Consider the following 57,416-nt stretch of genomic DNA (forward strand, 5'->3'; position numbering starts at 1 on the left):
GGGGCGTTCTTCGTAGTAGTCCGGGGTCACGAAGATCAGCTTGCACGGGTTGCCTTCGGCTTCCAGCTTGGCCCGGTATTCGTTGGTGATGCGCTCGGCCCGCACCAGCTGTTCCCGGGTCGGCAGCAGGCCGACGCGGTTGAGCTGCGCCCAGCCGTAGAACTGGCACGTGGCGAGTTCGACGAAGTCTGCCTCGAGGGCGATGCACAGCTCGATGATACGGTCGATCTTGTCGATGTTGTGCCGATGGGTCACGAAGTTCAGCACCATGGGATAGCCGTGGGCTTTCACCGCCCGGGCCATTTCGAGTTTTTGCGCAAAGGCTTTCTTCGAGCCGGCCAGCAGGTTGTTCACCTGCTCGTCGCTGGCCTGGAAACTGATCTGGATGTGGTCCAGGCCAGCCTTCTTGAAGTCGCTGATCTTCTGTTCGGTCAGGCCGATGCCTGAGGTGATCAGGTTGGTGTAGAAACCCAGCTTGCGCGCCTCGCCGATCAGCTCGGCCAGGTCCTGGCGCACCAGCGGCTCGCCGCCGGAAAAGCCCAATTGCGCGGCGCCCATTTCTCGCGCCTCGCGGAACACCTTGAACCACTGCTCCGTGCTGAGCTCCTTGCCTTGCTCGGCAAAGTCCAGCGGGTTGGAGCAGTACGGGCATTGCAGCGGGCAGCGATAGGTCAGCTCGGCCAGCAGCCACAACGGCAGGCCAACGGCGGGCTTCTCAGGCAAGGGTGATCCAGTGCTGTGCACGGGCGACCTCCATGAATTGCTCGATGTCGTCACCGAGCTCTGGCACACCGGGAAATTGTTTATCCAGCTCAGCAATGATTGCCGCCACATCGCGTTCGCCATCAATCAGGCCACCGATCAGCGCAGCGCTGTCGTTCAGCTTGATCATGCCTTCAGGATAGAGCAGCACGTGGCCTTTCTGGGCCGGTTCGTACTGGAAGCGATAGCCGGGGCGCCAGTTGGGGGTTTGGCTGCGATCGAAACTCATAGGGTAATTCCTTTATGCCAAACCCGTTGGTCGGTCACGGTGTGATAGGGCGGGCGATTCAGTTCGTAGGCCATGCTCATGGCGTCGAGCATGCTCCAGAGAATGTCCAGTTTGAACTGGAGGATTTCCAGCATGCGGTCCTGGCCAGCGCGCGTGGTGTAGTGCTGCAACGTGATCGCCAAGCCATGCTCCACGTCGCGCCGGGCCTGGCCCAGGCGGGTGCGGAAGTATTCGTAGCCGGTCGGGTCGATCCACGGGTAATGCTGGGGCCAGCTGTCGAGGCGCGACTGGTGGATCTGCGGGGCGAACAGTTCGGTCAACGAGCTGCTCGCGGCTTCCTGCCAACTGGCCCGGCGGGCGAAGTTGACGTAGGCGTCCACCGCGAAGCGCACGCCCGGCAGTACCAGTTCCTGGGAGCGCAGTTGATCGGGGTTAAGTCCCACCGCTTGGCCCAGCCGCAGCCAGGCTTCGATGCCGCCGTCTTCGCCCGGGGCGCCATCATGGTCGAGCAGCCGCTGGATCCACTCGCGGCGGATCTCCCGGTCCGGGCAGTTGGCCAGGATCGCGGCATCCTTGAGCGGGATGTTTACCTGATAGTAAAAGCGGTTCGCGACCCAACCCTGGATCTGCTCGCGAGTGGCGCGGCCTTCATACATCGCCACGTGATAGGGGTGATGAATGTGGTAATAGGCGCCCTTGGCACGCAGGGCCGCTTCGAACTCGGCGGGGGACAGGGGGGTGTCAGTCATTTTGGTTCTCCGGGAAATACCCGCGGGTTCTGTGGTGTCAGGGCAGGCCCCATCGCGAGCGCGCTCGCTCCCACACTGGTTGTGCTGTGAATCCAATATCAGTACGACTCGGACAACTGTGGGAGCGAGCTTGCTCGCGATGAGGCCCGCTGGTCCCCGCAGTCGTTCAGCCCTTCCTACAACTCGATACTCATCCCGTCGAAAGCCACTTCAACGTTCCTGCGCACCAGCTCGGCCCGCTCGGGCGAATCTTCGTCAAGGATCGGGTTGGTGTTGTTGATATGGATAAGGACCTTGCGCTGCTCGGGCAGTTGCTCCAGCACTTCGAGCATGCCGCCCGGACCATTCTGGGCCAGGTGGCCCATTTCCCGGCCAGTTCGGGTGCCGACGCCACGGCGCTGCATTTCATCGTCGTCCCACATCGTGCCGTCCACCAACAGGCAATCGCTGCCGGCCATGATCTGTAGCAACGACTCGTCGACCTTGCCCAGGCCTGGGGCGTAGAACAGCTTGCCGCCGGTGCGCAGGTCTTCGACGATCAGCCCGATGTTGTCGCCCGGGTGCGGGTCGAAGCGGTGCGGTGAATAGGGCGGGGCGGCGCTGCGCAACGGCAGCGGGGTGAAGCGCAGGTTCGGGCAGGCGGCGATGGTGAAACGCTGGTCGAGTTCGATGCGGTTCCAACTCAGCCCGCCGTTCCAGTGGGTCAACATGTTGAACAGCGGGAAGCCAGTGCTCAGGTCTTCATGGACCATGTCGGTACACCAGACCTGGTGCGGGCAGCCTTCGCGCAGGCTGAGCAGGCCGGTGGTGTGGTCGATCTGGCTGTCCATCAGGATGATCGCGCCAATGCCTGTGTCCCGCAGGGCCCGGCCAGGCTGCATAGGGGCGAAACCCTGGAGTTGGGCGCGGATGTCCGGTGAGGCGTTGCACAACACCCAGCTCACGCCGTCATCGGAAATCGCGATGGACGACTGGGTACGCGCCTGGGCCCGCAGGCTGCCGTTGCGAAAACCTGCGCAATTGGCGCAGTTGCAGTTCCACTGGGGGAAACCGCCGCCGGCGGCGGAACCTAGAATCTGGACGAACATGGCCGCTCCATCTGCAAACCGAAATAAAAAACGCCCCGGATGACCGAGGCGTGGTGTTGCTTACTACCGCCTGCAGCTATCAACGGCTGGCGAAGTACATGGTGACTTCGAAGCCGATACGCAGATCGATATATGCGGGTTTGGACCAGGACATGGGAATACTCCTTTGGTTGGGATGCTTCGGTTAGATGGTACAGGTGGAGCCTATACATATAGTCCACCTCCGCAGGGAGATGTTCAGATGCTTAGGCGGCTATGTTACTAAATCTGACAAATTCGTTCGCCGCGATTCTTTGAGAAAGCTCGTTGCACGGTCCGTAACGATCAATGCCCCGCTTGCCAAGGCATTCCCGGACACGGCGCGTTGCTCAGGCAATACCGTCCGCCATGGGCGGCGGCCAGGCGCTGGGCCGCGTCTATCAAGTGTCTGCGCGTGATAGCTGTTATGGCGTCGGGTAACTGTTGAAGGTAGTCCGAGGGACGACCGGCCAGCTTGCCTTGCCAGAGCACTTCGGCGACCTGGGCAACCGGCAGCACGGTACTTTGCAGCTGGCTGCCCAGGGCTTGTCGATGGCTGGCCAGGGTCGCATCGTCAATCTGCTCGATCAGCTCCACCAAGCCGTCCAGGAACTGCTCCATGTGCTCGACCAACTGCGCCGCCGACGCCGTGGGGGATTGCGCGCCCAGCAACAAGCCGGTCCGGCCGTCGATCTGTTTCAAGCCACTGAACACCGCATAGCCCAACTGCAACTCGACCCGCAGGCGTTGGTAGTACGGGACTTGGCACAGATGGGCAAGCAGGCGCCACGCGGCTTCATCGGCCAAATCCTGGGTGGGCGTGGGACAGAACAGCAGCACGGCCTGTTCGTCGCCTTGGGTCTGGAGCGAATGCCAGCGACGCATCGGCGCAGGCACGCTCGTTGTCGGAGCTTCCTCTCGGGCGATACCAGGGACTCGCGCCAATACGGGCCCAATGGCGGCCTGGGTGGCTGCCGACAGACCGACGGCCAAACCGTCCCAGTGGGCGTGCGCCCAGACACCCTGATCGCTGCCGGATGAGGGTTGCGAGGATGACCGTGGGTTTTGCTGGCAATGATTCGGCAATTCGCGCAACAGCTGTCGGATCGGTATCAGCGGCGCGTCGTCCCGGGCCGGGACGGGCGGCAGTGGCTGTCCCAGCTTCGTCAGCAAGTGCTCAAGGACCAACGGCATCGGTGCCTGCAAGCCGAGCAGTTTCAATAGCCATTGCTGGCCGCTGGGTTCAAAGGCGATGTCGACACCGGCCTGCCGGGCATCTTCCTGCAAGTCCGCCAACTGCCGATCAAGCCTGGATTTCAGACTGAGCGGGGTTTGTGCCGGCAATTGCCAGCGCAGATACACCGCACCCTCAGGTGAGGTGTCCGGCAATGCCTGGCTGAACTGCATGGGCGAGCGCTCCCGGCGGCCCCGGCTGCGGTCCTGGGCAAATGTGCGCAAGCCACGGTGGGCGCTGGTCTGGCCGCGGATCAAACCGGCGCGGGGTGGTTCACTGATGGTTTGCAGAAATGGGTTGGGCGCTGGCACGTGCCATTGTCCGGCGACGTTCTCCACAGCGTGCAGTTGCCTGAGGATTTCCCTGAGGCGTATCAAGTCGTTTTCCGACAGCGGACCTTCGCGTCCTTCGCAGTCCCAGCGCGCCAGTTGCAAGGCGGTCGCGGTCTCTTGCTGACGTTGCCGAAGCGTGGTGTATGCCTGGCGCAGTGATGCCCAGTCGTCCTGGGCGGCAAAAAAGCCCAGCCAATCGCGCAGCAACGGTCGGCTATCGGTGGGTGTTTGTCCGTTATCGAGCTTGAGTTCGATATGCAGCAGCGCTTGGCCGGCAAATTCATACAACGCGGTGGCCTTGAGGCTGTCAGCCAGGCCTTGCTGGCGCAATGTCGCGAGCAAGCCGCCAGGCTTAGGGTTGTTCAGCCAGTGGCACAGGAAATCCAAGGCTCGGGGCGAGGCGGCGGGCAGGTGTTCGAAGGCGAACAGCAAGTCGAGGCCGCCTTCCCGCGTCTGCTGATAACTGGCGCCGGCGGACGCCATGAGCCTCGGCGGTGCCTGCCGGATCGCTGCTTCATGGGTGGGCACGTGCTCACTGAATTGGATGGCCAGGGTTCGCAAGGCTTCGACGTCCTGCGGGCCAGCCAGGCTCAGGGTCATTTGGCCGCTCTGATAGAAACACTGGTAGAAATCCCGCAGTGCCGTTTGGAATTCCGGCTGTGATACGCCGAGGCTGTCGCGATTGCCCGCATGAAAGCCCCGTAGCGGATGTCTCGCCGCTAACCCTTCGTACAAGGCCATCTGTCGCTGGGCCGCCGCGTCCTGGGACCAGGCGACGAATTCAGCGTGGAGGACCTCGCGTTCGCGCATTTGATCGTTTTCGTCCAGGCGCGGATGGACGAGCATATCGGCCAGCCGTTCCAGTCCGCCGGGCAGGGCTGCCGGTGGCAACTCCAGGAAAAAGTCGGTGGTGCGTTCGCTGGTGCACGCATTGATTTGCCCGCCGTGACCTTGCACGTAGGCCATCAGGTGCTGTCCGGTAGGAAAGCGTTCTGTCCCCAGGAAGAAAAGATGCTCGAGGAAATGCGCCAGGCCCGGCCAAGCCTCGGGCGCATCGTGGCTGCCAGCCGCCACCCGCAACACAGCGGCGCAGCGCTTGAGGCCGGGAACATGACGCAATGTCACCTGCAGGCCGTTGGCCAGGGTTTCAATGTGGGGGCGGAGGGGATCGGGGACCGGCATGAGCGCTTCCAGGATGGGGATGCGCTCATGCTAGCGGATTAGGCCGGATCAGTGTTTAGGCAAGTCGCCATAAAGCGCGGGGCGACGGTCGTGCAGGTAGTTGTAGGCCGCGCGGGAGTCATCGATCAGCTGTCGATCGAGATCGCCCACGATCAATGCTTCGTCCAGGCCCGCCAACGCCGGCCGACTGCCGTCCGGTGCGGCGATGCTGCTCTGGCCGCAATACTGCAATTCGCCTTCGTGGCCGCAATAATTGGCGTAGGCGACGAAGCACTGGTTCTCGATCGCCCGTGCGCGCACGGTGACATCGGCGATGAACTCGTAGGGTTGCATGTTGGCGGTCGGCACCAGGATCAGTTCGGCGCCGGCCAAGGCCAGGCGCCGCGCGTTTTCCGGGAACTCCAGGTCATAGCAGATCAGGAAACCGAGCTTCCAGCCGTTGAGTTCCACGATCGGCAACGCCGCGTCGCCGGCGCTGAACATCGTGTGGTCCAAGTCACCGAACAGGTGGCTCTTGCGGTAGTTGGCCAGGCGTTCACCGTGGGCATCGATCAGTTGGACAGCGTTGTAGATCTGCCCGTCTTCACTGCGTTCAGGGTAGCCATAGAGAATCGCCAGGCCGGCCGCCTTGGCGATACGGCCGATCTGCTGCGCCCATTCACCGTTGTAGACCTCCGCCAGGACATTCACCGCGTCGACCCCGATGTTGTAGCCGGTGAGGAACATTTCCGGCACCACCAGCACATCCGCGCCCCTGGCTTCCAGCGCGATTTGATGCAGGCGCTGCAGGTTGCCGGCCGGGTCCATGGGCAACGGTGGGCATTGGTAAAGGGCTACGCGCATCGACAACTCCTTTTATTCGGGCAGGGCGATCGGACCGATTTCGTCGAACACATCACCTGGACCCGGGTTCTCGGGGTGAGTCTCACCGCCGAAGTGTTTCATGATTCCCCACACGGCGTTGAGCGAGGTCTGTACCGCCCCTTCAACCCAGGCGGGTGTCCATGAGACGTCGTCGCCGGCGATAAAGATCCCTTTTTGTTCGGCTGGCATGTCGTCCTGCATGAAATGCGCGTACATGCGCTGGTTATAGCGATAGTGGCCCGGCAAGGCGCCCTTGAATGCGCCGAGGAAGTAAGGGTCCGCTTCCCAGGACACGGTGATCGGTTCGCCAATGATCCGCGCGGCGATGTCCACCTTCGGATAAATCTTCTTCAGGGCATCGAGGGCCAGCTTCACCCGTTTTTCCACCGGATAAGGCAGCATTTTCAGCGCATCGCTCATCCACGAATACGACAGGCAGATCACGCCCGGCTTGTCGTCGCCATTGTCGAACAGGTAGGTGCCACGGGTCAGGCGGTCGGTGAGGGTCATGCTCATCAGGTCGCGTCCGGTTTCCGGATCCTTGTCCTTCCAGAACGGCCGGTCGACCATCACGAAGGTCTTCGACGACTGCATGTAGCGGGTGCGGTCCAGGGCCATCCACAGTTTCTGCGAGAACAGCGCCTCCTCGCATTCGATCTGGGTGGTCAACAGCCACGTCTGGCAGGTGACCAGCACGGCGGCATATTCGCGCGTGTCGCCCCAGACGTCGGTGACGCTGAACCGGTCATTATCGGCCCGAGCGATGCGTTTCACGCCGGCACGAGGCGCGCCCAGGTGCAGCGAATTGAGGCTGGTGCCTGCTGGCCAGTGTGCGCAACGCTCCGGCACGTGCTTCCAGATACCGTGAGGCACCTGTTCCACACCGCCGACGACCAGGTGTTGATGATCATCACAGTTGGTCATTACCACACGGAAGATTTCCAGCATCGAGTTGGGGAAGTCCGAGTCCCAGCCGCCCGTGCCGAAGCCGACCTGGCCGAACACTTCGCGGTGCAGGAACGAGAGCTTGGCGAACGCCTTGGAGGTGGCGACGAAATCATAGAAGGTGCGGTCATCCCACAGCGGCACCAGGGTGTTCCACAGTTCCTTGAGGCGCGGTACGTCGCGGTCGCGGATCGCTTGCTGGATCTCGCTGAAGCGTGAGCCAGCCTCCAATGCGTCGGCCCAGGCGTCGGCGACTTCCTGGAACAGCGCGGGAAGGTCGGCCATGCTTTCTGCATAGTAAGTCTGGCCTTCCAGGTCAATGACGGTGCTGCCCGAGGCCGAAGTCAACGGGTTGGGAAAGGGTTTGGTCTCCAGGCCCAGCTTGTCGACGTAGTGATAGAACGCCGTGGACGACACCGGGAACCGCATGCCGCCGAGCTCGGCAATGATGCCTTCGGCGCCGTTGAACGCCTGGGAGCGCAGGCGCCCGCCCATTTTCGACGCTTCGTAGACCACGGGCTTGAGGCCCAGCTTCATCAACTCGTACGCCGCCACCAGGCCAGCGATGCCGGCACCGACAATCGCCACTTCGGCGCCGTGATTATGTTCCGGAATGACGCCCAGGCCGGCCGGGTGTTCGATCCAGTCGTCAAAGGCGAACGGAAAATCCGGCCCAAAAATGGTGATGGGTTTCTTGCCGTCTGCTGGGTGGCGATTGTTCTTGTTCATGGCGGACCTTGATGGGCGACTCGACGCGACGTTCGCGTCTGAGTATAGGAAAAGATGCCAGCCATTCTAGAGAGGGAGAAACACGTTAATAAGACGCAATGTGTCGTCGTTTTGCGCTGTTTTTCGTCATTTGTAGCAATCTCGCAATCGTAATGACGAATCCTGGTCCCATGTGGGAGCGAGCCTGCTCGCGAAAGCGGTGGATCAGCCATGAGAATGTTGACTGACACACCGCTATCGCGAGCAAGCCCGCTCCCACAGGTTTTTGGGTTGGCTTTAGACCGGCTGGCCCCGATCGATCTTGCTGCTGAGGATGATCGAGGTGGTGGTTTTCTCCACCCCGTCCACGCTGCCGATCTGGTCCAGCAACTGATCCAGCTGCTCCGGCGAATCCGTGCGCAACCAGGCCACGTAATCGAATTCGCCGCTGACCGCGCATAACTGCTGGACCTGGGCCATCGCGCTCAGGCGTCGCAATACGTCCTTGCCGGAGCGTGGCTGGACCTTGATGCCGACATAAGCCTGCAGACCGCCATCGATCACTCGCTGCCCAAGACGCACGCCGTAGCCGGTGATGACCTTGGTTTTCTCCAGTCGAGCCAAGCGCGAGGTCACGGTCGTGCGGGCAATGCCCAATTGCCGAGCCAGCATCGCAACACTTTCCCGCGCGTTGATTTGCAGCGCCGCGATCAGTTGACGATCGATTTCGTCGAGGACGGGAGGGCGGGTATCAGTCAAGGTCAGCTCCGGCGCAGGCATCAATGGCGGGCATGTTACAGGCTCCGGCGTTCGAAGTAGCGGGTGGCAGGCAAGGCCAGCGCTCGCCAAGCCGGGGCGAGGTGCGCCTGGGAAGACCTGAGCCAAAGACCGTCCTGGCCGATCAGGGGCTCGGCCGGCAACTGCAGCAAGTCGCCCAGTGAAAACGCCTGCACCGAACCTCGGTCGTCATTGCCTTCAATTTCCCAATCGCGCTTGAAACAGCGTACCTGTAGTCGTTGCTCGTCGAAGCTTTCAAACAACGGCCGATGACCCAGCCACCGCGGGTGTATCCGCAGCGTATGGTCTTGGACATCGAGCAGCAGCAACTGCCAGCCCCGGTAGTTTCCACAGAGTTCTGTCACGTCGGTTGCCATGCAGGTCAACGCCAGATATCGGCTATTGGATGACCAGGCCATCGACGGCGCCAGGTCAACCAATGCACAACCCGACGCCGTCAACAGGTGCCCGCCGAGGCGGGGCGTACCGGCACGCACCCAACTGTCGGCGTATTCCGTTTCGCTGCCGAATAGCCAGGCGGCATCCTGGTCATTCGGCGCGGGTTGGATGAAGTCGCCGTCGGCGGTGGCCGCTTGGGGGCGGTCTACGAGGCGCCATGGCTCAACGATGTGGAGCTGCGAATCTTCCGGCTGTAGCTGAACGGTGTTGTAGAACAGTCGGTATTGCTCGTTTGGACGACAGAAAGACGAGTCGCGGCCGACCTCCGGTGCGGTGACGTTGAAACGCTGTAATGGGGTGCTTTCGACGTTGCTATCGAGACGACCGGCGATCACCGCAAGGTTCAAGCGGCCATCGCGAAAATCGAGTATCCGCTCCACCCACAGGGCGGGCCCTTGCAGCAGGCGTCGTTCCTGCAAGTCTGCGACCACCGCGTGGGTCGCCACTGTCGTTGCGTGCTCAAAGGGCAGCAGCGCCAGGTAGCGCCCGCAATCGGAGACCCGATGATCAAGCAACCAACTTCCCGGCAAGGACCAATCGCCGATCTGGCAGCGATAGCTCCCAAGCCCGTCGGGGTTGTCGCCTATCCAGGTCAGACACGCGCGTTTGCCGTCCAGCATCGGTTGTGTCTCGATGCACGAGTCGCCTCGCCGGCCGCGACTGTCCAGCGGCATGACGATGGCCATCCGGGTCAGCTTGAATTCATCAACCTGCACGCGACCCTGGGCGTCGTGACCTGTCTGGGTTTCGGTATCGCTGTGGATGCTGTCCAGGCGATAGCCGTAACGGCCGGAGCTCGGTCGTGGATAGTCGAGATACGCGCCGATACGCACATGGCTCGCCTCGACACTCAGCAACTCATGCCAGTAAAAGGAAGGCTCGGCGGCGCTTTTCACCCAGGGCGAGGGCAGGGCGCGCCAGCCATTTCCCGCTTGCCACAACCAATACTGATCGCTGTCCGCATCGTTGGCTTGCTCTCGGGCCAGACACACCAGCGCGGGTTCAGTGGCGCCCCAGACCAAAGGTGCATCGGCTGCCATGACCAGCCCCGACGGCTGCCCGTCGACGCTGATGGCATAGCGCGGGGAATACAGCGGCGCCAATGGCTGGTCCAGATCACGGAAGGTCGCGGGCAGCAATAGATCGCCCTCCAGGCGATGCTGGCCGTCGGCGCTGGGCCGCTCGAAGGTGGGCGCTACATTGTCCGGGTGCCAGCCTGGTTCAAGCCACAGATCCGCGACGGGAACCAGGTCCGCCACCTGTGCGGTTCGCAGCAGATCCTCCAGCCGCGCTTGGCGAGCGCCGTTGTCCACCAGGGGGCTATGACGGCCGATCAGTTCGTCAGGATTGAAAGAATCCAGTTCCCAGAACTCGCTTTCGGCGCAGCGGTAGACCTTGCGCTGCTGACGGTCGAGGATGACCAGCCCCCATTCCTGCCGGGATGGTACGGGCGCGGCGAAATAACGGCTGTCGCTGGAAAACATCGCCGAAGAACCAAGCCCTTGCAGAAGCACACCATCGGGGAACAGATAATCGCAATGAACAGGGCCGCCCATGGCGATTTCGCTGTGGTTGAACTGCCGGATCGGTTCGCCTTCAGGCGTCAATTGCGGCTCGCTGCCACCCCAGGCGCTTGGCCCTTTGGTGGCAACCGGCGCGAGCCCAAGGCGTCGCTCCCATTTGCTGACGCAGGCAAGGCCGACGATGATCGCGACGATCGCTACAAGGATGCCCCACCACTCGGGCAGCGCCCGGCCCAGGCTGAAGCCCAGGCCAAACACCGCTCCGACCGTCAGGCGGGCAATGCCTCGGCCCGTCGCCTGAAAGCCCAGCCGCGCGGCCAGCCCCATCAGCAAACCGAGCAATACCACCGCCAGCAAGGCCAGCGGCGGCGGCAGGATGGTGACGAAAAAGGCTGGCACCACCAGGATGCCGAGTTGCCAGAAGAGTTCGAGGAACAGTCGGGACAGGCTGGGGCTGGTGATGATGGAGGTCTCGGTGGGATGGGGTTTCTTGTCGTAGGTGAACCGACACTAAGTAGAGGCGCGTGGCGTCGCAGTCGTAGGGCCCTGGAAAAACCGAAGGGCCTGCTACCAGCGCAGCCAGCGTCGCCCGAGCAGAGCGCCCAGTATCGTCGGCACCAACATGCCCAACAAGTACCAGAATGCCCAAAATGGGACCTGCATTTCGGGACAATGAAGAGAATAGGCAATCGTCGCCATTGAGCCTGCCAGCAGTCCGCCGCAGGCTCCTGTAAGCGTCAGGTTGGTGGGGGCGAGACCGCGTAGCGCCCAGAACACCGCGATGAATCCCGGAATCGACAGCAGGGTTATATTGAGCGCGCACACCCGCCAGGTATCGCCCAGAATGACGGCGACGCGATCATCAGGTGCGGTCACCATGAGGACATAGATCGCGCCGACCCATACCGCAGTGACAGCTGCGACGATAAGGATCTTGCCGGGTCCCGAGGCCACTCCAGGCCTGGCCAGCCTCATGACCATGCCCAGCGTGCCGATCATCAGGCAGAGCGGAAACGCGATCTTGGCCCAGAAAATCGGTGTCGCCATGACCTGGCCCAAGTCTGGGCGCACGCCTTTCAGTGCGACCACCAGAAAAAGGGCGCCCAGGAGGCCGGCCAGCACCGCGATACTGAATCGCTTGGCGGGCGCCCTTCGATCGACCGGGGTCACGCCCGAGGCGAGCAGGGAAATCAAATCATCAGTCTTCATCGTGCACCTCTCACTCTCGACGCCAGGGCTTTCAGCCCTCGGTGTATCCCTATCTTCACCGCAGACTCGGATAACCCCGTCGTTTGAGCGGCTTCCGTCACAGACAGCCCTTCCAGTTTCACGCGTACGATAGGTAGACGCTGGCGTTCAGGTAGTTGCTCAAGCAACTTGCCCAGGTCGCGACTGGCCTGCGCAGGTTCAAGATGCGGCTCGGCAAACAGCTCTGCCGCATCGTCGAGGGAGTCATTGAACACGTCATGGCGTGATCTCCCACGGAAAAAGTCGATGAGCTTGTAACGCGCAATGGCAAAGACCCATGCCGTCAACGGTTGATCTGCTTGATACGTCTGGCGCGCATTATGAACGGCCAGTAAAACCTCTTGCAGCAGATCTTCGATGTCTCCGGGGCGCTGTTGAAGCCTTGAGCGTAAAAAGCCGCGAAGATGACCGCTTAGCTCCGATAGAAACGTGCGATAAGCCCTTTCGTCTCCATCCAGGCCGGAGAGAAACAAGGCCTGAAGATGGAGCTCTCGGCTGCGCAAAGCATCGTTATCCGTAGTTCGTTCCATCGTTCGCTCTGGTTACACGAAAGGGAAAATTATCTCGTTGCTGCTAATGCCGGCAGCGAATCTTACATGCGGCTTCCCGGCGTGAGGCATTTTTTGCTGGCCCCAAAAATATTTTGTGGTCGCTGTAACCGAATCCGGAACGGCATCGAACTACTTGGTGGATCGCAAACACAATGCCCAAGCATTGATGCAGCGACCAACCCATTTTCTGGAGAGCACATCATGAACAACCTCAAACTTGCCGCCCTCGCCGTTGCCTTCTCTTCGTTCGCCGCCGGTGCCATCGCCGCAGAAACGCCTGCCGCAGCAGGCGCCATGGAAAAATGCTACGGCGTTTCCATGGCCGGCAAGAACGATTGCAAAGCGGGGGCAGGCACGACCTGTGCGGGCACCGCCAAAATGGACTATCAGGCCAATGCCTGGAAAAACGTGCCTGCCGGTACGTGCACCTCCATCAAGACGCCAAAAGGCATGGGCTCTCTTACGCCTATGTAATCGCAGTGCCAAGGGGGTTCACCGATCATGAAAAACGTATTCCAGATGGGGGCCGGACTCGGCCTGAAACCGAACCATTACTCCGATGCGCTTGACTGCGCTGCCGAGGGACTCTGGTTAGAAGTTCATCCGGAAAACTACATGGTTGAAGGTGGCCCCCGTCTCGCGTGGCTGGAGGCAATCGGGAGCCAGCACCCGCTGTCGCTGCACGGTGTTTCACTTTCACTGGCTGCCGATTGCCCACCGGACGAAAGCCATCTGAAGCGTTTCAAGGCACTGGTCGACCGTGTACAGCCTGCATTGATTTCCGAACATCTGGCCTGGTCCGCATGGCGTGGCCAATATCATCCTGATCTGTTGCCATTCCCTCGTACAGTCGAGGCATTGCAGCGCATCGCAAGCAATATCCAACGAACACAAGACGCCCTGGGACGTTCGATTGCCATTGAAAACCCCACTCATTATCTGAGTTTGCCGGGGCATGAATTCAGCGAAGTAGAGTTCCTGACCGAACTGAGTACAAGGACTGGCTGCGGGTTGTTGCTGGACATCAATAACGTCCATATCAGCGCGCATAACCTGGGCTTCGATGCGTCGAAGTATCTGGATGCCTTTCCGGCCAAGGCGATCATGGAAATACATTTGGCAGGTCACGCAGTGGATCCGGGGGACACGCAACTACTGATCGATACTCACGATGCGCCCATCGCTGATGATGTCTGGTTGTTGTATCAACGCGTTATCGACCGGATCGGCAGGCGCCCGACCTTGATCGAGCGCGACGACAATATTCCCGGGTTCGATGTCTTGCTGGCTGAACGAGACAGGGCGCAGGGGTTGTTGAGCATCGGCAGCCGGCGTATATCGGAAGTGACGATATGAACACCTCGCTGGCAAGTTTCCAGGATGCGTTCGTCGACGCGTTATATGAGCGACATTCGACTGGAATGACCGCGCTGATCGAACAGCCCGGTTTCATGGTGTACCGCAATACTGTTCTCAAAGGATCGGTGGACGCATTACTGGCGAACTTTCCCACCGTCGAACGCTTGGTCGGTACAGAGTGGCTCAAGGCTGCCGCGACGCTTCATGCCCGGCAGGCGCCCCCGACCGATTCCCGGTTGTTGCATTACGGGGCTGGATTCCCGGATTTTCTCGACGCTTTCGAGCACGCGCGGGAAATGCCTTATCTGGGCGACGTCGCCCGCCTTGATCTGCTCTGGACGCACGTCCATTGCGCCGAAGATGAACCCGACGTCGATCCGAGCGAACTGGCGAAGCTGCCCCCACAGGACTTGGCCCGCAGCCGACTCACACCGAAGGCCGCTTGCCGGTGGGCGTGGTTCCCGGACAACCCCGCCTACACCCTTTGGCGGTTCAATCGTGAAGGGCGGGACATGCCCGATGAACTCGATTGGCGAGGCGAAGGAGCGCTGCTGACGCGCAAGCAAGGCAAGGTTCTTTGGCAGGCCGCCAGTGCTGCCGATTGCAGGTTCCTGGATGCCTGCGCAGCCCATCTACCGCTCGAACAGGCCGCGGAAAAGGCCTTTGAGGTTCAGCCTGACCTGGATTTTTCAGAACTCATTACCCGCTTATTCAGCGCCGACGCGTTCGCCTCTGTAAGCATCCCATAACCGCAACTTAGCCAGCGGAGCAGATCATGGACGCCATAAGAAATCCTTCGTCCACAGCCGACAAATCCTTGCGGGGCATGTGGAGCAGCATCGCAGACCGACTTGGCGCGATGCTGGGTGACTCGTTGTTGGTGCTGGTTGCGCGGCTATCCATCGCAGCCATCTTCCTGATGTCAGGGCGCACCAAGGTCAGTGGTTTTCTGACGATCACGCCCAGCACCTACGAGCTGTTTCGCACAGAATACGCACTGCCGCTGGTCACACCGGAACTGGCCGCGCACCTGGCAACCTACAGTGAGCATCTTTTTCCGTTGCTGCTGGTGCTGGGCCTGTTCTCGCGCCTGTCGGCATTGGCATTGCTGGGCATGACGCTGGTAATCGAGGTGTTTGTCTACCCTGACGCCTGGGCAACCCACCTTTCCTGGGCAGGCTTGCTATTGCTCATCGTCGCCCGCGGCGGCGGTGCGATCTCGCTGGATCGATCACTTGGCATCAAGTGATTCATTAAATCCTTGTACCCTGGAAACGACGAAAGCCGCGCAATGCGCGGCTTTCAATTTGGTGGGCCCACACGGACTCGAACCGTGGACCAAAGGATTATGAGTCCTCTGCTCTAACCAACTGAGCTATGGGCCCTCAGTAGGCCGCGGATTATAGCGACGGTTTCTCGGCTGTGCTATCCGAAAAATCCGATACGGTCATACGCAGAAACGTTGCGGCGAATTCCTCGGCGCAGAGGGGCAGGCTGACGATGTAGCCCTGGATCTGTTCGCAGCCTTCTTCGGTGAGGAATTGCTGTTGGGCCAGGGTTTCGACGCCTTCGGCGATGATGGTGAACTGCATGCTGCGCCCCAGGGCGATGATTGCTCGCACAATGGCGGCATCGTGGGGGTCGTCAGGCAGACCGCGGACAAATGACTGGTCGATCTTGAGGATGTCCAGCGGCAGTCGCTTGAGATAGCTCAGGGAGGAATAGCCGGTGCCGAAGTCGTCGATGGCCAGTTGCACGCCGAGTTTCTTCAGCTGATGGAGCACCGTGAGCGCCTCTTCGGCCTGGCTCATGATGAAGTTTTCGGTAATCTCCAGTTGCAATAGGCCAGGCTCAAGCTGGTTTTCCCGCAGCAGTTGTTCGATGCGGCCCAGCAGGTTGGGTTGGCGCAGTTGGGCTCCCGCGAGGTTGACCGACAGCGGGCCAAGGCTTTCATGGCTGCTGTTCCACTCGCAGAGCTGGCGGCATGCGCTTTCCAATACCCAATCGCCGATCTGCAGGATCATGCCGTTTTCTTCCGCCAACGGGATGAAATGTTCGGGCGGCACGTCACCGAAGGTCGGGTGCGTCCAGCGAATGAGCGCTTCGGCGCCCACCAGCCGGTTGTCGGCGAGACTGATTTTCGGCTGGAAGGACAGCGACAGCTCGTTGCGTTCAATGGCCCGTCGCAGTTCGTGTTCCAAGGCGACGCGTTCGCTGGCCTGGGCCGTGAGATCGCGGGTGTAGCTTTCAACCCGGTTGCGACCCTTAGCCTTGGAACGGTACATCGCCGCATCGGCATTCTTGACCAGCGTGGCGACATCGCCGCCGTCTTGCGGATACAGGCTGGTGCCGATGCTGGCGCTGATGAAAAACTCATGTTCGCCGGCCTGGAATGGCGCGGCGAAGCAATTCAAGAGTTTATGCGCGATGTGCTCGGCATCGCTGGGCTGTTGCAGGCCGGGCAGCAGGATGATGAATTCGTCACCGCCCAGTCGCGCGACCGTGTCGATATCGCGCAGTTGTTCTCGCAGTCGCACGGCGATGCCCTTGAGGAGCAGGTCGCCGACCGGGTGCCCGAGGCTGTCGTTGATGTGCTTGAAACGGTCCAGGTCGAGAAACAGGACCGCGCCCTGGCCGCCGTTTTCCTGCTGGTTGTTCAGGGCCGTCAGCAGACGGCTTTCGAACAGGGTGCGATTTGGCAGGCCGGTCAGCGGGTCGTGGTGTGCCTGGTAGTCGAGGCGAGCCTGGGCGTGCTTGAGGCTGGAGATGTCAGCGAACACCGCGACGAAGTGCGTGATCTGTTGTTCCCGGTTGCGGACGGCGCTGATCGTCAACCAGCTGGGGTAGAGCTCGCCGTTCTTGCGGCGGTTGGAGATCTCGCCTTGCCAGTGCCCTTCGGCCGTCAGTTGATGCCACATTGCGGCGTAAAACGCGCTGTCGTGCAGGCCGGACGCGAGCAAGCGGGGCGTATGACCCAAGGCTTCGGTTTCGCTGTAGCCGGTGATCTCGGTGAAGGCGCGGTTCACGGCGCTGATGTGCTGCTGCGTGTCGGTGATCAATACGCCTTCGGCGGTGCTTTCGAAGACCGTGGCGGCCTGTTGCAGTTTTTCCTGCATGAGGTGGCGTTCGGTGATGTCCCGGGCGATGGTCAGCATGCAGTCTTCGTTGCCGATGGGCAGCGGACGGCTGGACACCTCGCAGAGTCGGATCTGCCCGTCGTTGCGGCGGATATGGCAGCTGAAATCCTTGACGAAGCCGTCCCGTTGCAGCAGGTCGAGCATCTGCTTGCGCTCGTTGAGGTTGACCCAGATGCCCAGGTCGAGCGTCGAACGGTCCACCGAAAGCGCGCTATTGAAACCGGTGATACGGCTGAAACCGTCGTTGACCTCGATCAGCAAGCCATCGCTCTGCCGGGACAGTAGCAGGCCATCGGGCGAGGCGTGGAAGGCCTTGGCAAACTTCTCTTCGGAGGTCTGCAACTGTTGCTGGGTTTCCTTGAGCTGGCTGATATCACGGACCACCACGACCAGCGCCGGGGTGGTGTCGAGGTCAAACGGTTCCGCGGAGATCAACCCGGTGAAGACCTGGCCGTTACTGCGCCGAAAGGGCATCTCCAGGTTGCGAATACTTCCGGCTTGCAGACGCTGCAACAGGCTCGGGCCCACACCCTGTATGCCCCATATATCCAGGTCGGTGGCGCTCTTGCCTACCACCTGGTCGGCGCTCAGGCCGATCTGCTCTTCAAAGGCTTTGTTGACTTCCAGCAGGCAGCCGTCCAGCAGCCGGGCGATGACCAGAATGTCCGGGCACTGGCGAAACACCGATCCGAACTTCTGTTCGGACAGGCGCAACGCTTCCTCGGTGTGCTTGGCTTCACTGATATCGATCATCAACCCGCGCATCAATGGCTCATGGCCGTGTTCGATCAGGCTGACGATGTCCCGTACCCACAGGCAGCGACCGTCGGCGGTTATCACCCGGTAGTCGATGCAATGGTCGCGCCCGGCAAGCACCTCGTGGTCGCAATAGGTCTGCGCGCGGATGAGGTCGGCCGGGTGAATGATGTTGCGCCAGAACCCCGGGATGAGCCAATGGCTGAGCGGATAGCCGAGCAATTCTTCGGCGTGGGGCGAGACGTAGCTGTAGGTGAAGTCGCTGACCCGTGCTTCCCAGGCAATCGCCGATAGACTTTCGACCAGTCCGCGATAGTGGTATTCGCTGCTGCGCAGCTCTTGCTCCAGGTCGACTCGCCTGGCTATCTCGGAGCTGAGGCGGCGGTTGATGCGAATCACCACTGCCAGGATACCCACCAGTAGAAGCAGCCCTGGCAGGCCGTACAGCAACAAATCTGACCAGAACTGCCGATAGTCGCGCACGTTGCCGATCCATTTTTCCTGGATTTCGCTGACCTCGGCGGGGGACATGTCCGCCATGACCTTGTCCAGGATACTCACCAGAATCTTGTTTTCCTGCGGGACGGCCATCGCGAGCTGATAACGATAAGGGGTCTCGCCACTGACATAGAGTCCGTCGAGCTTGAGTTGGCGCAAGCTCCAGACGCTGGACGCCAAGTCGCCGACGACGGCATCCACCTCATCGGTTGCCAACGCCTGCAAGGCTGAGCTGACGTTGGGCAGTGCCACCAGGTTCAGGTCGGGGTGGTGATTGCGCAACAGTTCGTGGGGGGCATAGTTCTCCACAACGGCGATTTTCAGACCGTAGAGGTCTTCAAGATTGCGCGGCTGGGCGCCGCCGTGATGGGCCAGGATGACAATCGGAAAGTCCAGGTATGGGCGGGTGAAAGCCAGGTAGTTCTGCCGTTCAGGGGTGGACATGATGCCCGGCAGGAGATCGATCCTGCCCTGTGCGACCTGTTCCAGCACGACGGTCCAACTCACCGGTTCAATGGGCGTCAACGTGACAGCCAGTCGCCGGCGAATGATTTCCACGTAATCGGCGGCCAAGCCCTGGTAGCGGCCCTGATCGTCGCGAAACTCGAACGGTGGCCACGAGGCATCGACGCCCAGGCGCAGGTCGGGGTGGTCCTTGAGCCAGCGGTGCTCTTCATCGGTGAGCGTCAACGCGCCGGCCGTCGCGGTCCAGGTCATCAGTGACAGCAAAAGCACGGCCGTCAGTCTGGGCATCACGGTCTCGTCATGGCTTGGGAGGATGTTTCGAGTGTAGACGGGCAACAGGGCCGGGGGGCAACGAAGGGCGTTTTATCTGCAGATAGCAAAACCCCCGGCAGGGCCGGGGGTTTTGAAGGTCACTCGTCGAGGAAGGAGCGCAGATGCTCGCTTCGCGTCGGGTGGCGCAGTTTGCGCAACGCCTTGGCTTCGATCTGACGAATCCGCTCACGGGTTACATCGAACTGCTTGCCGACTTCCTCAAGGGTGTGGTCGGTATTCATGTCGATGCCGAAGCGCATGCGCAGTACCTTGGCTTCACGGGCAGTGAGGCCGGAGAGTACTTCGCGAGTCGCTTCCTTGAGACTCTCGACAGTGGCGACATCGATTGGAGACTGCATGGTCGAGTCTTCGATGAAGTCACCCAGATGGGAGTCTTCGTCATCACCGATCGGGGTCTCCATGGAGATCGGCTCTTTGGCGATCTTCAGTACCTTGCGGATCTTGTCCTCAGGCATTTCCATGCGTTCGCCCAGCTCTTCCGGCGTCGGTTCGCGACCCATTTCCTGCAACATCTGCCGGGAAATGCGGTTGAGCTTGTTGATGGTCTCGATCATGTGCACCGGAATACGGATGGTGCGGGCCTGGTCGGCGATCGAGCGAGTGATCGCCTGACGGATCCACCAGGTGGCATAAGTCGAGAACTTGTAGCCGCGACGGTATTCGAACTTATCCACCGCCTTCATCAGGCCGATGTTGCCTTCCTGGATCAGATCGAGGAATTGCAGGCCGCGGTTGGTGTACTTCTTGGCGATGGAGATCACCAGACGCAAGTTCGCTTCGACCATCTCTTTCTTCGCGCGACGGGCCTTGGCCTCGCCGATCGACATGCGACGGTTGATGTCCTTGATCTCGGCGATGCTCAGGCCAGTCTCGGCCTCCAGCGCGCTCAGCTTCTGCTGGCAACGAACGATGTCCGGTTGCAGGCGGGCAATGGCTTCGGCGTACTTGCTCTTGCCTTTGGCCAATGCATCGGTCCAGCTTTCGTCGACTTCGTGGCCAGGGAACTGGCGCAGGAAGTCTGCACGCGGCATGCGCGCATCACGAACGCACAGCTGCATGATGGCGCGTTCTTGCTGGCGCAGGCGATCCAGGGCGCTACGAACACGCTCCACCAGGCCTTCGAACTGCTTGGGCACCAGCTTGATCGGCATGAACAGCTCGGCCAGCGCCAACAGCTCGGCGATGGCCTGCTTGTTGCTGCGACCATGCTTCTTCAGCGCCTTGCGGGTGATTTCCATCTGGTCGGCCACGGCGCCGAAGCGCTGGGCAGCGATGATGGGATCCGGACCGCTTTCGGCTTCTTCTTCTTCGTCGCTGGCTTCGGCGTCTTCGTCATCGGTGTCATCGTCGGCCTTGGCGGCTTTCGAGTCGATCGGTGGCGGCACTTCGGCGGCAGGCGGCGCAATGCCGTCATCCGGGTCGATGTAGCCACTCAGAACGTCGGACAGGCGGCCACCTTCGGTGGTGACGCGGGTGTACTCCGAGAGAATATGGTCAACCGTGCCAGGGAAGTGCGCGATCGCGCCCATCACTTCGCGGATACCTTCTTCAATACGCTTGGCGATTTCGATCTCGCCTTCACGTGTGAGGAGCTCTACCGTACCCATTTCACGCATGTACATGCGCACGGGGTCCGTGGTGCGACCAATGTCGGTCTCGACCGCTGCCAACGCTGCGGCCGCTTCTTCAGCGGCCGCCTCGTCGGTATCGGCGTCGGCCAGCATAAGGGCATCCTTATCTGGAGCAACCTCGAATACGTTGATCCCCATGTCGTTGATCATGCGGATGATGTCTTCCACCTGTTCCGGATCTGAAATATCCTCCGGCAGGTGGTCGTTGACCTCCGCGTAAGTCAGGTAGCCCTGCTCACGACCCAATAGGATCAACTCTTTGATACGAGACTGCTGTTGCGCTTTTCCGGACATAACACCCTATCCACTGAAGGTCTTGGCGGGCAAAAAACAAGCCGAGGATTATACCTGAGCTGTGACCTCACGCGCCAGTTGAGGTCGGGTTTGATGCGCAAACATTGCGGCTGAGTAAATCCCGCAATTGGTTTTTCTCTTCGCTGGTCAACTCGCTCTGGCGAGCTTTGCGCAGAAGTTGTTCCAGGTTTCGCTCGCGTTGGCGGGCGGACAAGCTAGTAATGGTGTCGAAAAACTGTTGTTCAAGGTTGTCTCCCTCTATCAGCCATTCCTTCTCGGCCAGCGCCTTCAACAGGCGCCCTTGCTCGGTGCCGTGCCACCGCGCGATCAACTGGAATGAGTTTAGCTTGGGGTTCTTCTGCACGGCTTCAAGGAGTGCCACCAGCAATTGTGTGTTGCTGTGGTCCTCGGCGGCGAAGTGCCCGGCGTCCTCTACTTTCCCGGCCAGTTGCGGGTGATGCAGCAAGGTGCGCAAGGCGGCCAGTGTTGGTGGTTCGACGGCGGCCGGCACGCGCGGGGCACGTGGCTGGTCGCGATCGCCGCGCTTGCCGTTCTTGTCCCAGGGTTTCTTGTCCCATTTCTTGCCGCCACCGGCGTTCTTTTTCGGCGTCCATTCCTGCTGCGGGGCGTAATCCTGCTGGGGTTGATGATAGTCGGCGAAATCCGGCATCGCGTCGTAATCAATGCCTGGGTCATAGGCTGGCGGCGCCTCTTGAGGGGCGCTGTGGGCCAGTTGATTCATCGCTTCGTTGTTGAGTCCGGTGATTTCGCTCAGGCGTTGACGCATGAGCGTGCGCAGGTTGGCGCCCGGCACCTTGTCGATCAGCGGCGCTGCGAGGGTGGCCATGTGCGCCTTGCCTTCGAGGGAGCGCGGATCGGCTTCTTCGGTCAGTTGCTGGAAAAAATAATCGGCCAGCGGCTGCGCGTGCTGGTTGATCCGTGCACGAAATGCATCGGTACCTTCGGAGCGCACCAGAGTATCCGGGTCTTCGCCCTCGGGCAGGAATAGAAAGCGTGCGCGTCGCCCGTCCTGCAAACATGGCAACGTTGCCTCCAGCGCACGCCAGGCGGCATTGCGCCCGGCCTGGTCTCCGTCGAAGCAGAACAGCACGCTCGGCACCACGCGAAACAGGCGCTTCATGTGTTCTTCGCTGGTGGCCGTGCCCAAGGTTGCAACGGCGTTGCGCAAGCCTTGCTGGGCCAGGGCGATGACGTCCATGTAGCCTTCGACGACAATGATCTCGTCGAGGTTGCGGTTGTTCTTGCGCGCTTCGTACAGGCCATAAAGCTCCTGGCCTTTATGGAACACCGGCGTTTCCGGGGAGTTCAGATACTTAGGTTTGTCATCGCCCAGTACCCGACCGCCAAAGGCGATGATTCGCCCGCGCGTATCGCGGATCGGGAACATCACGCGGTCACGGAAGCGGTCGTAGCGCTTGCCGGTCTCGGCATTCTCGACCAGCAGGCCGGCATCGATCATCGCGCGCTGCTGCAGTGTGTCGCTGCTTAAATGCTTGTACAGATTGTCCCAGCCGGGCGGGGCGAAGCCGAGGCCGAAATCACGGGCAATCTCGCCGGTCAGGCCGCGGCCCTTGAGATAATCCACCGCCGCCTTGCGGGCCGGATGGCTTTTCAGGGCCTGGCGATAAAAATCAGCCGCGGCGGTCAGCAGTGGATAAAGCGGCGAGTCGGTCGGTTGGCGCGGCTTGTGCTGCCGACCGCTTTCCTCGCGAGGAATTTCCATGCCAGCGGCTTTGGCCAGTTCTTCGACAGCCTGGGGGAAGTCCAGGTTGTCGTGGTCCATGATGAAGCCGAGGGCATTGCCGCCCGCGCCGCAGCCAAAGCAGTAGTAGAACTGCTTGTCAGGGCTGACGCTGAAAGACGGGGTTTTTTCTTTGTGAAACGGGCAGCAGGCCGTGTAGTTCTTGCCCGCTTTCTTCATTTGCAGGCGAGAGCTGACCACGTCGACGATGTCGGTGCGGTTCAGGAGGTCGTCAATAAAGCTCTGGGGAATCAGCCCGGCCATGGCGTTCTCATCATCACTGCGCGAAAAAGGGCCCGAGATCAGCAGGCGTCATCGGTTCCTGGTTCTGAGGCACGAAAAACAGGTGGCTCGACCGGGTCGTCTGCATCATTGCTGTCGGGAAGTGTATCTGCCGATTATCCACTGACGTTAATTACTATCAGTATTCGACTGTATGAATGTGTTGCGCTGAGTCCGGTAACGGCCGGTCTGGCCACGGATAGCTCATCAAGCGGGCACGCAAGCGGGTGCCTTGGGCTGATCGTCGTTAGAGGAATCAGGGTGTGCTCGTCAGTAGCCTTGGAAGGCTCGTCAGAAGAGACGTGCACCGCTGGCAAAAGAGCCAGGTCTGACGCGGTGAAGCGGGTTGTCTAGGTCGCGTCTGCGGCTTTGACAGTGAAGCATCAAGCGTTTTCCGCAAATGCCATAAGCCCGGCTTGAGGGCCGGGCTTGGCAAGAAGCTTGCGACGGACGTCTGTGTATTAGTACAGACGTACGGCGCGGCGCTGTTCGCGCTGAACTTTCTTGGCGTGACGCTTAACAGCGGCTGCTGCTTTGCGCTTACGCTCGGAAGTCGGCTTCTCGTAGAATTCGCGGCTACGAACTTCAGCCAGAACACCGGCTTTTTCGCAGGAGCGCTTGAAACGACGCAGAGCTACGTCGAAGGGTTCGTTCTCTTTTACTTTGACGGCTGGCATCCAGAGCTACCTTCATTCATTACCGGGGTCAACATCCTCGCGGCAAAAGAGCACTTGAAGACGTCGGTTTTTAAGGGTTGCGGATGTTAACCCCTCAACGCTCGGAATGCAAAGCCTCTGATCGAAAACCGCTGGTCGGGGCACAACGCGGCGACTATTATGCGCGCCTTCGAATTCAGCCTCTACAAGGCGCAAACCCATGCTAGTACTGGGATTAGAAACATCCTGCGACGAAACCGGCGTTGCTCTCTACGACAGCGAGCGTGGCCTGCTGGCCGATGCTTTGTTCAGTCAAATCGACCTGCACCGCGCCTATGGCGGGGTGGTGCCCGAGCTTGCGTCCCGTGACCACGTCAAGCGCATGCTGCCCTTGATCCGCCAGGTCCTGGCCGAAGCCGGCTGTGTGCCGACCGAGATCGATGCCATCGCCTATACCGCCGGGCCGGGCCTGGTCGGCGCGCTGCTGGTTGGCGCTTCCTGTGCCCAGGCGCTGGCCTTTGCCTGGGGCATTCCGGCCCTGGGCGTGCACCACATGGAAGGTCACCTGCTGGCCCCAATGCTGGAACCGCAACCGCCGGAATTTCCGTTCGTCGCTTTGTTGGTGTCGGGTGGTCATACGCAGCTTGTCCGCGTGGACGGAATCGGTCAGTACGCCCTCATGGGGGAGTCGCTCGATGATGCCGCCGGGGAAGCTTTCGACAAAACCGCGAAGATGATGGGCCTCAATTATCCGGGCGGACCGGAAATCGCACGGCTGGCAACCCAAGGGGTTGAAGGACGTTTCGTCTTCCCTCGTCCGATGTGCGATCGGCCTGGCCTGGATTTCAGCTTCAGCGGCCTGAAAACCTTCGCGTTGAATACCTGGCAGCAGTGCGTCAGCGCCGGGGACGACAGTGAGCAAGCCCGTTGCGACATCTCCCTGGCATTCCAGCAAGCCGTGGTGGAGACTTTGACCATCAAGTGCAAGCGCGCCTTGAAACAGGCCGGGCTCAAGCGCTTGGTCATCGCCGGCGGGGTGAGTGCCAACAAAGCCTTGCGATTGTCATTGGAAAAAATGCTCGGCGACATGAAGGGCGACGTTTACTACGCCCGGCCGGAGTTCTGCACAGATAATGGCGCGATGATCGCCTTTGCTGGTTGCCAACGTTTGCTGGCCGGCCAGCAGGAAAGCCTGGCGATCAGCGTGCAGGCGCGCTGGCCCATGGAGCAGTTGGCGCCGCTGTGAAGCGTCATTTAAAAATGCCGTTCGCGCCCGGCGAACAGGTCGCGTAGATTGCCCCGGTGGCGCCAGACGATCAGTGCAACCAGCGCGGTCATTGGCAGCAGGGCCGCCGGTTCCTGCCAGGCTAGCAACGGCAGGGTCAGCGGCGTGGCGATCAGCGCGGCCAGGGAGCTGGTCCGAGTCAGGTAGAAGGTCAGCAGCCAGGCGCAGACAGCCAGCAGGGCGGCAGGGGGATAAAGACCCAGCAGCATGCCGGCGGCGGTGGCGACACCCTTGCCGCCACGAAAGCGAAAGTACAGCGGGAACAGGTGGCCGATGACGGCGCAGACGCCGATCCAGGCCTGTTGCTGCAACGAGAGCCCTGCAAGGCTGGCGATCAATACCGGGACAAGGCCTTTGCAGAGGTCGCCAAGCAGGGTCAGGATGGCGAGTTTGCGTCCGGCCAGGCGCAGCATGTTGGTGGCACCGGCATTGCCCGAGCCACTCATTCGCGGATCCGGGCGACCGGTCAGGCGGCTGAGCAAAATGGCGAAGGACAGTGAGCCGAGCAGGTAGGCGAGGATCGCCAGTAACCAAAACATGCTAACCATTCCGGGCGAGGACGCCCTGATTCTAACGGCGCATTGCGCCCTTGTCGTGCTGCGGAGAAAAGTGCTTGGACAGAGTGTTTATCGAGGGCCTGGAAGTCGACACGGTAATCGGTGCCTACGACTGGGAGCGAGGCATCCGACAGTGTCTGCGGCTTGACCTGAGCTTCGCCTGGGACAACCGCCCGGCTGCCGCGGGCGACGACCTTACCCTGGCTCTCGATTACGCCAGCGTTTCGGCGCGTATCCAGGCGTTCGCAGAGCTGGCGCAGTTCCAGCTGGTCGAGACCTTTGCAGAGCGTTTGGCCAAGGAACTCATGGACGAGTTCGAGATTACCTGGCTGCGCCTGAAAGTAACCAAGCCTGGCGCCGTTCCGGCTGCCAGTGGGGTTGGCGTGGAGATCGAGCGCGGATGTCGCTGACACAGGTTTTCCTCGGGCTCGGCAGCAATATCGAGCGCGAAACCCATTTGTCCGCAGGGCTTGAGGCATTGGCCGGTTTTTTGGTCGATATGCGCTGCTCGGCCGTGTTCGAGAGCCAGCCGGTAGGCATCAAGAGCGGTCCGTTCTTCAATTTTGTCGTGTCGGCCTTCACTGACCTACCGCTGATGGAGCTGGATCGCCGGCTCAAATTCATCGAGGCCGACAATGGTCGTTACGCGCCGGACCGCAAGGGTTTGCCGTTGGATATCGACGTGTTGTTGTATGGCGAACAGGTTGGCAACTTCGATGGGTTGATCCTTCCGCGCGCGGAAATCCTCAAGAATGCCTTTGTGCTATGGCCTTTGTCGTTGATTGCGCCGGATCGGATTCATCCGGGCGTGGGCAAGAGCTTTGCAACGTTGTGGGAAGAAGCACAGATCGACCAGGTGCTAGCGCCGGTGGCATTCGAGTGGCGAGGGAAGCAGCTTACGCCGTTGGATCTGCTGTAAAGCGGCGGCCGACGTCGTCAGCTCGCCGCTTCCTTGTAAGCCTTCAGTGTCTTGAGGCGCTCACGCTTGATCGCCTCACCGAGTTCCGGTCCCTTGAAGCCTTTCTCCAGCAACGGTTGCACCGCTACTGCCCGGGCCGCTGACGCAGCGCCCCGCAGATAATCGGCCTGTGGATAACTTCGCCCTTCAAGCCCCTTGCGTCCGCGTGCGTCCATCTCGCATGCGGCGATGAACTCCTCGAAGCGCTGGGGGCGCCGGTACACATCGAAACTCTGCAGCAGCTCAAGCAAAGTGGATGCCTTGAGTTCCAGCGCGCGATGACCATGGGTGTGGTATTGGCCCACCAGTAGCGCCAATTCCTGACAGTCGCGGGGCGCCTTGAAACGCTCGTTGACCGCTTTGATCAGTTTCAGCCCGGTGTGTTCATGGGCGATGTGGCGTGGCCATTCATGCTCGGGCGTCAGGCCTTTTCCCAAATCATGCAACAGGCAAGCCCAACGGACCGACAGCGGCTGCTTGAACCGTGCTGACTGTTCCAGCACGCCCAGGGTATGGGCGCCTGTGTCGATTTCGGGATGATGGGCTTCAGGTTGTGGTACGCCGAACAATGCGTCGACTTCGGGCATCAGGATCTTGAGCGCATCACAGTCACGAAGCACTTGGATAAATACCTGCGGCTGGTTTTCCATCAGCGCGCGTGAGATTTCTTTCCAGCTGCGTTCTGCCGTCAATGCTTCCAGCTCGCCTGAATCGCTGAGTTGGCGCATCAGCTCGAGAGTCTCGTCTGCAACCTTGAAGCCCAGCGGGGCATAGCGCGCGGCAAAACGAGCAACACGCAGGACCCTGAGGGGATCTTCGGCGAAAGCCATGGAAACGTGACGCAGCATCCGTGCTTCGATATCACGCTGGCCATGATAGGGGTCGATGAGATTGCCATGATCATCCTCGGCAATCGCGTTGATTGTCAGGTCCCTGCGGATCAGGTCTTCTTCGAGCGTCACCTCGGGGCTGGCATGGAACACGAAGCCACCATAACCCCTGCCGCTCTTTCGTTCCGTGCGGGCGAGGGCATATTCCTCGCCTGTCTTCGGGTCAAGAAATACCGGGAAATCAGCCCCTACGGGGCGGAAGCCCTTGGCGAGCATTTCCTCGGCGGTGGCCCCCACCACGACCCGATCGATGTCGGTGACGGGAATCCCCAGCAGGCGGTCGCGAACGGCGCCGCCAACTTTGTAGATTTGCATAAAAAACCTCCGTTGGGCCGACAGGATAAACCTTTACGCCGGACCGCCGGAGGCGAAAACGCTATCAAAGATGTATGACGGCCAAGTCCAGGCGGCCGTAGTCTCCTTCGGCTTGTTCATTTCGCGGGGGGACATGATGGGTTTTCATCACCTGTTCGCCTTGCAGGGTTTCGAGGTGGATATCGAATCCCCAGAGGCGATGCAGGTGCTTGAGGACTTCATCGGTTGAATCGCCCAGTGGCTTGCGATTGTGCTGTTGATGACGGAGCGTCAGCGAGCGATCCCCACGGCGGTCGATGCTGTAGATCTGTACGTTGGGTTCGCGATTGCCCAGGTTGTACTGCGCCGCCAGGGTTTCACGGATGATGCGATAACCGCTTTCATCATGGATCGCGGGTACCAGCAGGTCGTCCTTCTGATCATCGTCAAGGATGCTGAATAGCTTCAGGTCGCGAATCACCTTGGGCGAAAGGTACTGCAGGATGAAGCTCTCATCCTTGAAGCTGCTCATCGCGAATTTGATCGTGGACAACCAATCCGACCCGGCCAACTCAGGAAACCAGCGACGATCCTCTTCGGTTGGGTTTTCACACATCCGCCGAATGTCGCGGTACATCGCAAAGCCCAGCGCATAAGGGTTGATGCCGCTGTAATAGGGGCTGTCGAAGCCGGGCTGGAACACCACGCTGGTATGGGATGTGAGGAACTCCATCATGAAGCCGTCGGTGACCAGGCCCTCGTCGTACAGGTCGTTCATCAGTGTGTAGTGCCAGAACGTCGCCCAACCCTCGTTCATGACCTGAGTCTGGCGCTGCGGATAGAAATACTGGGCGATCTTGCGCACGATCCGCACGATTTCCCGCTGCCAAGGCTCCAGCAGCGGCGCATGCTTTTCGATGAAATAGAGGATGTTTTCCTGGGGCTCGGCAGGGAAGCGCGCGTTGTCCTTCTCGCTGTATTTGTCCGCGCCCTTGGGGATGGTCCGCCATAGGTCGTTGATCTGCTTCTGCAGATGTTCTTCCCTGTCCTTCTGCCTGCGCCGCTCTTCTTCAGCGGAAATCGGATAGGGGCGCTTGTAGCGGTCCACGCCGTAGTTCATCAAGGCATGGCAGGAATCCAGCAAGTCCTCCACGGCGTCGATGCCGTGGCGCTCTTCGCACTGCATGATGTACTGCTTGGCAAATACCAGGTAATCGATGATCGAGCTGGCATCGGTCCACGTACGGAACAGGTAGTTGCCCTTGAAGAAACTGTTGTGCCCATAGCACGCATGCGCCACCACCAAGGCTTGCATGCAGATGGTGTTTTCTTCCATCAGGTAGGCAATGCACGGGTCGGAGTTGATCACGATTTCGTAGGCCAATCCCATCTGGCCTCGGCTATAGGATTTTTCCGTACTGAGAAAATGCTTGCCATAGGACCAGTGGTGATAGCCCAGCGGCATGCCGACCGACGCATAGGCGTCCATCATCTGCTCGGCGGTGATCACTTCAATCTGGTTCGGGTAGGTGTCCAAGGCATAACGGTCCGCGATACGACTGATTTCGCGGTCGTAGGCCTGGATCAGTTCAAATGTCCATTCGGAACCGGTGGAGATGGGCTGGCGCTTCTGCTCTTTTTTGGCGGTCATGTCACTAACCTGCGCTGGAAGAGTTCACGGAAGACCGGGTAGATATCCCCGGCCGAGACCAGTTGCTGTTGGGCAAACGTGTCGGAAAAGGCTTCGGCGATGCGTTCGTATTCGTACCACAGGGCCTGATGTTCGCGTGGAGTTATTTCCACATAGGTGTAGTACTGGACGAACGGCATGATCTGGTTGATCAGGATGTCGCGGCAAATGGGCGAATCGTCGTTCCAGTTATCCCCGTCGGACGCCTGCGCCGCATAGATATTCCATTCGTTGGCTGGATAACGTGCGGCCATGATTTCCTGCATCAACTTCAAGGCGCTGGAAACAATGGTGCCACCGGTTTCCCGGGAATAGAAAAATTCTTCTTCGTCGACCTCCCGGGCGCTGGTGTGGTGACGGATGAACACCACGTCGATCTTGTCGTAGTTCCGCTTCAGGAACAGGTACAACAGGATGAAGAAGCGCTTGGCAATGTCCTTGGTCGCTTGGGTCATGGAGCCGGATACGTCCATGAGGCAGAACATCACGGCCTTGGAACTGGGGTTTGGCTGCTTCACCAGCAGGTTGTACTTGAGGTCGAAAGTATCCAGGAACGGCACGCGGTGGATGCGCGCGCTGAGTTTCTCGATCTCCGCTTCCAGGTCCTGAATGTCGCCGAAGTTATCGGGTTCCTCGCGCTTGAGACGGGCCAGTTCTTCCTTGGCTTCGCGCAGTTTCGCCCGGCTGCTACCTGACAGGGCGATGCGGCGGGCGTGGGCTGAGCGCAGGGTGCGGATGATGTTGATGCGCGAGGGGTTGCCCTCGTTGCTGATACCGGCCCGCACGGTCTTGAAGGTGTCTGTGCCCGTCAGGTTGCGTTTGACCAGGTTCGGCAACTCCAGGTCCTCGAACATGAATTCAAGGAATTCCTCCTGGGTAATCTGGAACACGAACTCGTCCATGCCTTCGCCGGAATTGCCAGCCTTGCCAGGGCCTTTGCCTCCGCCCCCACCGGGTGGGCGAGGGATGTGCTCGCCGCTGGTGAATTCCTTGTTTCCAGGGTGCACGACGGTCTGCTTGCCGCCGCGGCCATGGTGAAGCACCGGCTCGTCGATGTCGCGACCGGGAATGCTGATTTGTTCGCCGTGTTCCATGTCGGTAATGGAGCGGCGGCTGACCGCCTCTTCGACGGCTTTCTTGATGTGATCACGGTAGCGCCGCAAAAAACGCTGGCGGTTCACCGTGCTCTTGTTCTTGCCATTGAGGCGTCGGTCGATCACATAGCTCATAGGCCCCTCCGGGGGAGCTTCAAGTCGTGAGCTACAAGCTGCGAGCAAAAGCAGGCTCACGCGCTTTTCTCTTGCAGCTTATAGCTTGTAGCTTGTCGCTGTACTACTGCGATTTCCGGACCCGCAGGTACCACTCGGACAGCAGTCGTACCTGTTTGTCGGTGTAGCCACGTTCGACCATGCGTGTAACGAAGTCGTTGTGTTTTTGCTGGTCCTCCTTGCTGGCCTTGGCGTTGAAGCTGATGACGGGGAGCAGGTCTTCGGTGTTGGAGAACATTTTCTTCTCGATGACCACCCGCAGCTTCTCGTAGCTGAGCCACGTAGGGTTCTTGCCGTTGTTGTTGGCCCGGGCGCGCAGGACGAAGTTGACGATCTCGTTGCGGAAATCCTTCGGATTGCTGATGCCCGCCGGTTTCTCGATCTTTTCCAGTTCCTCGTTGAGCGCCACGCGATTGAGGATCTCGCCGGTTTCCGGATCGCGGTATTCCTGGTCCTGGATCCAGAAATCTGCGTACAGCACGTAGCGATCGAAGATGTTCTGGCCATATTCGCTGTAGGATTCCAGGTAGGCGGTCTGGATTTCCTTGCCGATGAACTCGATGTAGCGGGGCGCCAGGTATTCCTTGAGGAAGCGCAGGTACCGCTCGCGGGTTTCCGCCTGGAATTGTTCCTGCTCGATCTGTTGCTCAAGCACATACAGCAGGTGGACCGGGTTGGCGGCGATTTCATGCGGATCGAAGTTGAAGACCTTGGACAGGATCTTGAACGCGAAACGGGTGGAGAGGCCGTTCATCCCTTCGTCCACGCCCGCGTTGTCACGGTATTCCTGGATCGACTTGGCCTTTGGATCGGTGTCCTTGAGATTTTCGCCGTCGTAGACCCGCATCTTCGAATAGATGTTGGAGTTTTCCGGCTCCTTGAGGCGCGACAGCACGGTGAACTGGGCCAGCATCTTCAGTGTGTCGGGCGCGCAATGGGCCTTGGACAGCGAGCTGTTGAACAGCAGCTTGTCGTAGATCTTCACCTCGTCGGTGACCCGCAGGCAGTAAGGCACCTTGACGATGTAGATCCGGTCGATGAAGGCTTCGTTGTTCTTGTTGTTGCGGAAGGTGTGCCATTCCGATTCGTTGGAGTGCGCCAGCAGGATGCCGCTGAACGGAATCGCCCCCAACCCCTCGGTGCTGTTGTAGTTACCTTCCTGGGTGGCGGTCAGCAACGGGTGAAGCACCTTGATGGGCGCCTTGAACATTTCGACGAATTCCATCAGGCCCTGGTTGGCCCGGCACAGCGCGCCAGAATAGCTGTAGGCGTCGGCGTCGTTCTGTGGGAATTCCTCCAGCTTGCGGATATCGACCTTGCCCACCAGGGCGGAAATGTCCTGGTTGTTTTCATCCCCAGGCTCGGTCTTGGCGACCGCAATCTGGTTGAGGATCGATGGGTAGAGCTTGACCACCCGGAACTGGCTGATGTCACCGCCGAACTCTGCCAGGCGCTTGGTGGCCCATGGCGACATGATGGTGTTGAGGTAGCGGCGCGGAATGCCGAAATCTTCCTCGAGAATGGCGCCATCTTCGGTGGCGTTGAACAGCCCCAGCGGGGACTCGAACACCGGCGACCCCTTGATGGCATAAAAGGGCACTTTCTCAATCAGTTGCTTGAGCTTCTCGGCCAGTGATGATTTACCGCCGCCGACGGGGCCGAGCAGGTAGAGGATTTGTTTCTTCTCCTCCAGGCCCTGGGCGGCATGGCGGAAGTAGGACACGATCTGCTCGATGCATTCCTCCATCCCGTGGAAGTCGGCAAAGGCCGGGTAGCGGCGGATCACCTTGTTGGAAAATATCCGCGAGAGCCTCGAGTTGGTCGAGGTATCCAGCAGTTCCGGTTCTCCAATGGCCAGCAACAGACGCTCCGCGGCCGATGCGTAGGCACTGCGGTCCTGCTTGCAGAGTTCGAGGTATTCCTGCAGCGAGTACTCCTCCTGCCGCGTGGACTCGAAACGTTGCTGGAAGTGGCTAAAAATACTCATGACGTCACCTCGCTCGATACGTGGAGCCGGTGTCGGATCAATCAGTCGATGCTGGACAGCCGCTGGGAACCCAGTTGCCGTTTTACCCCCCAGAATGCTTCCAGGACTATCGACTCCTGGAAGCTGACTCCCGATGACCCGCGCGCCGGTGTACCGGCTCTCCCCTGTTTTGGATGGCCTGAGGCTAAGGATAGTTCGGAATCTGAGAGGTAAAGGTGGAATACGTAATTAGTTATGGCAGACCGTTCGTCTGCCATCGCCCAAGCCCGCGGTTCGCGTGGGCTTGCACGGCATAAAAAATTATTCGTGGGAGCCTTGCTCGGTTTCTCCAGGGTAAGTCGAGCGCCACAGCTCAAAACCACCGTCCAGGCTGTAGACGTCACTGAAGCCCTGGCTGATCAAGTAGGCCGCCGCACTCTGGCTGGAGTTGCCGTGGTAGCAGACCACGATGGTAGGCGCATCGAGATCAGCGGCCTGGATGAAAGCATGAAGGGAATGATTATCCAGATGCTTGGAGCCACTGATGTGCAAAACTGCGAAAGTGGCGGGATCGCGCACATCGACGACGACGGCGCCTTGTTCACGCAGGGCGTGGGCCTGTTCGGGAGGGATGCGTTTGAATTCGGTCATTTAGGACTCCTGTGGCCTGAAGCGCAAAGCCGATCAAAGGGCAGTGCCGGCCGGCAATGATGCGGTGGTCGATAGATGTGGTTTGGGGCGGCCTTTATCGTCGCAATCGCAGCGCAGCAGTTCGCCGGTGTCGACGTTCATCAGCGTCAACGCGCTGCCCCATACGCAGCCGGTATCGAGGGCAAAGACCCCGGGCTCGTCGCTTTGACCTTCAAGGGCCGCCCAATGACCAAAAATGATCTTCAGGTTACGGGTCTTGCGTTCCTTGTGCTTGAACCATGGCGCATAACCGGGTGGGGCGGTCTCGATGCCTTCCTTGCCCTTGAGATCCAGCTTGCCGTCGCGTGTGCAGAAACGCATGCGGGTGAAATAGTTGGTAATGACCCGAAGGCGGGCCGCGCCGGTCAGGTCATTGTCCCATTTGACCGGTTCGTTGCCGTACATGCCGTCCAGGTAGGGGCCGAACAGGTTGTCGTCCCGTAGCGCCTGCTCCACTTCGCTCGCGCACTTTAATGCCTTGCGCAGGGACCATTGGGGCGGAATGCCGGCATGGACCAGTGCAAGGTTGCGCGTCTCGTCGTAATGCATGAGCTTTTGCTGGCGCAGCCATTCGAGCAGCTCGACGCAATCAGGCGCGTCCAGGATCTCTTTCAAGGTATCGGATTTTTTCAGGCGCTCGATGTTCTGCCAGGCGGCCAGCAAGTGCAGGTCGTGGTTGCCAAGCACGCAGACCAGCGAATCGCGGATGCCATGGAGAAAGCGAAGGGTTTCGAGTGATTGCGGGCCGCGGTTGACCAGGTCGCCCACCAGCCACAGCGTGTCTTTTTGTGGATCAAACGCTACCCGTTCCAGCAGGCACCTGAGCGGGTCTAGGCAGCCTTGCAGGTCGCCCACCGCATACGTGGCCATCAGTGCAGCGCTCCGGGCACCGCCAGGCGAAAGGGCTTGATGATGGCGTCGAAGCGTTTACCGTCTTCGGCCAACATCTGGTAGGTACCCTGCATGGTGCCGACCTGGGTGGTCATCACCGTGCCGCTGCTATAGCTGTGGCTTTTACCTGCGTCGATCAACGGTTGCTGGCCGACCACGCCCTCGCCGCGGACTTCCTCGACGTGTCCGTCGCCATCGGTGATGACCCAGTGTCGCGACAATAGCCTGGCCGGCAAAGAGCCGTTGTTGCGCACCGTGATGGTATAGGCGAAAGCGAAACGGTTGTGTTCGGGTTGCGACTGTTCTGCCAGAAAGCGGGTGGCGACGCTGACGTCGACCTGATAACGAGGATCGGACATGCAAAAAGGCCTTAAGCGGGACGCGGACATGACTCAAGAGATTAGTCTAGGCCACGTATCGGGTAGTAAACCAGACCGGCGTACTGCCCGATAGCGGTCGTGGCCTGTTAGTTGGCAGCCGTCGTGGGCGTGACTTGTTCGCTGAGCTTGTCGGCCAGGCGCACGAAAGCCGCCAGGTCCAGCTGCTCGGGACGCAGGCTGCCATCGACGCCGGCGGCTTCGATTTCGGCGCTGCTGAGCAACAGCTTCAAGGTGTTGCGCAGGGTTTTGCGACGCTGGTTGAAGGCTTCGCGCACGACGCGTTCCAGCAAGCGATGATCCTTTGCCGGATGCGGCAGGACCGCGTGGGGGACAAGCCGGACGATGGCGGAGTCGACTTTCGGTGGTGGGTTGAACGCGCCAGGCCCCACGTTGAACAGGTGATCCACGCGGCAGTGGTACTGGACCATGATCGACAAACGCCCCCAATCGCCGCCGCCAGGACCGGCGGCGAGGCGCTCGACCACTTCCTTCTGCAGCATGAAGTGCATGTCGCGGATCAGACTGGCATTGTTCAGCAGGTGAAAAATCAGCGGCGTGGAGATGTTGTATGGCAGGTTGCCCACGACTCGAAGGCTGCCCGGCGCGGCGTTCAGGCTGTTGAAGTCGAATTTCAGCGCGTCGCCTTGGTGCAGGTTGAAGTTGCTCTTGCTGGCGAATTGCTGGTTAAGGATCGGGACAAGGTCCTTGTCCAGTTCCACCACGTCCAGTTGTGCGCCGCTGCCGAGCAAACCTTCGGTCAGGGCGCCTTGGCCCGGCCCGATCTCGAGCAGGCGATCATCCACCTTGGCATTGATGGAACGCAGGATGCGATCGATCACGCCGGCGTCATGCAGGAAATTCTGGCCGAAGCGCTTGCGCGCGCGGTGTTGGTATTGCTCGGTCATAAATGGGTCTCGGCCATCTGGTAGGCGGTTTCCAGTGCGACTTGCAGGCTGCCGGTGTCGATCCTGCCGCTGCCGGCCAGGTCCAGGGCAGTGCCGTGGTCCACCGAGGTACGGATGATGGGCAGGCCCAGGGTCACGTTGACCGCCGCGCCGAAGCCTTTGTACTTCAGCACGGGCAGGCCCTGGTCGTGGTACATCGCCAGCACCGCGTCGCAGTGCTCCAGATATTTGGGGGTAAACAGAGTGTCGGCCGGCAGCGGGCCACGCAAATCCATGCCCTCGCTGCGCAAGCGTTCCAATGTAGGTTCAATGATGTCGATTTCTTCGCGGCCCAGGTGTCCGCCTTCGCCGGCATGGGGGTTCAGCCCGCACACCAGGATACGAGGCTGGGCGATGCCGAATTTTTCCCGGAGGTCGGTGTGCAGTATCCGCGTGACCCGTTCCAGGCGTTGCGATGTTACGGCGTCGGCGACATCCTTCAGGGGCAGGTGAGTGGTGACCAGCGCCACGCGAAGGCCTCGGGTGGCGAGCATCATCACCACTTGCGCGGTCTGGGTCAGGTCGGCCAGGAACTCCGTGTGGCCGGAAAACGGTATGCCGGAGTCGTTGATCACGCCCTTGTGCACCGGCGCGGTGATCATGCCAGCGAAGGCTCCGTCCAGGCAGCCCTGGCCTGCGCGGGTCAGGGTTTCCAGGACGAACGCCGCGTTGGCGGTATCCAACTGTCCCGTCATGACCGGGGCGCCCAACGGGGTATCCCATACATACAGGCAGCCGGCAGGCGCCGGAGCATCCGGCCAGGCATCCGGCGTGACCGATAGCAGGTCGACCGCCACCCCCAACTGCGCAGCCCGCTCAATGAGCAGATCGCGGCTGGTAATGGCAATCAGGGGGTGCGGCTGGGCTTGCGAGGCGAGCAGCAGGCAGAGGTCGGGACCAATGCCGGCTGGTTCGCCGGGGGTCAGCGCGAAACGCTTGGGTTTCACTGCGCTGCCTGGTCTGCGCCAGGGAGTTTGATCTCGACGTAGGCTTCGTCGCGAATCTGACGCAGCCAGGTTTGCAACTCTTCGTCGTATTTGCGGTTACGCAATACCGTCATGGCCTGCTGCTCGCGCGCCTGGGTCGTGCTGTCGGTGGCGCGGCGGCCAAGGACTTCCAGCACGTGCCAGCCATAAGGGCTCTTGAACGGCTTGGACAGTTGGCCCTGCGGTGTTTCGGCCATGACCTGGCGGAACTCGGGAACCAGCGCATTCGGGTCGACCCAATTCAGGTCGCCACCGTTCAGGGCCGAACCCGGGTCTTCCGAGAAGCTCTTCGCCAGCTCGGCGAAGTCCTCGCCAGAAGTGATCCGTTCGTAAAGCTTCTCGGCCAAACGCTTGGTTTCGGCTTCGCTGCGGATTTCACTTGGCTTGATCAGGATGTGGCGAACATGTACTTCGTCGCGAACCTGGGTGCCGCCACCGCGTTTTTCCAACAGCTTCAGGATGATGAAACCGCCGGGTGTACGGGCTGGCTGGGTGATGTCACCCACGGCCATGGAACTGAGCTCGCGGTCGAACGGAGGGGGCAGCTGAGCGGCTTTGCGCCAGCCCATGTCGCCGCCTTCCAGCGCGTTCTCGCTGGCGGAACGCGCCACGGCCATCTGGCCAAAGTCAGCGCCTTGCTTGAGTTGCTGGTAAACGTCCGTCGCCTGGCGATACGCACTCTGGATCGCTTCGGAGTTGGCGCTTTCCGGAGTGGGGATCAGGATGTTTGCCAGGTGCAGCTCTTCGGACAGCTGCATTTTGCCCAGGTCGGAAGCGAGAAAGTTCTTCACTTCCTGCTCGGACACCTGGATGCGTTCGGCCACACGACGCTGACGTACACGGCTGATGACCATCTCGCGACGGATCTGGTCGCGGGCGTCGTCAAAAGACAGGCCGTCGCGAGCCAGGGCAGCGCGGAACTGGTCGATGGTCATGTTGTTACGCTGGGCAATGGTGCCGACAGCCTGGTTCAGCTCTTCATCGGTGATGCGGATGCCGGAACGTTCGCCAATCTGCAATTGCAGGTTTTCAACGATCAGGCGCTCAAGCACCTGCTGGTCCAGCACGCCCGGTGGCGGCAAGCCACCGCCACGCTTGGCAATGGTTTGCTGGACTTCATGGACGCGCTGGTCCAGTTGGCTTTGCATGACCACGTCGTTGTCGACGATGGCCACGACCTTGTCGATGGATTGCACCGCGGCGTTGGCCGCGGTACCCAGGAACAGCGCGCCCAGCATCAGCGGGCGCAGACAATCAGAAAGCTTGGTCTTCACGTTCACGATAACCTTGAATGCCTTTGTCGAGGAAACTCTCTACCTTGGCGCCGGTGAGGCCGCCGAGTCCCTTCAGAACAATTTGGAGGAAGACGCCGTGGTCGCCTTTTTCGTTTTCCGGGGCGGCTTGACTGAACTCTTCATAGTCGACCCAGTAACGGTTGATCAGGCGCAGTTTCCAGCAGCAGTTGTCGTATTCGAAACCACCAAAGGCTTCCAGGGTACGGTTGCGGTTGTAGTCATACTGCCAGCGGCTGATGGCGTTCCACTGCGGCACGATCGGCCAGATGACCGAGAAGTCGTGCTGCTTGATCTTGTAGTAGTCCTTCACGTAACCGGGTGTACCCGGGGTGCCGTAGTCGCCACCGCCCACTTGCCATTGACCTGTGGCCTCGTCGTAGCGGACCTGGTCGTTGCGATAGCGATAACCGGCGTTGATGACTTTGTTCGGGTTGTCTTCCGGCTGGTAGTGGAACATCGCACTGCCCGAACGAGGGCTGTGAGTATCCGGATCCCAGTTGTAGGTCGCCGTGGTGCGCCAATCGCGGTTCCAGCGATATTCGTATTCCAAGGCGTACGGGGAAACGTCGGACTTGGCGTCTTCGCGAGTCTTGAAGTCGATGCCAGGCAGTTGGACTTCGCGATCCTTGAAGTACAAGGCCTGGCCAACGCTGACGCGTTGACGCTCGAAACCGTTTTCTTCGATCCAGCGGCTGGTCACGCCCAGGGACAGCTTGTTCTCGTCGCCGACACGGTCGGAGCCAGTGAAGCGGTTATCCCGGAACAGCGAGGAATAGCTGAAGGTCGATTCGCTGGTATCGAACACCGGGATATCGCTCTGGTCCTTCTCTGGTACATAGAGATAGAACAGGCGGGGCTCCAGGGTCTGGCGGTAGTTGGTGCCGAACCATTGGGTGTCGCGGTCGAAATACAGGCCGCTGTCGATGCTGGCGATTGGAACGCCACGGCTCTGGCTACTGCTGTAGGTGCCGCGCAGGCGATCGGCTTCGGCGTTCTGCGCCGCGACCTGCGATTTGCCCCTGCTGTCCAGGTCCAGATCATATTGGGTGTACTGGTATTTGAGCGACGGCTTGATATAGCCGTAGCTTGCGGTCATCGGCAGGCTCATCACAGGGGCCAGGTTCAGGCGATCGCCGTTAGCCCTGGCCAAGCCGCGGATGTTGTTGTCGAGGAACGGCTCAGTATTTCCGTCTTCGTCGGTGTAGTTACCGGTCCGCAAATCACGATCAAACCGCACCAGCTCGGTCTTGTACGCGAAATCCAGACCATACGGATGTTCGGGCAGAGAGCCGTTGAAAGTGATCTGAGGCAGGCGATTATAAGGCGTGACCTTCGAAATCGTCGCCATCTGGTAAGCCTGGGCATTCAACCGCGCGGTGTAGTTGTCACCGCGATAGCTGACGGCACCTTGCTGGTTCACATAGTCCCGCGATTCCACGCCGATCTGGTCGGTCTGGAGATCCTGGAAGTAGTACGGATCGCTGATCTTGGTGTAGTCGACTTCCGTCAGCACGCGCGAATCGAGGCCGCCCTTGTGCTGCCAGTTGTACATGTAGCGGGTCTTGTCGTAGTCGGTCTGCCCGCTACGCTCATCGTCTTCATCGTTGAGGTACGCGGCGCCGAACTGACCTTCACTGGATTTGGTCAGGTAACGGAATTCGCCTTCCATCAACATTCCGCGCTTGCCCATGTAGCGTGGGTACAACGTGGCGTCGTAGTTTGGCGCCAGGTTGAAATAGTACGGGGTGACCAGCAGTAAGCCGGTATCGCTGCCGCTGCCAATGGTCGGCGGCAGGAAGCCGGACTGGCGACGGTCGTCGATCGGGAAATAGATGTACGGTGTGTACAGGACCGGAATGTCCTTGACCCGCAATGTCACGTTGGTTGCAGTACCGAAACCGGTGGCCGGGTTCAAGGTGATGTTGTTGCCCTTGAGTGTCCAGGCGTTGCTGCTCGGTTCGCACGTGGTGTACGTACCGTCCTTGAGGCGGATGATCGCGTTCTCGGCGCGCTTGGCATAAAGCGCATTACCGCGGATGCGCGACTTGTGCATCACGTATTCGGCGTTGTCGACCTTGGCTTCGCCGGTGTCCAGCTGCACATCGGCGTGGTCGCCGACAATCAGCGCACCGTTGTCGCGAACCCGTACGTTGCCATTCAGCTCGCCACGGTTCTCGGCCTGGTACAGGCTGGCCTCGTCGGCTTCGACCTGCATGCTGCCCTGGCGCATGACCACGTCACCGGCCAGGGTCGCTACCTGCTGCTCCTGCTCGTAGCGCGAGGCCTTGGCGCCCAGGAAGGTCGGGGCATCGCTTTTGGCCGTCTTGTCGTTCATGCCAGGACGCGTCGGTTCGATATACGCGCCAGCGCAGTAGGGACCGGTTTCAGCCAGTTGAGCGGGCGTGAGGTTCTCGCGCGGAACCCAGTCCAGGTGACTGTAGTCTGCACTGCGCGACTTCAGGCCACGGCCCTTGGCTTCGGTGACCAGCATCGGCTTTTCACCGGCTTCTTCGCCAGAACCGCTTTCGGCCGGGGCGCTGCCGCTATCGGCTACTGCGCTGCCTTCATGCACGGGGCGCGGCGGCAATGCAGCGGCCGGCGTCTTGGGTGAACAGTCCCAGGCACCCGAAGCGGAGACGGAGCAGTCATACTGCTGCGCCGCGACGACGAATGAAGAGGCCAAAGGTTGCAGGGCCAGCAGACTGCCGGTGACCAGCAACGGAAATTTTTTACGAAACGCGGGGGATTTCAATGCCATCTTATTAGTCCGGGCTTCCTGCGTGCCATCTGCCCGCGGTGTGGGCCGCACGCCTCTCGATGGTCTGAAAAAGATGCTGGATAATAAAGCATGACCCGCTTGACGGCTAGCGCCGTCGGAGACCCTTGCAATGCCTGACCAAGATGTACGCTTGCAACACCTGAAAGTTTGGCTCGATGAGCAACTACCGATCCTTTTCACCCAGCAAGGTTGGGGCGCCGTGCCCCCGGCCACATTGACCGCGGCCAGCAGCGACGCGAGTTTCCGGCGGTATTTCCGTTGGGAAGGCGCGGGCCGCAGCTTGATCGTGATGGACGCGCCGCCGCCACAGGAAAACTGCAAACCCTTCGTCGATATTGCTTTTTTGCTGGCGAAATCCGGCATCAACGTGCCAAAAATTTATGCTGAAGACCTCGAACGCGGTTTTCTTTTGCTCAACGATTTGGGCAACCGGACGTATCTGGACGTGATCGACGGCGAAAATGCCGACGATTTGTTCCGCGATGCCCTGCAAGCCTTGTTGGCGTTTCAGCAACTGCCGATGGTGGCGCCACTGCCCAGCTATGACGTTGCTTTGCTGCGTCGCGAACTGGAGCTGTTCCCGGAGTGGTACGTCAAGCGCGAGCTGGGCATCGAACTCGATGCGACCCAGCAACAACTTTGGCAGCAAGCGTCCGAGCTATTGATCAACAGTGCCCTGGCCCAACCGAAAGTACTGGTGCACCGCGACTACATGCCGCGCAACCTGATGCTCAGCGAGCCCAATCCAGGCGTGCTGGATTTCCAGGATGCGGTTTATGGCCCGGTGACCTACGACGTGACCTGTCTGTTCAAGGACGCCTTCCTCAGTTGGCCCGAGGAGCGTGTGCGTGGTTGGCTGGAAAATTACTGGCAAGAAGCCGGTGCCCTCGGCATTCCGGTCCAGCCGGATTTCGAGGATTTCCTGCGCGCCAGCGACTTGATGGGCGTACAGCGCCATCTGAAGGTGATCGGCATCTTCGCGCGTATCTGCCATCGCGACGGCAAGCCGAGATACCTGGGTGATGTACCGCGGTTCTTCGCATATATAGAAGCGGTCATCGCTCGTCGTCCTGAATTGGCGCCGCTTGATGAACTGCTTTGCAGCCTGCGGCAATCGGCCGGAGCGACCGCATGAAGGCGATGATCCTGGCGGCAGGCAAGGGCGAGCGCATGCGGCCCCTGACGCTGACCACGCCCAAGCCTTTGATCCGCGTCGCCGGCGTTCCCTTGATCGAGTATCACCTGCGCGCGCTGGTTGCCGCCGGCTTCAGCGAGGTGGTGATCAATCACGCCTGGCTCGGCCAACAGATCGAGGATTACCTGGGAGACGGCTCGCGGTTCGGCGTGCGCATTGCCTATTCGGCGGAAGGCGAGCCATTGGAAACCGGTGGCGGCATCTTCCGCGCGCTACCGCTGTTGGACGACGAAGCGTTCGTGGTGGTCAATGGCGACATCTGGACCGACTTCGATTTCGGCACCTTGCATCGGCCGCTCGACGGCATGGCCCATCTGGTGTTGGTGGACAATCCCGAGCATCACCCCGGCGGGGATTTCATCCTGGCCGACGGAAAGGTTCATGAAGGGGCGCCGACGGCCGACAAACTGACCTATAGCGGGATCGCAGTCCTGCACCCGCGGCTGTTCGACGGTTGCGTTGACGGCGCGTTCAAGCTTGCGCCGTTGCTGCGCCGGGCCATGGCCCTGGAACAGGTCAGCGGCGAACGCCTGGACGGGCATTGGATAGATGTCGGGACTCATGAACGCTTGGCGCAGGTTGAAACATTGATAGAAGCGAGCCGTTGATATGTGGTGGCCAGGGACTCTGATCGGAGCGGGAGCGGGCTTTGCCATAGCCAGCATCCCGGGGGCCATGCTCGGCGCACTGCTGGGACAGGCGCTGGATCGGCGCCTGGACCTGCACAGCTGGGCGCAAGTGCGTGAGCGCCTGGGCGGTCGTCCGGCGTTGCGCAATGATGAATTGTTGTTCGTGTTGCTCGGACGCCTGGCGAAAAGCGATGGGCGCGTCGTCGATGGGCATATCCAGCAGGCTCGCCAAGAGATGCGCGCGCTCGACTTGAGCGAGCCGGCGCAACGTCGCGCCATCGCGGCGTTCAACCGGGGCAAGTCCGAGCACGATCGCTTGCGCGGTTATCTGCGCCGCCTCGCCCTCCAGCCCCATGCGGCTGAAGGCGTGCTACGGGCTTGCTGGCGGATGGTGTGGGCCGATGGCCGTGCAGGTGCGAGTGAGCGCGAGTTGCTTGCCCAATGGGGCAAGTGGTTGGGCTGGACGCCGCAGCAGGTCCAGGCGCTGGCGATCGATTACGAACCGCAGAAACTGTCGCGACCCAACAGCGGCGTGACTTACCAGGAGGCGTTGCGGCTGCTGGGCGTTTCCGCCACCAGTGAGCCGTCACAGATAAAGCGGGCTTACCGTCGGCTGCTCAGCCGCCACCACCCGGACAAGATCGCCGGTAGCGGGGCGACGCCCTTGCAGGTGCGTGAAGCGACTGACAGGACCCGGGAGCTGCATAACGCCTATAGGCTGATTCGCGAACGGCGGGATTTCCGCTAGCCGAGCGTCGAGCAATTGTGGCGAGGGGATTTATCCCCGCTGGAGTGCGAAGCGCTCCCAAAACCATTCATCAGGGAATTTCTGACACCCGCATCGACAATTTGGGGCCGCTTCGCACCACGGCGGGGATAAATCCCTCGCCACAATAATGGTTCACTTGAAGCGTTAGTCCGTTTGTGGATTCAACCAACCCCGAACCCGCCGGAACAACTGTTCCTGCTCCGCCGTTGCGTTGGGCAACGCCTTGAGGGCGACCTGGCTGAAATTCGACCCCTTCAATCGCTTGCTCGCTTGCAGGCGTTCCAGGGCCGCGTTGCGATCCAATGGTTTGTCCATATAGAAAATGTCGGCGGTGGCCAGCTTCAGGGTGGGCGTCAGTTCGGCCAGGCCCGGCGTGGCGGTGACGGGCGTTTGGGCCGCGACCATCACGAAGCGTTCGATCTGCGCGGGCTGCTTTTCGCTGAGGTAGCGCGCCGCCCAATAGGCACCAGTGCCGTGGCCCAGCAGCACGATGCTGCGGGCGCTCTGCTGTTCGGCGTAGGCCAGCGCCGCATCGATGCGGGCAAAAATCCGTTCGGCGTCGGCCTTGGCATGTTCTTCACCGGTTTCGGCGATGGCGGGATCTGCCGCATCGGCTTCGCCCCCGGCCACTTGCTCGATGGGGGCGGCGGTGGTGGCGTCCGGCGCTGCGGCCGCTACGTCCGCCGGTTTGGTTTCGGGCGGTGTTTCCACGGTGCGGGGTGCGATGACGTCGCTTTGCAGGTCCGGCAGCGTGATACTCAGGCTGCCCCATTCGGCATCCGGCAACTTTTTGCGCAATGGGCCGATTGCTTGAGGCCAGTCAGCTGTTTCGCCTGCGCCGGGGATTATGATGACCGCGCCCTTGGGATCGCTGGTGTTGGCTGGCTTCCACAGCGCAAGAAAAGCATCGCTGCCGGTTTGTAGCTGTTGTTGTTCCTGGGACGGGACCTTTCGTGCAAGCGCCGCCGCTTCTTCCTGGCTACGCTCGAGCAAGGGTTGACGTTCGGCCGGCTTCTCTTCGGCGGGTTGTTCCGCAGCGGCGGGGGCTGGTTCGCCGGCGTGCACAGAAAATGCACTCGGCAGGATCAGCGACAGGCACAATGCTGGCAACGCCAGGCGATAAACAGAGGGCATCGGATATTCCATGACCAGAAGTATTTCCGGCAGCCTAATGGGTTGGTCAGTATTTGTCAGTGCGTGAGACTTCGATGATGCGTTTTTGCTGCCTGTGGGTTATCGGCTGTTTATGGCTTCCCTTGATGGCCTGGGCCGCGCCTGCGCCGCAGACCCATGACGTGCAACTCAATGGCGTCCAGCGCCAGTGGTTGGCGGAGCATCCGCAGCTACGGGTCGGCCTGGTGCTGCAGGCACCGTACGCGCAATACGACCGGCGCTTGCAGCGTTTGTCCGGTACCAACGTCGAGCTGATGCAGTGGTTGGGCAAGGCTTTGAACGTCGAACTGACCTGGCGCAACTTTCAGGACGTTGCGCAACTGGAAGAGGCGGTGCGTGATGGCAAGGTGGATGTCGCCCCAGGCCTGACCCAGACTCCGGTGGGGCTCAGGCTCTGGCAATTTTCCGACCCTTATATGCGTGTACCGCAACTGATCGTCGGCGCGCAGAAAGGCGCCGAAGGCGTGGAATTGGAGAAGCTCGACACTCAGAGCCGGGTTGCGGTGCGCATGCCCAGTGCCACGGCCGACTATCTGCGCAGCAACTATCCGGCGCTCAATTTGCAGGGTGTGCCGATGGAGCGTGAAGCCTTGCAGCTGTTGCTGACCCAGCAGGCCCGATACGCGGTGGTCGACGAGGCGCAGCTTGGACGGCTGATGGTCGAGCCCGAATTCGCCGAGCTGGCGGTGGTGGGCGACATCGGTTCGCCGCAATTGCTGCGGGTGGCCACTCGCCGGGACTGGCCGCAGTTGGCCGAGATCATCGACAGCGCCTTGCAGGCCATCCCGGCGAAGGATCTGGAGCAACTGCACAGCCGCTGGCTCAAGCCAAAATATCCGCGCCTGACCGAGACCCCGGGCTTCTGGCAGAACCTGACGCTGTTGCTGCTGGCGATGTTGCTCAGCAGCGTGGCCATCGTATTCTGGCAGCGCCGCCAGCAACGCTCGGTGGAGCGTCGCCTGCGTGCCGCACGGGAAGACATCGCCCAACGCACCGCCAGCGAAGAAGCCTTGCGCTTGACCCAGTTTTCCATCGACCAGAGCACCGTCGGCATCCTCTGGGTCAACTGGGACAGTCATGTGCGCTACGCCAACCGTGCTGCCGAAACCATGCTCGGCTACGCGCAGGGCGCGATCATCGACCGGCCGCTGATCGACTTCGAGCCGGGCCTGCACATGGACCGCTGGCTGAACCTGTGGAAGCGTGCCCGTGCCAGTGAGGAGGGGCCACAGAGTTTCGAGACCGAGTGTGTGCGAGCGGACGGGAGCATCCTGCCGGCCGACGTTTCCTTGAGCTTCCTGCGTTTTCGTGATGCCGAATACCTGGTGGTCTACCTCAACGATGTGACGGAACGTCGACGTGCGCTGGCGGCTCTGCGCGAAAGCGAGGCGCGCCTGCAGGGCATCGCCGCCAACGTTCCGGGAATGGTCTTTCGCCTGGAGCGGGCATCGGTGACCGGACAGATCGACTTTGCCTACATCAGTGAAGGCAGCGAAAGCCTGGTGGGTTATTCCCCGGCAACCCTGGCCCGTAGCGATACCGGGCTGCGCAGTCTGGTGCACCCCGAAGACAAGTCTGGCTATCACCGTTCCCAGGACCAGGCGCTGGACAGCGACAGCGATTGGTCTTGGCAGGGACGTATCCTGACCCGCGAAGGCCTGGAGCGCTGGGCCGAGATCAAGGCGATCACCCGTCGCCTCGAAGATGGCGCCTACGTCTGGGACGGTATCGTCTGGGACATCACCGAAAGCAAGCGCATCGAACTGGAGCTGGCCAGTTCCCGGGAACAATTGCGTGAACTGTCGGCGCACCTGGAAAGCGTACGGGAAGAGGAAAAGGCGCGGATCGCCCGGGAAGTCCATGATGAACTGGGTCAGATGCTGACGGTACTGAAGCTTGAAACTTCCATGTGTGAATTGGCCTACGCACAACTCGATCCGGGCCTGCAGGAACGGCTCAACAGCATGAAGCGCCTGATTGCCCAGCTGTTCCAGTTGGTACGCGACGTGGCGACGGCGCTGCGCCCGCCGATCCTGGACGCCGGTATCGCCTCGGCCATCGAATGGCAGGCCCGGCGTTTCGAGGCGCGTACGCAGATCCCTTGCCTGGTGCAAGTACCTGACAACCTGCCGCCCTTGAGCGACGCCAAGGCCATCGGCCTGTTTCGGATACTCCAGGAGGCGCTGACCAATGTGATGCGCCATGCCCAGGCGCATACCGTAGAGTTGACGCTGGTGCAGGAAGACGACCAGTTGTGTCTGGCAGTCAGCGATGACGGTGTAGGATTCATTACTGACGCGGGACGGCCAACATCCTTTGGCCTGGTTGGCATGCGTGAGCGCGTGTTGATCATGGGCGGGCAGTTGACCCTCGACAGTGAGCCGGGGGAGGGCACGACCTTGTCGGTGCGCGTGCCATTACATGAGGCTTGATGGGATACACAAAACCTGTGGGAGCGAGCCTGCTCGCGAAGATCCTGAACCTGGAGAAGAACGTGATCCGTGTACTGGTAGCCGAAGACCACACCATTGTCCGCGAAGGCATCAAGCAGTTGATCGGCCTGGCCAAGGATCTGGTGGTGGTGGGGGAGGCGAGCAATGGCGAACAGTTGCTCGAGACCCTGCGCCACGTGCCCTGCGAAGTGGTGTTGCTGGATATTTCCATGCCGGGGGTCAATGGCCTGGAGGCGATCCCACGGATCCGGGCGCTGAACAATCCGCCGGCGATCCTGGTGCTGTCGATGCATGACGAGGCGCAAATGGCCGCGCGCGCCCTGAAGGTCGGTGCCGCCGGCTACGCCACCAAGGACAGCGACCCGGCCTTGCTGCTCATGGCGATTCGCAAGGTCGCCGCGGGCGGGCGCTACATTGATCCGGACCTGGCCGACCGCATGGTCTTCGAAGTTGGCCTGACCGACGCCCGGCCGCTGCACTCCCTATTGTCGGAGCGCGAATTTTCGGTCTTCGAACGCCTCGCCCAGGGCGCCAACGTCAACGACATCGCCCAGCAGTTGGCCTTGAGCAGCAAGACCATCAGCACCCACAAGGCGCGGCTGATGCAGAAGCTCAACATCACTTCGTTGGCTGAATTGGTGAAATACGCGATGGAGCACAAGCTGCTCTAACCCCCATCATCGTCCCCTTGTGGAGCGAGCTTGCTCGCGATAGCGTCAGATCATTCAGCACATAGGTAGCTGACAGACCGCCATCGCGAGCTAGCTCGCTCCCACAGGGTTAGTGTTGGCATATCCATTTGCGACACGCCCCAGCAGCGCTTTTGCCCCTACTTGCAGCTCGCCGCTCGAAACCCACCGCTGCATTTATCCAATCCCGCCATCCGTGTAGGGCAATCCCTACCCCGACTCTTCCATCCGGCTGAGGTGATTCTCTCCTGCGCCCCGATTTGCGCGGGCCCCAGGCTCCACTAGGCTTGATTCACAAGCAGTCATCAATACAAAAGGTGCGGGTATGAGCCAGGTCGATTCAAGCGCGGGGACCAGCGATGTGCTGGTCAGCTTTCGTGGTGTGCAAAAGAGCTACGACGGCGAGAACCTGATCGTCAAGGACCTCAACCTGGACATTCGCAAAGGCGAATTCCTGACCCTGCTCGGACCTTCCGGCTCCGGCAAGACCACCAGCCTGATGATGCTCGCCGGGTTCGAGACCCCGACCGCTGGCGAGATCCAGTTGGCTGGCCGCTCCATCAATAACGTGCCGCCGCACAAGCGCGACATCGGCATGGTGTTCCAGAACTACGCGTTGTTCCCGCACATGACCGTGGCCGAGAACCTGGCCTTTCCCTTGACCGTGCGCGGCTTGAACAAGAGCGACGTCGGTGACCGGGTCAAGCGTGTCCTGAGCATGGTGCAGTTGGACAGCTTCGCCCAACGCTATCCCGCGCAGTTGTCCGGCGGCCAGCAGCAGCGGGTGGCCCTGGCCCGGGCGCTGGTGTTCGAACCGCAGTTGGTCCTGATGGACGAACCTCTCGGCGCGCTGGACAAGCAATTGCGCGAACACATGCAGATGGAAATCAAGCATCTGCACCAGCGCCTCGGCGTGACCGTGGTCTACGTGACCCACGACCAGGGCGAAGCCCTGACCATGTCCGACCGCGTAGCCGTGTTCCACCAGGGCGAGATCCAGCAGATCGCCCCGCCGCGCACACTCTACGAAGAACCGAAAAACACCTTCGTCGCCAACTTCATCGGCGAAAACAACCGCCTCAATGGACGCCTGCACAGCCAGACCGGCGATCGCTGCCTGGTGGAGCTGGGGCGCGGAGAGAAAGTCGAGGCCCTGGCCGTCAATGTAGGCAAGCCTGGCGAGCCGGTCACGCTGTCGATCCGGCCGGAGCGGGTAAGCCTTAACGGCTCCAGCGAACAATGTGTCAACCGCTTCTCAGGGAGGGTGGCGGAATTCATCTATCTGGGCGACCACGTCCGGGTTCGCCTGGAAGTCTGCGGCAAGAATGACTTCTTCGTGAAACAGCCGATTGCCGAGCTCGATCCCGCGCTCGCCGTCGGGGACGTGGTTCCGCTTGGCTGGCAAGTCGAGCATGTGCGTGCGCTCGATCCCCTTCTAGAGGCGAACTGATCGCCCCCTGCTGTACCAACACCAACCCTGCACGTGGAGAGAACAATAAATGTTGAGATCCCTGAAGTTCACAGCCCTGACACTGGGCATGATGGGTGCGGCAAGCGCGATGGCGGCGGGCCCGGACCTGACCGTGGTGTCTTTCGGCGGGGCGAACAAGGCGGCTCAGGTCAAAGCCTTCTATGCACCGTGGGAAGCGGCCGGCAATGGCAAGATCGTGGCGGGCGAATACAACGGCGAAATGGCCAAGGTCAAGGCCATGGTCGATACCAAGAGCGTTTCCTGGGACCTGGTGGAAGTCGAGTCCCCGGAATTGTCCCGTGGTTGTGACGAGGACATGTTCGAACAACTGGATCCGGCCCTGTTCGGCAAAGCTGAAGATTACGTCAAGGGCGCCATCCAGCCTTGCGGCGTAGGGTTCTTCGTATGGTCGACCGTGCTGGCCTACAACGCCGACAAACTCAAGACCGCCCCGACCAGTTGGGCCGACTTCTGGGATACCAAGCAATTCCCCGGCAAGCGCGGCCTGCGCAAGGGCGCCAAGTACACCTTGGAATTCGCCCTGATGGCGGACGGCGTGGCGCCGAAGGACGTCTACAAAGTGCTGGCCGGCAAGGATGGCCAGGATCGCGCGTTCAAGAAACTCGATGAACTCAAGCCAAACATCCAGTGGTGGGAAGCCGGCGCCCAGCCGCCGCAATACCTCGCTTCCGGTGACGTGGTCATGAGCTCGGCCTACAATGGCCGGATCGCCGCGGTACAGAAAGAAAGCAATCTGAAAGTGGTGTGGAACGGCGGCATCTACGACTTCGACGCGTGGGCTATCCCGCGTGGCCTGGACAAGACCCGCGCCGAAGCGGCGAAGAAATTCATCGCCTTCTCGGTGGCACCGCAACAGCAGAAGACCTACTCGGAAAACATCGCCTACGGCCCGGCCAACACCCAGGCAGTACCGTTGCTCGCCAAGGATGTCCTGAAAGACATGCCGACCACCCCGGAAAACATCGCCAACCAAGTGCAGATCGACGTCAGCTTCTGGGCTGACAACGGCGAGCAACTGGAGCAGCGCTTCAACTCCTGGGCGGCGAAGTAACCCGACGGTCTGAAACTGGACGAGATCCATGTGGGAGCGAGCTTGCTCGCGATAGCGGTCTGTCAGGCACATCAATCTTGAATGTGCCGCAGCCATCGCGAGCAAGCTCGCTCCCACAGGCTCTTTCATCGACCCGGGTGTTTCAACAGAACAGAGGCGGCCCGCCGCCCCTGTAACGATCAAGAAGATTTGCGGAGTTCGCCATGGCCATCGCCGTTCCAATGAACGCGGGCACCAGCCCCACCCTCAAGCAGCGGCTCAAGCGCGCCGAGCGGGTCAACCGCTGGAAGGCCCAGGCCCTGATCGCGCCGCTGGTACTGTTTCTGTTGCTGGTGTTCCTGGTGCCAATCGTCGCGCTGCTGTTCAAAAGCGTCAGCAACCCGGAAGTCGTGGGCGCCATGCCGCGCACCGTCGCTGCCGTCGCTGCCTGGGACGGACGTGGTTTGCCCGGCGAGCCGGTGTACAAGGCTGCCAGCGAAGACCTGGCTGAAGCCCGCAAAAATCAAACGCTGGGCGACTTGTCCAAGCGACTGAACATGGAATCGGCCGGCTATCGCAGCCTGCTGACGAAAACGGCCCGGGCGCTGCCGTTCGCGACTGAGCCCGCCTCTTATAAAGAAGCATTGGAAGGCCTCGACGAGCGTTGGGGCGATCCGGCGTACTGGCAAGTGATCCGCCGCAACACCAGTAACGTCACGCCGTATTACCTGTTGGCGGCTGTCGACCACCGCATCGACGATCTCGGCGAACTGGCGCCAGCCACCCCCGACCAGGCGATCTACCTGGACATCTTCACCCGTACTTTCTGGATGGGCCTGGTGATCACCGCGATCTGCCTGGTACTTGCCTATCCGCTGGCCTACCTGCTGGCGAACCTGCCGTCGCGTCAAAGCAACCTGCTGATGATCCTGGTGCTGCTGCCGTTCTGGACTTCGATCCTGGTGCGGGTGGCGGCGTGGATCGTGCTGCTGCAGTCCGGTGGGTTGATCAACAGCGCGTTGATGGCCATGGGTGTCATCGATAAACCGCTGGAGCTGGTGTTCAACCGCACCGGCGTCTACATCTCGATGGTCCACATCCTGCTGCCGTTCATGATCCTGCCGATCTACAGCGTGATGAAGGGCATCTCGCCCACCTACATGCGGGCGGCGATTTCCCTGGGCTGCCACCCGTTTGCCAGTTTCTGGCGGGTCTACTTCCCGCAGACCTATGCAGGTGTCGGCGCCGGGTGCCTGTTGGTGTTCATCCTTGCCATCGGCTACTACATCACCCCGGCGCTGCTGGGCAGTCCGAACGACCAGATGGTCAGCTATTTCGTCGCGTTCTACACCAACACCAGCATCAACTGGGGCATGGCGACGGCGCTCGGCGGGCTGCTGTTGCTCGCGACCATCGTGCTTTATCTGATTTACAGCTGGCTGGTGGGCGCCAGTCGCCTGCGCCTGAGCTAAGGGGAGATCTGAAATGCTGAGTCCTTACATGTCCCCCGTCGAACGGGTGTGGTTCTACAGCTTGCGCATACTTTGCGGGCTGGTCCTGTTGTTCCTGATCCTGCCGGTGCTGGTGATCATTCCGTTGTCGTTCAACTCCGGCAGCTTCCTGGTCTATCCGCTGCAGGGCTTTTCGTTGCAGTGGTATCACGACTTCTTCGCTTCGGCGGAGTGGATGCGGGCCTTGAAGAACAGCATCATCGTTGCCCCGGCGGCTACATTGCTGGCGATGATCTTCGGTACGCTGGCGGCCATTGGCCTGACTCGCGGCGATTTCCCGGGCAAGGCGCTGGTGATGGCCCTGGTGATTTCCCCGATGGTGGTACCGGTGGTGATCATCGGCGTGGCGAGCTACCTGTTTTTCGCACCGCTGGGCATGGGTAACAGCTTCTTCTCCTTGATCATCGTCCACGCCGTGCTGGGCGTACCGTTCGTCATCATCACGGTCTCGGCGACGCTGCAGGGTTTCAACCACAACCTCGTCCGGGCAGCTGCAAGTCTCGGGGCGTCGCCATTGACGGCGTTTCGTCGGGTGACCCTGCCGTTGATCGCCCCAGGCGTGATCTCTGGAGCGCTGTTCGCCTTCGCGACGTCGTTTGACGAGGTGGTCGTAACCCTGTTCCTGGCCGGCCCCGAGCAGGCAACGTTGCCACGGCAGATGTTCAGCGGTATCCGCGAAAACCTCAGCCCCACCATCGCGGCGGCGGCGACGTTGCTGATTGCCTTCTCGGTGATCCTGCTGCTGACCCTGGAGTGGTTGCGTGGGCGTAGCGAGAAGCTGCGGACCAGCCAGGTCTGAGGCCTGCGTTGGCCCTGTGGGAGCGGGCTTGCTCGCGAAAGCGGTGTATCAGTCGACATAAATGTTGAATGTTCCGCCGCTTTCGCGAGCAAGCCCGCTCCCACATTGAATTTGCGGTGTATCTGAGCTCAATCGCGGACAACCCTCAATCCCGAGCTATCCTTGTGCCAGCCCATACTCGAACAAGAGGCCGCGCACATGAGTCTTTCCTCATTCAAGATCGCCCACAAACTGATCACCGGTGCCGCTGCCATCGAGCAACTGGCCGCCGAGTTGACGCGCCTGGACGTCGACAATCCATTGATCGTGACCGACGCAGCGCTGGTCAAGTCCGGCACGGTGGAACTGGCGCTGCAGCACCTGGGCGGACGCGACTACGAGATTTTCGACCGGGTCATGCCAGACCCGGAAATCGCCATCGTCGAAGATTGTATGCAAGCCTACCGCGACGGTGGCCATGATGGACTGATCGGCCTGGGCGGCGGCAGTGCCATCGATATCGCCAAGTGCGTGGGTGTCTACGCCGGTTACCACGGCGAGCTGCAGGATATGTTCGGTGTCGATCAGGTGCCGCGCAAAGGCCCGCCGATGATCGCCATTCCTACCACCGCCGGTACCGGTTCGGAAGTGACCAACGTGGCGATCCTCTCCGACAAGGCCGCCCAGCTGAAAAAAGGCATCGTCAGCGATTATCTGTTGCCGGATGTGGCGCTGGTCAGCCCGCAGATGACCCTCACATGCCCGCGCGGCGTAACGGCTGCCAGTGGCGTCGACGCGCTGGCGCATGCCATCGAGGCCTACCTGTCGCTCAACGCCTCGCCGATTACCGATGCACTGGCCATTGGCGCAATCAAGCTGATCACCCGGGCTCTGCCCAAGGCCTACGCCAACCCTAACCATCTGCAAGCCCGCGAAGACATGGCCACCGCCAGCCTGATGGCCGGCATGGCCTTCGGCAATGCCGGGGTTGGGGCGGTGCATGCGCTGGCTTATCCGTTGGGCGGGCGTTTCCATGTATCCCACGGGGTCGCCAATGCGTTGCTGCTGCCCTATGTAATGGCGTGGAACAAAATGGCCTGTGTCGAGCGCATGCGCGACATCGCCGAGGCCATGGGCATCAGGACCGCTCACCTGAGCGACCTTGAAGCCGCCGACGAGGCTGTCGATGCGATGGTCGCCTTGTGCGCCGCGGTGCAGATCCCCCAAGGCCTGAGCGGCCTGGGCGTGACCGAGGACGTGATCCCGTCCATGGCGGTGGAGGCTGCGGGGATCGAGCGCCTGATGCGCAACAATCCGCGCCAACTGAGCGCCGCCGATATCGAGAAGATCTACCGCGCGGCGTATTGATCGACTGTCACGGTGGGCGCGCCAAATCTTGAGGTATACAATGCGCGCCATCGTGATTTCGCTCAAAACAGGTGCGTCATGCAGCCCTTCGCTATTGCTCCGTCGATTCTCTCCGCCGACTTCGCCCGCCTGGGCGAGGAAGTGGACAACGTTCTGGCCGCCGGGGCCGACATCGTGCACTTCGATGTCATGGACAACCACTATGTACCCAACCTGACCATCGGCCCGATGGTCTGCGCGGCGCTGCGCAAGTACGGCATCACCGCGCCGATCGACGCGCACCTGATGGTCAGCCCGGTGGACCGCATCGTCGGTGATTTCATCGAGGCGGGCGCGACCTACATCACCTTCCACCCGGAAGCCACGCTGCATGTTGATCGCTCCCTGCAACTGATCCGCGAAGGCGGTTGCAAGGCCGGCCTGGTATTCAACCCGGCTACGCCGCTGGACGTATTGAAATACGTGATGGACAAGGTCGACATGGTCCTGCTGATGAGCGTCAACCCTGGCTTCGGCGGGCAGAAATTCATCCCGGGCACCCTCGACAAGCTGCGTGAAGCTCGCGCATTGATCGATGCCTCGGGGCGTGACATCCGCCTGGAAATCGACGGCGGCGTGAACGTGAACAATATCCGTGAAATCGCTGCGGCCGGCGCCGACACCTTTGTCGCCGGTTCGGCGATCTTCAATGCGCCGAACTACCAGGAGGTGATTGCAAAAATGCGCGCCGAACTGGCCCTGGCGCGTCCATGAGCGGCTTCGAGCAGCTGTTTCCCGGCAGCCTGCCGCGCCTGGTGATGTTCGACCTGGATGGCACGCTGGTCGATTCGGTACCGGATCTCGCGGCCGCCGTGGACAGCATGCTGCTCAAGCTCGGACGCCCACCCGCCGGCATCGACGCGGTGCGCCAGTGGGTGGGCAACGGTGCGCCGATGCTGGTGCGTCGGGCCCTGGCCAACCACATCGATGCCCAAGGCGTCGATGAAGCAGAAGCCGAACGGGCGATGGAACTGTTCAATGAAGCCTACGAAGGCAACCACGAACTGACCGTGGTCTACCCCGGTGTGCGTTCCGCGCTCAAATGGCTGCACAAGCAAGGCGTGGAAATGGCGCTGATCACCAACAAGCCGGAGCGCTTCGTCGCGCCGCTGCTGGACCAGATGAAAATCGGCCGTTATTTCCGCTGGATCATCGGCGGCGATACGTTGCCGCAGAAAAAACCCGACCCTGCCGCGCTGTTCTTCGTAATGAAAATGGCCAACATCCCGGCCTCACAGTCGTTGTTCGTCGGTGATTCGCGCAGCGATGTACTGGCGGCGAAAGCGGCAGGCGTCAAGTGCGTGGCGTTGAGCTACGGTTATAACCATGGCCGGCCGATCGCCGAAGAGTTTCCGACGTTGGTGATCGATGACTTGCGTCTGTTAATTCCCGGTTGCCTGGACCCGGCCGCTGAGATAACGTTGCCCGACGCTGTTCAATCCTCTTCTGGAAACGCCATCGTGGTGGTCACTCGCAAACTCTGGATGAAAGTCATGAAGGCCCTGGCCCGCTGGCGTTGGCGCGCCTGACTTGATCCTGGCCGGTTATCCGGCGCGTTTGCATACCTGACTGTCAGCTCCTCTTGCCACGAGGCACCCCATGATCCGCGAAGAATTCCTGCGTCTAGCCGCTGCCGGCTACAACCGCATCCCGCTCGCCTGCGAAACCCTGGCCGACTTCGACACGCCGCTGTCGATCTACCTCAAGCTGGCCGACCAGCCCAACTCCTACCTGCTCGAATCGGTGCAGGGCGGCGAGAAATGGGGCCGTTATTCCATGATTGGCTTGCCGTGCCGTACGGTGCTGCGGGTGCATGGCCATCGCATCAGCGTGACCCACGACGGCGTCGAGATCGAAAGCCTCGACGTCGAGGATCCGCTGGCGTTCGTCGAATCCTTCAAGGCCCGCTACAACGTGCCAACCATCCCGGGACTGCCCCGTTTCAACGGTGGCCTGGTCGGATATTTCGGCTACGACTGCGTGCGCTACGTGGAAAAACGTCTCGGCACCTGCCCGAATCCTGACCCGCTGGGCGTGCCGGACATCCTGCTGATGGTCTCCGACGCTGTGGTGGTCTTCGATAACCTCGCCGGCAAGATGCATGCGATTGTCCTGGCAGACCCTTCCCAGGAAGATGCCTACGAGCAAGGTCAGAAAAGTCTGCAGGCGCTGCTGGAAAAGCTCCGTCAACCGATCACGCCGCGCCCAGGCCTGGATTTCAGCAAGCAGTCGGCCGCTGATCCGGTGTTCCGTTCCAGCTTCACCCAGGATGACTATGAACGGGCCGTCGATACCATCAAGGAATACATCCTTGCCGGTGACTGCATGCAAGTGGTGCCGTCGCAACGGATGTCCATCGACTTCAAGGCGGCGCCCATCGACCTCTACCGGGCGTTGCGCTGCTTCAACCCGACGCCCTACATGTACTTCTTCAATTTCGGCGATTTCCACGTCGTGGGCAGTTCGCCGGAAGTGCTGGTGCGGGTCGAAGACAACCTGATCACCGTCCGACCGATCGCCGGTACTCGCCCCCGTGGCGCCACGGGGGAAGCGGACCGGGCCCTCGAAGAGGACCTGCTGTCGGACGACAAGGAAATCGCCGAGCACCTGATGCTGATCGACCTGGGGCGCAACGACACCGGGCGTGTCTCGGAGATCGGTTCGGTAAAACTCACCGAAAAAATGGTCATCGAGCGCTATTCCAACGTGATGCACATCGTGTCCAACGTTACCGGGCAGTTGAAAGCCGGGTTGACGGCCATGGACGCCTTGCGGGCGATCCTGCCGGCCGGCACGTTGTCGGGCGCACCGAAAATCCGGGCAATGGAAATCATCGACGAACTGGAACCGGTCAAGCGCGGTGTGTACGGCGGGGCGGTGGGTTACTTCGCCTGGAACGGCAACATGGACACCGCCATTGCGATTCGTACCGCGGTCATCAAGAACGGCGAACTCCACGTACAAGCTGGCGGTGGCATCGTTGCTGACTCGGTGCCGGCATTGGAGTGGGAAGAAACCCTGAACAAGCGTCGGGCGATGTTCCGTGCCGTGGCGTTGGCGGAGCAGACTTCAGGCGACTGAAGCCCTCCCTCGACAACCTGTGGCCAAGGGCTTTCCCGCCCCAACGGCCGTTTTTAAAGTCAGTGAATCAAAAGGTTGCTACGCCATGTTGCTGATGATCGATAACTACGACTCCTTTACCTACAACGTTGTGCAATACCTTGGCGAACTCGGTGCCGAGGTCAAGGTGGTGCGCAACGACGAGCTGACCATCGCCGAAATCGAGGCCCTCAAGCCCGAGCGCATCGTCGTCTCCCCTGGCCCGTGTACGCCGACCGAAGCGGGCATTTCCATCGAAGCCATCAAGTATTTTGCCGGCAAGCTGCCGATCCTCGGCGTGTGCCTGGGCCATCAGTCGATCGGCCAGGCGTTCGGTGGCGATGTAGTGCGCGCCCGTCAAGTCATGCATGGCAAGACCAGCCCGGTGTTTCATGAAGACAAGGGTGTATTCGAAGGCCTGAATCATCCGCTTACCGTCACCCGCTACCACTCCCTCGTCGTCAAGCACGATACGC

General features: G+C 60.8%; 50 protein-coding genes and 1 tRNA gene (2 of these 51 cut by a window edge). 21 read left to right on the top strand and 30 right to left on the bottom strand.

The features are described from left to right. From pqqE to JMN22_RS18780, 12 genes are all read right to left on the bottom strand, one after another. A protein-coding gene (gene pqqE, locus JMN22_RS18725) for a pyrroloquinoline quinone biosynthesis protein PqqE (RefSeq protein WP_206768638.1) crosses the window boundary here: on the bottom strand, positions 1-723 show its 5' portion. It extends 408 nt beyond the left edge of the window; only the first 723 of its 1,131 coding nucleotides appear in the window; it begins with the start codon at positions 721-723; the stop codon falls past the left edge of the window. Then, entirely contained in the window at positions 716-991 is a 276-nt protein-coding gene (pqqD, locus tag JMN22_RS18730; RefSeq protein ID WP_030139251.1) for a pyrroloquinoline quinone biosynthesis peptide chaperone PqqD, read from the bottom strand. Before pqqD ends, pqqE begins: the two co-directional genes overlap by 8 nt. Further along, positions 988-1,740 (bottom strand): pyrroloquinoline-quinone synthase PqqC, encoded by a 753-nt coding sequence (gene pqqC, locus JMN22_RS18735; protein ID WP_198797842.1) that lies wholly within the window; start codon positions 1,738-1,740, stop codon positions 988-990. The genes pqqD and pqqC overlap by 4 nt, the downstream gene beginning before the upstream one ends. A gap of 176 nt (positions 1,741-1,916) precedes the next feature. After that, positions 1,917-2,828: a pyrroloquinoline quinone biosynthesis protein PqqB gene (pqqB, locus tag JMN22_RS18740; RefSeq protein ID WP_198797841.1), complete on the bottom strand. Its 912-nt coding sequence runs from the start codon at positions 2,826-2,828 to the stop codon at positions 1,917-1,919. Between the two features lie 79 nt (positions 2,829-2,907). Then, positions 2,908-2,982, bottom strand: coding sequence for a pyrroloquinoline quinone precursor peptide PqqA (gene pqqA, locus JMN22_RS18745; RefSeq protein ID WP_003177660.1), 75 nt, complete (start codon positions 2,980-2,982; stop codon positions 2,908-2,910). Positions 2,983-3,152: 170 nt separating this feature from the next. Beyond that, entirely contained in the window at positions 3,153-5,594 is a 2,442-nt protein-coding gene (pqqF, locus tag JMN22_RS18750) for a pyrroloquinoline quinone biosynthesis protein PqqF (RefSeq protein ID WP_198797840.1), read from the bottom strand. A gap of 48 nt (positions 5,595-5,642) precedes the next feature. Next, complete coding sequence (locus JMN22_RS18755; protein ID WP_198797839.1) at positions 5,643-6,437, bottom strand: carbon-nitrogen hydrolase family protein; 795 nt, start codon at positions 6,435-6,437, stop codon at positions 5,643-5,645. 12 nt (positions 6,438-6,449) lie between these two features. Then, entirely contained in the window at positions 6,450-8,132 is a 1,683-nt protein-coding gene (locus tag JMN22_RS18760) for a flavin monoamine oxidase family protein (RefSeq protein WP_198797838.1), read from the bottom strand. A 276-nt stretch (positions 8,133-8,408) separates the two neighbouring features. After that, entirely contained in the window at positions 8,409-8,870 is a 462-nt protein-coding gene (locus JMN22_RS18765) for an Lrp/AsnC family transcriptional regulator (protein ID WP_018607342.1), read from the bottom strand. A 35-nt stretch (positions 8,871-8,905) separates the two neighbouring features. Then, positions 8,906-11,335 (bottom strand): hypothetical protein, encoded by a 2,430-nt coding sequence (locus JMN22_RS18770; protein WP_437127701.1) that lies wholly within the window; start codon positions 11,333-11,335, stop codon positions 8,906-8,908. A gap of 102 nt (positions 11,336-11,437) precedes the next feature. Continuing rightward, entirely contained in the window at positions 11,438-12,079 is a 642-nt protein-coding gene (locus tag JMN22_RS18775; protein ID WP_198797837.1) for a DUF1109 domain-containing protein, read from the bottom strand. After that, complete coding sequence (locus JMN22_RS18780; protein WP_030139243.1) at positions 12,076-12,648, bottom strand: sigma-70 family RNA polymerase sigma factor; 573 nt, start codon at positions 12,646-12,648, stop codon at positions 12,076-12,078. The genes JMN22_RS18775 and JMN22_RS18780 overlap by 4 nt, the downstream gene beginning before the upstream one ends. Before the next feature lie 222 nt (positions 12,649-12,870). Here JMN22_RS18780 and JMN22_RS18785 point away from each other — a divergent pair, with 222 nt between their 5' ends. Genes JMN22_RS18785 through JMN22_RS18800 form a run of 4 tightly spaced genes read left to right on the top strand, consistent with a single transcriptional unit; the run spans position 12,871 to position 15,277 of the window. Beyond that, complete coding sequence (locus tag JMN22_RS18785) at positions 12,871-13,143, top strand: BufA1 family periplasmic bufferin-type metallophore (protein ID WP_030139242.1); 273 nt, start codon at positions 12,871-12,873, stop codon at positions 13,141-13,143. A gap of 27 nt (positions 13,144-13,170) precedes the next feature. Next, positions 13,171-14,025 (top strand): MNIO family bufferin maturase, encoded by an 855-nt coding sequence (gene bufB, locus JMN22_RS18790; RefSeq protein ID WP_198797836.1) that lies wholly within the window; start codon positions 13,171-13,173, stop codon positions 14,023-14,025. Beyond that, positions 14,022-14,777 carry an HvfC/BufC N-terminal domain-containing protein gene (locus tag JMN22_RS18795; protein ID WP_030139240.1) on the top strand — a complete coding sequence of 252 codons (756 nt, stop codon included), beginning with the start codon at positions 14,022-14,024 and terminating at the stop codon, positions 14,775-14,777. The genes bufB and JMN22_RS18795 overlap by 4 nt, the downstream gene beginning before the upstream one ends. Positions 14,778-14,803: 26 nt before the next feature. Then, on the top strand, positions 14,804-15,277 hold the full coding sequence (locus JMN22_RS18800) for a DoxX family protein (RefSeq protein ID WP_198797835.1): 474 nt from the start codon (positions 14,804-14,806) through the stop codon (positions 15,275-15,277). 59 nt (positions 15,278-15,336) lie between these two features. On the opposite strand, the gene JMN22_RS18805 is transcribed toward JMN22_RS18800, so the two are convergent. The 5 genes from JMN22_RS18805 to rpsU all read right to left on the bottom strand — a co-directional run bounded on the left by JMN22_RS18805 (position 15,337) and on the right by rpsU (position 23,863). After that, positions 15,337-15,413, bottom strand: a tRNA-Ile gene (locus JMN22_RS18805). Positions 15,414-15,428: 15 nt separating this feature from the next. Further along, the gene (locus tag JMN22_RS18810) at positions 15,429-19,172 is read right to left on the bottom strand and encodes a bifunctional diguanylate cyclase/phosphodiesterase (RefSeq protein WP_030139239.1); all 3,744 of its coding nucleotides are present in this window, start codon (positions 19,170-19,172) and stop codon (positions 15,429-15,431) included. 122 nt (positions 19,173-19,294) lie between these two features. Next, positions 19,295-21,142, bottom strand: coding sequence for an RNA polymerase sigma factor RpoD (gene rpoD / locus JMN22_RS18815; RefSeq protein WP_198797834.1), 1,848 nt, complete (start codon positions 21,140-21,142; stop codon positions 19,295-19,297). 67 nt (positions 21,143-21,209) lie between these two features. Beyond that, the gene (gene dnaG / locus JMN22_RS18820; RefSeq protein WP_030139237.1) at positions 21,210-23,168 is read right to left on the bottom strand and encodes a DNA primase; all 1,959 of its coding nucleotides are present in this window, start codon (positions 23,166-23,168) and stop codon (positions 21,210-21,212) included. A 479-nt stretch (positions 23,169-23,647) separates the two neighbouring features. Further along, the gene (gene rpsU, locus JMN22_RS18825; RefSeq protein WP_002551877.1) at positions 23,648-23,863 is read right to left on the bottom strand and encodes a 30S ribosomal protein S21; all 216 of its coding nucleotides are present in this window, start codon (positions 23,861-23,863) and stop codon (positions 23,648-23,650) included. Between the two features lie 199 nt (positions 23,864-24,062). Here rpsU and tsaD point away from each other — a divergent pair, with 199 nt between their 5' ends. Continuing rightward, on the top strand, positions 24,063-25,088 hold the full coding sequence (gene tsaD, locus JMN22_RS18830) for a tRNA (adenosine(37)-N6)-threonylcarbamoyltransferase complex transferase subunit TsaD (protein WP_030139236.1): 1,026 nt from the start codon (positions 24,063-24,065) through the stop codon (positions 25,086-25,088). Positions 25,089-25,096: 8 nt separating this feature from the next. Here tsaD and plsY read toward each other — a convergent pair whose 3' ends face one another. Beyond that, on the bottom strand, positions 25,097-25,666 hold the full coding sequence (gene plsY / locus JMN22_RS18835; RefSeq protein ID WP_003206189.1) for a glycerol-3-phosphate 1-O-acyltransferase PlsY: 570 nt from the start codon (positions 25,664-25,666) through the stop codon (positions 25,097-25,099). A 74-nt stretch (positions 25,667-25,740) separates the two neighbouring features. Here plsY and folB point away from each other — a divergent pair, with 74 nt between their 5' ends. Further along, positions 25,741-26,094, top strand: a complete 354-nt coding sequence (folB, locus tag JMN22_RS18840) for a dihydroneopterin aldolase (RefSeq protein WP_030139235.1) — start codon at positions 25,741-25,743, stop codon at positions 26,092-26,094. Next, entirely contained in the window at positions 26,085-26,603 is a 519-nt protein-coding gene (folK, locus tag JMN22_RS18845; RefSeq protein ID WP_030139234.1) for a 2-amino-4-hydroxy-6-hydroxymethyldihydropteridine diphosphokinase, read from the top strand. Before folB ends, folK begins: the two co-directional genes overlap by 10 nt. 17 nt (positions 26,604-26,620) lie before the next feature. On the opposite strand, the gene JMN22_RS18850 is transcribed toward folK, so the two are convergent. From JMN22_RS18850 to JMN22_RS18900, 11 genes are all read right to left on the bottom strand, one after another. After that, on the bottom strand, positions 26,621-27,847 hold the full coding sequence (locus tag JMN22_RS18850) for a multifunctional CCA addition/repair protein (RefSeq protein WP_198797833.1): 1,227 nt from the start codon (positions 27,845-27,847) through the stop codon (positions 26,621-26,623). 64 nt (positions 27,848-27,911) lie between these two features. Beyond that, on the bottom strand, positions 27,912-29,477 hold the full coding sequence (locus JMN22_RS18855) for a SpoVR family protein (protein WP_030139232.1): 1,566 nt from the start codon (positions 29,475-29,477) through the stop codon (positions 27,912-27,914). After that, positions 29,474-30,745, bottom strand: coding sequence for a YeaH/YhbH family protein (locus JMN22_RS18860; protein ID WP_030139231.1), 1,272 nt, complete (start codon positions 30,743-30,745; stop codon positions 29,474-29,476). Before JMN22_RS18860 ends, JMN22_RS18855 begins: the two co-directional genes overlap by 4 nt. A gap of 103 nt (positions 30,746-30,848) precedes the next feature. Beyond that, the gene (locus tag JMN22_RS18865; RefSeq protein ID WP_030139230.1) at positions 30,849-32,771 is read right to left on the bottom strand and encodes a PrkA family serine protein kinase; all 1,923 of its coding nucleotides are present in this window, start codon (positions 32,769-32,771) and stop codon (positions 30,849-30,851) included. Between the two features lie 300 nt (positions 32,772-33,071). Then, positions 33,072-33,401, bottom strand: a complete 330-nt coding sequence (gene glpE / locus JMN22_RS18870; protein ID WP_030139229.1) for a thiosulfate sulfurtransferase GlpE — start codon at positions 33,399-33,401, stop codon at positions 33,072-33,074. A gap of 33 nt (positions 33,402-33,434) precedes the next feature. Further along, complete coding sequence (locus tag JMN22_RS18875) at positions 33,435-34,310, bottom strand: symmetrical bis(5'-nucleosyl)-tetraphosphatase (protein ID WP_030139228.1); 876 nt, start codon at positions 34,308-34,310, stop codon at positions 33,435-33,437. Next, positions 34,310-34,690 (bottom strand): Co2+/Mg2+ efflux protein ApaG, encoded by a 381-nt coding sequence (gene apaG / locus JMN22_RS18880; protein WP_030139227.1) that lies wholly within the window; start codon positions 34,688-34,690, stop codon positions 34,310-34,312. Before apaG ends, JMN22_RS18875 begins: the two co-directional genes overlap by 1 nt. A gap of 107 nt (positions 34,691-34,797) precedes the next feature. Beyond that, positions 34,798-35,616: a 16S rRNA (adenine(1518)-N(6)/adenine(1519)-N(6))-dimethyltransferase RsmA gene (gene rsmA / locus JMN22_RS18885; RefSeq protein ID WP_030139226.1), complete on the bottom strand. Its 819-nt coding sequence runs from the start codon at positions 35,614-35,616 to the stop codon at positions 34,798-34,800. Beyond that, positions 35,613-36,602 (bottom strand): 4-hydroxythreonine-4-phosphate dehydrogenase PdxA, encoded by a 990-nt coding sequence (pdxA, locus tag JMN22_RS18890; RefSeq protein WP_198797832.1) that lies wholly within the window; start codon positions 36,600-36,602, stop codon positions 35,613-35,615. Before pdxA ends, rsmA begins: the two co-directional genes overlap by 4 nt. Then, positions 36,599-37,915 (bottom strand): peptidylprolyl isomerase SurA, encoded by a 1,317-nt coding sequence (surA, locus tag JMN22_RS18895; RefSeq protein ID WP_033864455.1) that lies wholly within the window; start codon positions 37,913-37,915, stop codon positions 36,599-36,601. The genes pdxA and surA overlap by 4 nt, the downstream gene beginning before the upstream one ends. Then, positions 37,896-40,694, bottom strand: coding sequence for an LPS-assembly protein LptD (locus JMN22_RS18900; RefSeq protein WP_198797831.1), 2,799 nt, complete (start codon positions 40,692-40,694; stop codon positions 37,896-37,898). Before JMN22_RS18900 ends, surA begins: the two co-directional genes overlap by 20 nt. 130 nt (positions 40,695-40,824) lie before the next feature. On the opposite strand from JMN22_RS18900, the gene JMN22_RS18905 reads away from it, so the two are divergent. The 3 genes from JMN22_RS18905 to JMN22_RS18915 are packed head-to-tail and all read left to right on the top strand — an operon-like array spanning position 40,825 to position 43,287. Further along, entirely contained in the window at positions 40,825-41,850 is a 1,026-nt protein-coding gene (locus JMN22_RS18905) for an aminoglycoside phosphotransferase family protein (RefSeq protein WP_030139222.1), read from the top strand. Beyond that, entirely contained in the window at positions 41,847-42,518 is a 672-nt protein-coding gene (murU, locus tag JMN22_RS18910; protein ID WP_198797830.1) for an N-acetylmuramate alpha-1-phosphate uridylyltransferase MurU, read from the top strand. The genes JMN22_RS18905 and murU overlap by 4 nt, the downstream gene beginning before the upstream one ends. A gap of 1 nt (position 42,519) precedes the next feature. Further along, positions 42,520-43,287, top strand: coding sequence for a TerB family tellurite resistance protein (locus JMN22_RS18915; RefSeq protein ID WP_030139220.1), 768 nt, complete (start codon positions 42,520-42,522; stop codon positions 43,285-43,287). A gap of 165 nt (positions 43,288-43,452) precedes the next feature. On the opposite strand, the gene JMN22_RS18920 is transcribed toward JMN22_RS18915, so the two are convergent. Beyond that, complete coding sequence (locus JMN22_RS18920; protein WP_198797829.1) at positions 43,453-44,442, bottom strand: alpha/beta hydrolase family protein; 990 nt, start codon at positions 44,440-44,442, stop codon at positions 43,453-43,455. 74 nt (positions 44,443-44,516) lie between these two features. Here JMN22_RS18920 and JMN22_RS18925 point away from each other — a divergent pair, with 74 nt between their 5' ends. The 11 genes from JMN22_RS18925 to JMN22_RS18975 form a co-directional block, all read left to right on the top strand. Next, a complete protein-coding gene (locus JMN22_RS18925; RefSeq protein ID WP_198797828.1) occupies positions 44,517-46,913 on the top strand; it encodes a PAS domain-containing sensor histidine kinase in 2,397 nt (798 codons plus the stop codon). 62 nt (positions 46,914-46,975) lie between these two features. Next, complete coding sequence (locus tag JMN22_RS18930; protein ID WP_122566692.1) at positions 46,976-47,605, top strand: response regulator; 630 nt, start codon at positions 46,976-46,978, stop codon at positions 47,603-47,605. Positions 47,606-47,948: 343 nt separating this feature from the next. Next, positions 47,949-49,073: an ABC transporter ATP-binding protein gene (locus JMN22_RS18935; protein ID WP_030139216.1), complete on the top strand. Its 1,125-nt coding sequence runs from the start codon at positions 47,949-47,951 to the stop codon at positions 49,071-49,073. A gap of 49 nt (positions 49,074-49,122) precedes the next feature. After that, on the top strand, positions 49,123-50,166 hold the full coding sequence (locus JMN22_RS18940; RefSeq protein WP_003206153.1) for an ABC transporter substrate-binding protein: 1,044 nt from the start codon (positions 49,123-49,125) through the stop codon (positions 50,164-50,166). Between the two features lie 203 nt (positions 50,167-50,369). After that, positions 50,370-51,617, top strand: a complete 1,248-nt coding sequence (locus JMN22_RS18945; protein WP_198797827.1) for an ABC transporter permease — start codon at positions 50,370-50,372, stop codon at positions 51,615-51,617. A 13-nt stretch (positions 51,618-51,630) separates the two neighbouring features. After that, positions 51,631-52,455, top strand: a complete 825-nt coding sequence (locus tag JMN22_RS18950; protein ID WP_030139214.1) for an ABC transporter permease — start codon at positions 51,631-51,633, stop codon at positions 52,453-52,455. 198 nt (positions 52,456-52,653) lie between these two features. After that, the gene (locus tag JMN22_RS18955) at positions 52,654-53,802 is read left to right on the top strand and encodes an iron-containing alcohol dehydrogenase (RefSeq protein WP_202334997.1); all 1,149 of its coding nucleotides are present in this window, start codon (positions 52,654-52,656) and stop codon (positions 53,800-53,802) included. Between the two features lie 78 nt (positions 53,803-53,880). Next, positions 53,881-54,555 (top strand): ribulose-phosphate 3-epimerase, encoded by a 675-nt coding sequence (gene rpe / locus JMN22_RS18960; RefSeq protein WP_202334998.1) that lies wholly within the window; start codon positions 53,881-53,883, stop codon positions 54,553-54,555. Then, a complete protein-coding gene (locus JMN22_RS18965; protein ID WP_030139211.1) occupies positions 54,552-55,370 on the top strand; it encodes a phosphoglycolate phosphatase in 819 nt (272 codons plus the stop codon). Before rpe ends, JMN22_RS18965 begins: the two co-directional genes overlap by 4 nt. 70 nt (positions 55,371-55,440) lie before the next feature. After that, positions 55,441-56,922, top strand: a complete 1,482-nt coding sequence (gene trpE / locus JMN22_RS18970) for an anthranilate synthase component I (protein ID WP_030139210.1) — start codon at positions 55,441-55,443, stop codon at positions 56,920-56,922. A gap of 85 nt (positions 56,923-57,007) precedes the next feature. Beyond that, on the top strand, positions 57,008-57,416 hold the 5' portion of the coding sequence (locus tag JMN22_RS18975; RefSeq protein ID WP_202334999.1) for an aminodeoxychorismate/anthranilate synthase component II. Its footprint extends 185 nt past the window's final position; 409 of the gene's 594 nt are visible here — the first part of the coding sequence; its start codon is at positions 57,008-57,010; the stop codon falls past the right edge of the window.

It is taken from the genome of Pseudomonas sp. HB05, from assembly GCF_016756915.1.
Classification (GTDB): Bacteria; Pseudomonadota; Gammaproteobacteria; order Pseudomonadales; family Pseudomonadaceae; genus Aquipseudomonas; species Aquipseudomonas alvandae.

Bases quoted from the DNA above. Each gene is read 5' to 3' on its own strand.
- pqqD (WP_030139251.1), bottom strand. From the start codon at position 991: ATGAGTTTCGATCGCAGCCAAACCCCCAACTGGCGCCCCGGCTATCGC.
- pqqC (WP_198797842.1), bottom strand. From the start codon at position 1,740: ATGACTGACACCCCCCTGTCCCCCGCCGAGTTCGAAGCGGCCCTGCGT.
- pqqB (WP_198797841.1), bottom strand. From the start codon at position 2,828: ATGTTCGTCCAGATTCTAGGTTCCGCCGCCGGCGGCGGTTTCCCCCAG.
- pqqF (WP_198797840.1), bottom strand. From the start codon at position 5,594: ATGCCGGTCCCCGATCCCCTCCGCCCCCACATTGAAACCCTGGCCAAC.
- JMN22_RS18755 (WP_198797839.1), bottom strand. From the start codon at position 6,437: ATGCGCGTAGCCCTTTACCAATGCCCACCGTTGCCCATGGACCCGGCC.
- JMN22_RS18760 (WP_198797838.1), bottom strand. From the start codon at position 8,132: ATGAACAAGAACAATCGCCACCCAGCAGACGGCAAGAAACCCATCACC.
- JMN22_RS18775 (WP_198797837.1), bottom strand. From the start codon at position 12,079: ATGAAGACTGATGATTTGATTTCCCTGCTCGCCTCGGGCGTGACCCCG.
- JMN22_RS18780 (WP_030139243.1), bottom strand. From the start codon at position 12,648: ATGGAACGAACTACGGATAACGATGCTTTGCGCAGCCGAGAGCTCCAT.
- JMN22_RS18785 (WP_030139242.1), top strand. From the start codon at position 12,871: ATGAACAACCTCAAACTTGCCGCCCTCGCCGTTGCCTTCTCTTCGTTC.
- bufB (WP_198797836.1), top strand. From the start codon at position 13,171: ATGAAAAACGTATTCCAGATGGGGGCCGGACTCGGCCTGAAACCGAAC.
- JMN22_RS18795 (WP_030139240.1), top strand. From the start codon at position 14,022: ATGAACACCTCGCTGGCAAGTTTCCAGGATGCGTTCGTCGACGCGTTA.
- JMN22_RS18800 (WP_198797835.1), top strand. From the start codon at position 14,804: ATGGACGCCATAAGAAATCCTTCGTCCACAGCCGACAAATCCTTGCGG.
- JMN22_RS18810 (WP_030139239.1), bottom strand. From the start codon at position 19,172: ATGCCCAGACTGACGGCCGTGCTTTTGCTGTCACTGATGACCTGGACC.
- rpoD (WP_198797834.1), bottom strand. From the start codon at position 21,142: ATGTCCGGAAAAGCGCAACAGCAGTCTCGTATCAAAGAGTTGATCCTA.
- dnaG (WP_030139237.1), bottom strand. From the start codon at position 23,168: ATGGCCGGGCTGATTCCCCAGAGCTTTATTGACGACCTCCTGAACCGC.
- rpsU (WP_002551877.1), bottom strand. From the start codon at position 23,863: ATGCCAGCCGTCAAAGTAAAAGAGAACGAACCCTTCGACGTAGCTCTG.
- tsaD (WP_030139236.1), top strand. From the start codon at position 24,063: ATGCTAGTACTGGGATTAGAAACATCCTGCGACGAAACCGGCGTTGCT.
- plsY (WP_003206189.1), bottom strand. From the start codon at position 25,666: ATGTTTTGGTTACTGGCGATCCTCGCCTACCTGCTCGGCTCACTGTCC.
- folK (WP_030139234.1), top strand. From the start codon at position 26,085: ATGTCGCTGACACAGGTTTTCCTCGGGCTCGGCAGCAATATCGAGCGC.
- JMN22_RS18850 (WP_198797833.1), bottom strand. From the start codon at position 27,847: ATGCAAATCTACAAAGTTGGCGGCGCCGTTCGCGACCGCCTGCTGGGG.
- JMN22_RS18855 (WP_030139232.1), bottom strand. From the start codon at position 29,477: ATGACCGCCAAAAAAGAGCAGAAGCGCCAGCCCATCTCCACCGGTTCC.
- JMN22_RS18860 (WP_030139231.1), bottom strand. From the start codon at position 30,745: ATGAGCTATGTGATCGACCGACGCCTCAATGGCAAGAACAAGAGCACG.
- JMN22_RS18865 (WP_030139230.1), bottom strand. From the start codon at position 32,771: ATGAGTATTTTTAGCCACTTCCAGCAACGTTTCGAGTCCACGCGGCAG.
- glpE (WP_030139229.1), bottom strand. From the start codon at position 33,401: ATGACCGAATTCAAACGCATCCCTCCCGAACAGGCCCACGCCCTGCGT.
- JMN22_RS18875 (WP_030139228.1), bottom strand. From the start codon at position 34,310: ATGGCCACGTATGCGGTGGGCGACCTGCAAGGCTGCCTAGACCCGCTC.
- apaG (WP_030139227.1), bottom strand. From the start codon at position 34,690: ATGTCCGATCCTCGTTATCAGGTCGACGTCAGCGTCGCCACCCGCTTT.
- rsmA (WP_030139226.1), bottom strand. From the start codon at position 35,616: ATGACCGAGCAATACCAACACCGCGCGCGCAAGCGCTTCGGCCAGAAT.
- JMN22_RS18900 (WP_198797831.1), bottom strand. From the start codon at position 40,694: ATGGCATTGAAATCCCCCGCGTTTCGTAAAAAATTTCCGTTGCTGGTC.
- JMN22_RS18905 (WP_030139222.1), top strand. From the start codon at position 40,825: ATGCCTGACCAAGATGTACGCTTGCAACACCTGAAAGTTTGGCTCGAT.
- murU (WP_198797830.1), top strand. From the start codon at position 41,847: ATGAAGGCGATGATCCTGGCGGCAGGCAAGGGCGAGCGCATGCGGCCC.
- JMN22_RS18915 (WP_030139220.1), top strand. From the start codon at position 42,520: ATGTGGTGGCCAGGGACTCTGATCGGAGCGGGAGCGGGCTTTGCCATA.
- JMN22_RS18920 (WP_198797829.1), bottom strand. From the start codon at position 44,442: ATGCCCTCTGTTTATCGCCTGGCGTTGCCAGCATTGTGCCTGTCGCTG.
- JMN22_RS18925 (WP_198797828.1), top strand. From the start codon at position 44,517: ATGATGCGTTTTTGCTGCCTGTGGGTTATCGGCTGTTTATGGCTTCCC.
- JMN22_RS18935 (WP_030139216.1), top strand. From the start codon at position 47,949: ATGAGCCAGGTCGATTCAAGCGCGGGGACCAGCGATGTGCTGGTCAGC.
- JMN22_RS18940 (WP_003206153.1), top strand. From the start codon at position 49,123: ATGTTGAGATCCCTGAAGTTCACAGCCCTGACACTGGGCATGATGGGT.
- JMN22_RS18945 (WP_198797827.1), top strand. From the start codon at position 50,370: ATGGCCATCGCCGTTCCAATGAACGCGGGCACCAGCCCCACCCTCAAG.
- JMN22_RS18950 (WP_030139214.1), top strand. From the start codon at position 51,631: ATGCTGAGTCCTTACATGTCCCCCGTCGAACGGGTGTGGTTCTACAGC.
- JMN22_RS18955 (WP_202334997.1), top strand. From the start codon at position 52,654: ATGAGTCTTTCCTCATTCAAGATCGCCCACAAACTGATCACCGGTGCC.
- rpe (WP_202334998.1), top strand. From the start codon at position 53,881: ATGCAGCCCTTCGCTATTGCTCCGTCGATTCTCTCCGCCGACTTCGCC.
- JMN22_RS18965 (WP_030139211.1), top strand. From the start codon at position 54,552: ATGAGCGGCTTCGAGCAGCTGTTTCCCGGCAGCCTGCCGCGCCTGGTG.
- trpE (WP_030139210.1), top strand. From the start codon at position 55,441: ATGATCCGCGAAGAATTCCTGCGTCTAGCCGCTGCCGGCTACAACCGC.